Here is a 57,671-nt window from a genome sequence, read left to right on the forward strand (position 1 = left end):
AAATTTTTATAAGAGAAATTCCTCTTATGACTGATAGAGTTTCTTTTATTATCAATGGAGTTGAGAGAGTTGTTGTAAATCAATTACATAGAAGTCCTGGGGTAATTTTTAAAGAAGAAGAAAGCTCTACAGTTGCAAATAAGTTGGTTTATACAGCTCAAATAATTCCAGATCGTGGTTCTTGGCTTTATTTTGAATATGATGCAAAAGATGTACTTTATGTAAGGATTAATAAAAGAAGAAAAATTCCAGTAACTATGCTTTTTAGAGCTTTGGGTTATAAAAAGCAAGATATTATTAAATTATTTTATCCTATACAAACTATCCATGTTAAAAAAGATAAATTTTTAACAGAATTTAATCCAAATGATTTTATGGATAGAATAGAATATGATATTAAAGACGAAAAAGGTAAAATTGTTCATCAAGCTGGAAAAAGATTGACTAGAAAAAAAGCAGAACAACTTTTAAAAGATGGCTTAAAATGGATAGAATATCCTATCGAAGTTCTTTTAAATCGTTATTTAGCAAATCCTATTATCAATAAAGAAACAGGAGAGATTTTATTTGACTCTTTAACTTTGATCGATGAAGCAAAATTGGCAAAAATAAAAGAACAAAAAAGCTTTGACATTGCTAATGACTTAGCCAATGGAGTAGATGCTGCAATTATCAATTCTTTTGCACAAGATAATGAAACTTTAAAATTATTAAAACAAAGTGAAAATATCGATGATGAAAATGATTTAGCAGCAATTAGAATTTATAAAGTAATGCGTCCAGGAGAGCCTGTAGTTAAAGATGCAGCTAAAGCCTTTGTTAATGATTTATTTTTCAATCCTGAAAGATATGATCTTACAAAAGTTGGTCGTATGAAAATGAATCATAAATTAGGACTTGATGTTCCAGAATATTTAACTATTTTAACCAATGAAGATATTATAAAAACAGCAAAATATTTAATTAAAGTTAAAAATGGAAAAGGTCATATTGATGATAGAGACCATTTAGGTAATCGTAGAATTCGCTCTATTGGAGAACTCTTAGCTAATGAATTACATTTAGGTTTAGCTAAAATGCAAAAGGCAATAAGAGATAAATTTACTTCTTTAAATACAGACATAGATAAAATAATGCCTTATGATTTAATCAATCCTAAAATGATCACTACAACTATTATAGAATTTTTTACAGGCGGACAGCTCTCTCAATTTATGGATCAAACAAATCCTTTAAGTGAGATTACTCATAAACGTCGTTTATCGGCTTTAGGTGAAGGTGGTTTGGTTAAAGAAAGAGCAGGATTTGAGGTACGTGATGTCCATGCTACTCATTATGGTAGAATTTGTCCTGTTGAAACTCCAGAAGGTCAAAATATAGGTCTTATTAATACACTTTCAACCTATGCTAAAGTGAATCAATTGGGTTTTGTAGAAGCTCCTTATAAAAAAGTTGTTAATGGAAAAGTAACTGATGAAATTGTATATTTAACCGCTACTCAAGAAGAAGGAATGTTTATAGCACCTGCTTCAACAAAAATTGATTCAAATGGTAATATAATAGAAGATTTTGTAGAAGCAAGACAGGATGGTGAAACTATACTTGCAAGACGTGAAGAGGTGCAACTTATCGATCTTTGTTCAGGTATGATTGTTGGTGTAGCTGCTTCTTTGATACCTTTTTTAGAGCATGATGATGCTAATAGAGCTTTAATGGGTTCTAACATGCAACGTCAAGCTGTGCCACTTTTAACTTCTAGTGCCCCAATCGTTGGAACTGGTATGGAAAAAATTATTGCTAGAGATGCTTGGGAAGCTGTAAAAGCTAAACGAGGAGGAGTGGTAGAAAAAGTTGATAATAGAAGTATTTTTATTTTAGGTGAAGATGATAAAGGTCCATTTATAGATCATTATACCCTAGAAAAAAATTTAAGAACAAATCAAAATACAAATTATATTCAACACCCTATTGTTAAAAAAGGTGATATTATAAAAGAAGGTCAAATTATAGCTGATGGTCCAAGTATGGATCAAGGAGAACTTGCTATAGGAAAAAATGCACTAATAGCTTTTATGCCTTGGAATGGTTATAACTATGAGGATGCTATAGTAGTAAGTGAAAGAATTATACGTGAAGATACTTTTACAAGTGTGCATATCTATGAAAAAGAAATTGAAGCAAGAGAATTAAAAGATGGTGTTGAAGAGATTACTAAAGATATACCTAATGTTAAAGAAGAAGATATTGCTCATTTGGATGAAAGTGGTATAGCCAAAATAGGAACACATATAAAACCAGGCATGATTTTAGTAGGTAAAGTTTCTCCAAAAGGTGAAGTAAAACCTACTCCGGAAGAAAGATTATTAAGAGCAATTTTTGGAGAAAAAGCAGGTCATGTTGTAAATAAGTCTTTATATGCAACTGCTTCTTTAGAAGGTGTTGTAGTTGATGTTAAGATTTTTACTAAAAAAGGTTATGATAAAGATGATAGAGCTATAAAATCTTATGATAAAGAAAAAATGACTTTAGAAAAAGAGCATCACGATAGACTTCTGATGATGGATAGAGAAGAGATGCTAAGAGTGTGTGCTTTATTATCTAATTCTCCTTTAAATAGTGAGCAAAAAATTAACAATAAAACTTATAAGAAGGGTCAAAAAGTAGATATTAAAGAACTTGAAAAAATCAATCGCTTCACTCTTGCTTCTTTGATTAAATCTTATTCTAAAGAAGTACAAAAAGAATACGATGATTTGAAAAATCACTTCCAAAATGAAAAGAAAAAACTTAAGAGTGAACATGATGAGAAATTAGAAATTTTAGAAAAAGATGATATTTTGCCAAGTGGAGTTGTAAAACTTGTTAAAGTTTATATTGCTACAAAAAGAAAACTCAAGGTTGGTGATAAGATGGCAGGACGCCATGGAAATAAGGGTATAGTTTCTACCATAGTTCCAGAGGTAGATATGCCATATTTACCAAATGGTAAAAGTGTAGATATAGCTCTTAATCCACTCGGTGTTCCAAGTCGTATGAATATAGGTCAAATTTTAGAAAGCCATTTAGGGTTAGTTGGATTAAGATTAGGAGATCAAATTCAAGAAATTTTTGATAGAAAACAAAAAGATTTTATTAAAGAATTAAGAGCAAAAATGCTTGAGATTTGTTCTATTCCAAGACTTGAAAATGAAAGAAATTTTATTAAAAAATTAAGTGATGAAGAAATTTTAAATTATGCTAGAGATTGGAGTAAAGGGGTTAAATTTGCTACTCCAGTTTTTGAGGGAGTTAATATAGAAGAATTTGAAAAACTCTTTGAAATTGCTAAAGTTGATATGGATGGTAAAACAGAGCTTTATGATGGAAGAACTGGAGAAAAAATAGCAGAACGTGTTCATATAGGATGTATGTATATGTTAAAACTCCATCACCTAGTTGATGAAAAAGTTCATGCAAGAAGTACAGGTCCTTATAGTTTAGTAACCCAGCAACCTGTCGGAGGAAAAGCATTATTTGGAGGTCAAAGATTTGGTGAAATGGAAGTTTGGGCACTTGAAGCTTATGGAGCTGCGCATACTTTAAGAGAAATGCTCACAATAAAATCAGATGATGTTGAAGGAAGATTTAGCGCTTATAAAGCTTTAACTAAAGGAGAAAATGTTCCAGCAACAGGAATTCCTGAAACATTTTTTGTTTTAACTAATGAACTTAAATCTCTTGCTTTAGATGTTGAAATTTTTGATAAGGAAGAAGATAATGAGTAAGCTTAAAATTATAGAAATCAAGGAAGAAGCAAGACCAAGAGATTTTGAAGCTTTTCAATTAAGACTTGCTAGTCCTGAAAAAATTAAATCTTGGTCATACGGAGAGGTTAAAAAGCCTGAAACAATTAATTATAGAACCTTGAAACCAGAAAGAGATGGGCTTTTTTGTGCTAAAATCTTCGGTCCTATACGTGATTATGAATGCCTTTGCGGTAAGTATAAGAAAATGCGTTTTAAAGGTGTTAAATGTGAAAAATGTGGAGTAGAGGTGGCAAATTCTAAAGTGCGTCGTTCAAGAATGGGGCATATTGAACTTGTAACTCCAGTAGCTCATATTTGGTATGTAAATTCTTTACCAAGTCGTATAGGAACTTTACTTGGTGTTAAGATGAAAGACCTTGAGCGTGTGCTTTATTATGAGGCTTATATTGTTGAAAATCCTGGCGATGCATATTATGATAATGAAAATACTAAAAAAGTAGAATTTTGCGATGTTTTAAATGAAGAGCAATATCAAAATTTAATGCAACGTTATGAAAATAGTGGATTTAAAGCAAGAATGGGTGGCGAAGTTGTTAGAGATTTACTTGCAAACTTAGATCTTGTTTCACTTTTAAATCAATTAAAAGAAGAAATGAATGCTACAAATTCAGAAGCAAAGAAAAAGACTATCATTAAACGCTTAAAAGTAGTAGAAAATTTCTTAAATTCAAATCTAAATGCTAATACAGATAGCGAGGATGCAGTACCAAATCGTCCTGAATGGATGATGATTACAAATCTACCTGTTTTACCACCAGATTTACGTCCTTTGGTTGCTCTAGATGGTGGAAAATTTGCTGTTTCTGATGTTAATGATTTGTATCGTAGGGTTATTAACAGAAATACACGCTTAAAAAAACTTATGGAGCTTGATGCACCAGAGATCATTATAAGAAATGAAAAAAGAATGCTTCAAGAAGCCGTAGATGCACTTTTTGATAATGGACGTCGTGCTAATGCTGTAAAAGGTGCAAATAAACGTCCTTTAAAATCTTTAAGTGAAATCATTAAAGGAAAACAAGGAAGATTTAGACAAAATTTACTTGGAAAAAGGGTTGATTTTTCTGGTCGTAGTGTTATTGTTGTAGGTCCAAAATTAAGAATGGATCAATGTGGTTTGCCTAAAAAAATGGCTCTAGAACTTTTTAAACCACATCTTTTAGCTAAATTAGAAGAAAAAGGCTATGCTACAACAGTAAAACAAGCTAAGAAAATGATAGAAAATAAAACAAATGAAGTTTGGGAGTGTTTAGAAGAAGTTGTTGAAGGGCATCCTGTTATGCTTAATCGTGCTCCAACTCTACATAAACTTTCTATACAAGCTTTTCATCCTGTATTAGTTGAAGGTAAAGCAATACAACTACATCCTTTAGTTTGTGCTGCATTTAATGCGGATTTTGACGGGGATCAAATGGCTGTTCATGTTCCTTTATCTCAAGAAGCTATTGCAGAATGTAAAGTTCTTATGCTCTCATCAATGAATATTCTTTTGCCAGCAAGTGGTAAATCTGTTACTGTTCCTTCTCAAGATATGGTTTTAGGAATTTATTATCTTTCTTTAGAAAAAGCAGGGGCAAAAGGTGCTCATAAAATTTGCACAGGAATTGATGAAGTGATGATGGCTTTAGAATCAAAAAGTCTCGATATTCACGCAAGTATCCAAACTCTTATAGATGGACGCAAAATTACAACAACGGCAGGGCGTTTAATTATTAAATCAATTTTACCTGATTTTGTTCCAGAATATAGTTGGAATAAAGTTTTAAAGAAAAAAGATATTGCTGCTTTAGTAGATTATGTTTATAAACAAGGTGGTTTAGAAATTACTGCAAGTTTCTTGGATAAATTAAAAAATCTTGGTTTTGAATATGCTACAAAAGCTGGAGTTTCTATATCTATTGCAGATATTATTGTTCCTAAAAATAAAGAAAAAGCAATCAATGAAGCTAAAAAACAAGTAAGAGAAATTCAAAATTCTTATAATCTTGGACTTATTACCTCGGGTGAAAGATATAATAAAATTATAGATATTTGGAAAAGTACTAATAATATTCTTTCAAAAGAGATGATGGATTTAGTAGAAAAAGATAAAGATGGTTTCAATTCTATTTATATGATGGCAGATTCTGGAGCTAGAGGTAGTGCAGCTCAAATTTCTCAGCTTGCTGCTATGAGAGGACTTATGACTAAACCGGATGGTTCTATTATAGAAACACCAATTATTTCTAACTTCCGTGAAGGATTAAATGTTCTTGAATATTTTATATCTACACACGGAGCTAGAAAAGGTCTTGCTGATACTGCACTTAAGACAGCAAATGCTGGTTATTTAACAAGGAAACTTATTGATGTAGCACAAAATGTAAAAATTACTATTGAAGATTGTGGAACTCATGAAGGTATAGAAATCAATGAAATTACTGCAGATAGTTCAATTATAGAGACTCTAGAAGAAAGAATTTTAGGTAGAGTTTTAGCTGAAGATGTTATTGATCCTATTACAAATTCAGTTCTTTTTGCTGAAGGAACCTTGATTGATGAGGAAAAAGCTAAAACTTTAGGAGAAAGTGGTATTAAAAGTGTAAATATTAGAACTCCTATCACTTGCAAAGCCAAAAAAGGAATTTGTGCTAAATGTTATGGTGTAAATTTAGGAGAAGGAAAGCTTGTTAGACCTGGTGAAGCTGTAGGAATTATTTCGGCTCAATCTATTGGAGAGCCAGGAACTCAACTTACACTTAGAACTTTCCATAGTGGAGGAACTGCAAGTACCGATTTGCAAGATAGACAAGTAAGTGCACAAAAAGAAGGTTTTATTAGATTTTATAATCTTAAAACCTATAAAAATAAAGAAGGTAAAAGTATTGTAGCCAATCGTAGAAATTCTGCAATTTTACTTGTTGAACCTAAGATTAAAGCTCCATTTAAAGGAATTATCAATATAGAAAATATTCATGAAGATGTTATTGTTTCAATTAAAAATAAAAAACAAGAGGCTAAATTTATTTTAAGAAAATATGATTTAGCAAAACCAAATGAATTAGCTGGAGTAAGTGGTAATATTGATGGTAAATTTTATTTACCTTATCAAAGTGGTAGTGAAGTTGAAGAAGACGAAAGTATAGTAGAAGTCATCAAAGAAGGATGGAATGTCCCAAATCGTATTCCTTTTGCAAGTGAAATTTTAGTAAAAGATGGTGATCCTATTGTCCAAAATATTAAAGCAAGAGAAAAGGGAACTTTAAAATTTTATATTTTGAAAGGAGATGGACTCGATAGAGTTAAAAATATTAAAAAAGGTGATATAGTTAAAGAAAAAGGCTTCTTTGTTGTAATAGCAGATGAAAATGATAGAGAAGCAAAAAGATATTATATTCCAAGAGAGTCAAAAATAGAATTTGATGATAGTACTTTTATAGAGGATCCAAATACTATAATTGTAAGTTCGACAAAAAAAGATAAAAATATTATTGCAGAATGGGATGCTTATAATCATACTACTATAGCAGAAATTGATGGAGTTGTTGCATTTGAAGATATTGAAGCAGGTTATAGTGCGGATGAACAAATTGATGAAGCTACAGGAAAAAGATCTTTAGTGATTAATGAGTATTTACCAAGCGGAGTAAGACCAACTTTAATTATAGTAGGTAAAGGGGATAAATCTGTTCGTTACCAACTTGAACCAAAAACAGTTATTTTGGTTAGCGATGGTGATAAAGTAGCTCAAGCCGATATTTTAGCAAAAACTCCAAAAGCAGCTGCAAAATCAAAAGATATTACAGGTGGTCTCCCAAGGGTTTCTGAACTTTTTGAAGCTAGAAAACCAAAAAATAGTGCTGTGATAGCAGAAATTGATGGAGTGGTGAGATTTGATAAACCGCTGCGTTCTAAGGAAAGAATTATTATACAAGCTGAAGATGGAACTAGTGTAGAATATTTGATTGATAAATCAAAACATATTCAAGTAAGAGATGGAGAATTTATTCACGCAGGTGAGAAGCTTACTGATGGAGTTATTTCTAGTCACGATGTTCTTAAAATTTTAGGTGAAAAAGCCTTGCATTATTATTTAATTTCTGAAATTCAACAAGTTTATCGCGGACAAGGTGTTGTAATTTCAGATAAGCATATAGAAGTTATTGTATCTCAAATGCTAAGACAAGTTAAAATTGTTGATAGTGGTAATACTAAATTTATTGAAGGAGATTTAGTTTCAAGACGTAAATTTAGACAAGAAAATGAAAGAATTATCAAAATGGGTGGAGAACCAGCCATAGCTGAACCAGTTCTTTTAGGAGTTACGCGAGCAGCTATTGGAAGTGATAGTGTTATCTCCGCTGCTTCATTCCAAGAAACGACCAAGGTTTTAACAGAAGCAAGTATTGCTGGTAAATTCGATTATTTAGAAGATTTAAAAGAAAATGTAATTTTAGGTCGTATGATTCCTGTTGGAACTGGTTTGTATCATGAGCAAGATTTTAAATTAAGAGAAAATATCGAATAGTTTAACTATTCGATATTTCTAAATATCTACTTTTATTTTATTTATCTTCTTTATTTTAAAGAAAAAATTAATTTTATTTTCGATAGACTGCTAAGTTTGGATATTAAAAAATGAAAGGAACTTAATATGGCTACATCTGAAAGTAGACGAAGCTTTATGGGTTTTGCATTTGGAAGTGTGGCTGCTGTGGGCGGCGTTTTTTCATTAGTTGCAATGAAAAAAACTTGGGACCCACTTCCAAGTGTAAAAGCTGCTGGTTTTACCACAGTTGATTTATCTGGAATGCAAGCAGGAGAACTTAGAACAATAGAATGGCGTAAAAAACCTATCTTTATTCTAAAAAAAGATGAAAGTATGCCAAAAGATGAAAAACGTGATGTTGTGGTCGATAATGCAGCATATACCGTTGTTATAGGATTGTGTACCCATCTAGGATGTATACCAGCTTATGCGCCAAGTGAGCAGTTATTTAAATGTGCTTGTCATGGTGGAGAATTTGATGTAAGCGGTAAAAATGTATTTGGACCACCACCTAAGCCTTTAGAAATTCCTCCTTTTAAAATAGATGGAACTAAACTTGTTTTAGGTGAAGAAGGTTCAGAATATAAAAAAATGATGGCGGAGGCTTAAAATGGCACATATTAGAAAAGCTAATGGCATAATGGACTGGCTTGATCAAAGACTTGCAATTTATAAATTATTAGATGTTTTAATGGTTAAATATTGGATACCAAAACAAATTAACTTTTTATGGGCTATGGGTGTTATATTAACTACTCTTTTTGCGGTGCTTTTCATAACAGGTTTATTGCTTGTTATGTATTATAAGCCAGATACAGCTTTAGCTTTTGATAGCGTAAATAAAACTATCATGCAAGAAGTGGATTATGGATGGCTTTGGCGTCATATGCACGGTGTTGCAGCTTCTGTAGTATTTTTAATCATTTATATTCATATGCTAACAGGAATTTATTACGGATCTTATAAAAAAGGTCGTGAAATGATTTGGGTTAGCGGAATGCTTTTATTTATAGTATTTTCAGCCGAAGCATTTAGTGGATATATGTTACCTTGGGGACAAATGAGCTATTGGGCTGCGCAAGTTATTACAAATCTTTTTGGCGGTATTCCTTTTATAGGCCCTGAACTTGTGATCTGGATAAGAGGAGACTATGCAGTTTCAGATCCAACTTTAACAAGATTTTTTATGTTGCATGTTTGTTTATTGCCTATAGTTATTATTGCTCTTATTGTTGTGCATTTTTATACTTTAAGAATTCCTCATGTAAATAATGAAATTTCAGAAGAATTAGATTTTGATTTAGAAGCAGAAAAATATATGGCAGGAGACACAAGAGGATCTAAAGTTATTCCTTTTTGGCCAGGATTTTTATCTAAAGATTTTATGTATATTTGCTTATTTATGATTTTCTTTTTTTACTTAGTTTGTTTTAAATTTGATTTTGCTATGGATCCTATTAATTTTGATCCTGCTGATGCACTAAAAACACCAGCGCATATTTATCCTGAATGGTATTTCTTGTGGTCTTATGAAGTTTTAAGAGGATTTTTCTTTGATATTGCTGGAATTAAAGCTTTTGATATAGGTTTAGCTGCTTTTGGTATAGCGCAAATTATTTTCTTTTTATTACCTTGGCTTGATAGAAGTGACGTAGTAAAACCTGCTCACGATAGACTGTTATTTTTTATATGGTTTTGGATTTTATTAATTGATTTAATTGTTTTAACTATTTATGGTAAGCTTCCTCCAACAGGTGTTAATGCTTGGGTTGGTTTTTATGCTTCTGTGATTTTTTTATTAATGCTTATTGTAGTTTTACCTATAATCACTATTTTAGAAAGAAAAGGAGCTAAATAATGAGAGAGCTAAAAATATTTTTAGTTGTAGTAATATTTACCGGACTTGTTTATTGGGGTGTTGAACCTTATGCTCATTCTGTTATGAAACCTCATGTAGCTCCTGCAAATTTCAATTTTGAAGTTGAAGATATTGATTATGCAAAAAGTGTTATTGCATCAAAAGAATCTATATTAAATGAAGCACAAAAGTCAAATGATGAAAAAAGAATTCAAAGTGCAAAAAAAGATCTTGAACTTGCAAAAGAAGATTTAGTAAAAAATGAAAAACTTTGGAATGAAGTAAATAAAATTGATTTTTCTAAGGCAGATGCTAAAAAAGGAAAAGAATTTTTTGAGGGAAATTGTTTTGCTTGTCACGGACTTAAAGCTGATAATATGCCAGCAAATATTACAGATTCTTCTTTAGGGGTTATTCCTCCTGATTTAAGTTCTGCAGCAAATTTATATGATGAGAAATTTTTAGCTGCTTTGATTATGCAACCAGCACTTGCTTTAAAAGTGGAACATAAATTTAAAGACGGTTTTATTATGAGTGCTTATAATGTAGAAACATCAGGAGAAAGTCAAGAGGTAGTTAATGTAAATATAGCCAATGTTATTGCTTATCTTAAAGAAATAGGAAATAAATTTAAAACACAAGAAGATGCCAATATCAAAAAAGAAGTTGAGGCAAAATATGCAAATTTAACAGATGAAAAACAAAAAATAGCTTTAATCAATAAAGATATAGCTTTTGCACAAGATAGATTAACTTTTGTAGAAGCTTGTGGGCGTTGTCATGATGTTAAATATGATAATTTTTTCACTGCATCAAATCATAATGATTTAAAAAATTATCTTGGTTCTATTCCACCTGATTTATCTATGATGATACGTTCAAGAGGAGAACAATATCTTCATAATTTTATAAATAATACTCAAAAACTTCTTCCAGGAACTGCAATGCCAAGAGTAGGATTAAATGAAAAATCAGAAGCTGAAGTTATTTCTTATTTGGAAAAAGTAGGAGATAGTAAAAAAGAACAAAGAGAAAGCTTAGGAATTTATATAATGATTTTCTTTGTAATTTTAAGTATTTTAGCTATAGGGTGGAAACGAACTATTTGGTCTAAACTTCATTAAAAATTTTTATCACTTTTTTTAAAAAAGTGATAAAAATAATTTTATCTTCCTCATACTTTAATTTTATTAATTTTTAAATTCTATACTCTTATTAATTTTTTATTATTGGAGTATATTTATGCTAGAGAAAAAAATAATCAAACTGATCCTTTCGAGGTGGAATTACGGAGACTTTAAAGTTGTTTTTTGGGATAAAGAAGAATTAATTTTAGGTAATAATCAACCTAAATTTTCTTTGATTTTAAAAGAAAAAATTCCTTTTTTTATTTTATTTAAAGATATAAGTTTAGTTTTTGCTCAATATTATACGCAAGGAAAGTTGGATATTGAGGGTGATTATGATGAGATTGCTAAAGTTTTGTATTATTTTTCTAATAAAAAATATTTAAAAAATAAAAATATCTCTAGCAAAATAACTCAAAAAAAAGAAAGTGAAAATATTAAAAGTCACTATGATTTAGGAAATGATTTTTATAAACTTTGGCTTGATGAAACAATGAGTTATTCGTGTGCTTATTTTAAAAATACCAAAGAAACTCTTTATGAAGCACAGCTTAATAAAATTGAACATACCTTAAAAAAGCTTAATTTAAAACCTAAAGAAAAGCTTTTAGATATAGGTTGTGGATGGGGATGGCTTTCTATTATTGCAGCACAAAAATATGATGTTGAAGTTGTAGGTATTACAATTTCTAAAGAGCAATATCAAAAAGCTAAAGAAAGAGTTAAAGAATTAGGACTTGAAAATCAAATAGAGATTAGACTTCAAAACTATCAAGATTTAGAATATAATAATTATTTTGATAAAGTTGTTTCTGTTGGTATGTTTGAACATGTTGGTAAAAAAAATTTAGATCTTTATTTTACAAAAGTAAAACAAGTATTAAAACCAGGAGGTTTGTTTTTACTCCATTCTATTTTGTCAATGTTTGAGGGTAAAACTAATGCTTGGATAGATAAGTATATTTTTCCAGGAGGATATTTACCATCTTTAAGAGAGGTTATAAGTATAATGAGCGAATGGGATTTTCATCTTTTATTAGCAGAAAGCTTGAGATTACATTATGCTAAGACTTTGGATATTTGGGCTTATAATTTTAATTTAGTTATTAATCAAGTACGTAAAAAATATGATGAAGAATTTATTAGAATGTGGAATTTATATTTACGTTCTTGTTCTGCGGCTTTTAAAGTTGGAAGTGTAGATTTGTTTCAATTTTTAATCACTAAAGAAATCAATAATGAAATTCCATTAACTAAAGAATATATTTATAAGTAAAAACTAAAATAAAATTTGATAGAATTATCATTTTTGATTTCACACGTATCAATTCTTATTAGCTTTGTAAATAAAAAGGATACGGCGGAATAAAAGCTAAATTTTAAGGAGAAATTATGGTTAGTATGAGAGATTTGTTGGAATGCGGTGTGCATTTTGGACATCAAACAAGAAGATGGAATCCAAAAATGAAAAAATTTATTTTTGGTGAAAGAAAAGGTATCTATGTTATTGATTTGCAAAAAACTTTAAGATATTTTAGATATACCTACAATATAGTTCGCGATGCAGCTGCTGAGGGAAAAACTATATTATTTGTTGGAACCAAAAAACAAGCAGGTGGAGCTATTAAAGAATATGCTGAAAAATGCGGAATGCCTTATGTTAATCATCGTTGGCTTGGCGGCATGATGACAAATTTTGGTACTATTCGTCAATCAATAAGAAAATTAGAAGTTATAGAAAAAATGGAAGAAGATGGAAGTATTAAACTTTTAACAAAAAAAGAAGCCTTAATGCTTACAAGAAAAAAAGAAAAATTACTTGCATATTTAGGCGGTATTCGTTATATGAAAACTCAACCTGATATGATTTTTGTTATTGATACTGTAAAAGAAAAAATTGCTGTTACAGAGGCTAATAGACTTGGAATTCCTGTTGTAGCTCCTCTTGATACAAATTGTGATCCAGATTTAGTTACTTATCCTATCCCAGGAAACGATGATGCCATTCGTTCTGTTCAACTATTTTGTCAAGAAATGGCTGAAGCAATCAATGAAGGTAAAGCTTTAAGAGAGCAAGATGGATTAGAGCAAACAGAACAAAAAGATGAAATTTCTGAAAGTGAAAAAAAAGAAATTATTGATGAAGTAATGAGTGAAGAAGATTTTAAGGAGCAAGAATAATGGCTGAAATTTCTGCACAAATGGTAAAAGAACTGCGTGAGAGCACTGGCGCAGGAATGATGGATTGTAAAAACGCTTTAAAAGAAAGTAATGGAGATTTTGATAAAGCTGTTCAGATTTTACGAGAAAAAGGACTTGGTAAAGCTGCTAAGAAAGCAGATCGTTTGGCAGCTGAAGGTTTAATCAGTGTTAAAGTGAGTGATGATTTTAAAACTGCGACTTTAAGTGAGATTAATTCGGAAACAGATTTTGTTGCAAAAAATGATCAATTTATTATTCTAACAAAAGAAACAACTGAACATATACAAATTAATGATTTAAAAAATAACGAAGAACTTAAAAATAGTAAGATTAACGGAGTTTCTTTTGAAGATTACTTAAGAACTCAAATTGCTACTATTGGAGAAAATTTAGTTGTAAGAAGATTTGAAACCATTAAAGCAAATGACCAAAAAGGTATAGTTAATGGTTATATTCATACCAATGGTCGCGTTGGTGTTATCATTGCAGCAAATTGTGAAAATGAAGCAGTAGCTCAAAAATCAAAAGATTTCTTAAAACAACTTTGTATGCATATAGCTGCTATGAAACCTAGCTATTTAAGCTATGAAGAGCTTGATATGGAATTTATTGAAAATGAATATAAAGCTTTGGTAGCTGAACTTGAAAAAGAAAATGAAGAAAGACGTCGTTTAAAAGATCCAAATAAGCCAGAGCATAAAATTCCTAAATTTGCAAGTAGAAAACAACTCAATGAAACTATTTTAAAACAAGTTGAAGAGGATATTAAAGCAGAACTTAAAGCACAAAATAAACCTGAAAAAATCTGGGCAAATATCATTCCTGGAAAAATTAATAGTTTTATAGCTGAGAATTCTCAACTTGATAGTAAATTAACCCTTATGGGACAATTTTATGTAATGGATGATAAAAAAACAATTGAACAAGTAATCGCACAAAAAGAACAAGAATTTGGTGGAAAAATTCAAATTGTAAAATTTGTTCGCTTTGAAGTTGGTGAAGGCTTAGAGAAAAAGACTGAAGATTTTGCTGCAGAAGTTGCCGCACAAATGAGTTAATATGGAACTTTTAAGAGCGGAGAAAATCACCCATAGTTTTGATTATCCGCTCTTTAAAGATTTAGATTTAAATATTTATCCAAAAGATTGTATTGCCATACAAGGAAGTAGTGGATGTGGAAAATCTACTCTTTTGCATATTTTATCTTCTTTATTAAAACCAAATTATGGAAGTGTTTTTTATAAAAATCAAAATTTATATGACATTAGTGAAAAAGAAAAGATAAAAATAAGGCGTTATGAATTTGGCATTATTTTTCAAACTCATTATCTTTTTAAAGGCTTTTCAACTTTAGAAAATATAGAATTAGCAAGTATTTTATCTGGCTATGAGCTTGATAGAGTTTTACTAGAAAAATTAGGAATTGCAAAACTTTTAAATCAAAAAGTTACTAAATTAAGCGGAGGACAACAACAAAGAGTAAGTATTGCAAGAGTGCTTTGTAAAAAACCAAAAATCATATTTGCAGATGAGGCAACAGGGAATTTAGATTTTGATAATGCTAAAAATGTAATTGAAATTTTAATTGATTATGTAAAGGAAAATAATGCTGCATTATTTTTTGTAACACATGATAATCAATTGGCTAAATTTTGTGATAAAACTTATACTTTAAACTCTTATGGAATTTGTTAATTATTTAGGCGATAAAAATGTAGTTACTTTTATGCTTTTGTTTGCAAGATTAAGTGGTCTTGTAGTTTTTTTTCCTTTTTTTTCTCATAATGTTATCCCTACAGTCATAAAAACTACTATTGTTTTATTTTTAACTATGTTTTTATTTCCTTTTGCAAAATTAGAAGCTTTACATTTAGATTCTTTTTTTATTTTGCAAATTTTAAGTGAAGTGATCTTTGGAATGATAGCTGGACTTATGTTGCAAATTATTTTTGCCATTATAATGATGGCAGGAGAGCAAATAGCCTTTACCATGGGTTTTACTATGGCAAGTGTTATTGATCCTTCTTCTGGAACTAATATGCCTATAACTTCTCAAATTTTACATTTGATTGCTTTATTATTTTTTCTTGCTTTCGATGGCCATCATTTAATGCTTTTATTTTTAAAGTATTCTTTAGGATCTATTACTTTAGGAGGATTTTATCCGAGTGAAAATTTACTAACATATCTTAATCAAGGTATTTTAAATATTTTTATCATAGGATTTACCATGTCTTTTCCTATTTTGGCGATCTCTTTACTTTCTGATGTTATTTTTGGACTTTTAATGAAAACTATGCCTCAATTTAATCTTTTAGTAATTGGTTATCCTATTAAGATAGCTTTAGGTTTTATAGTATTAATTGCAATTTTACTTGTGATGATGCAATATTTTAAGCAATTAATTATACAAGTTTTTTCAAATATGCAAACTCTATTTTTTGTATAAGGTAATAATAAATGAAATTATCATAAAATAAAAATTATTTTTCAAGGATAAAGTGATGAAAATTTTACTTTTAAATGAAAACCCTGTTGTATCAAAACTTGTAAGACTTAGTGCAAAAAAGATGTCTTATGATTTTGAAGAATCCAATACTTATGCAGATGATTTGGGAATATATGATATTATAATTATAGATGGTGATATACAAGAAGATATTGAAATGTTAAAACAAAAATGTTCTAAACTCATAGTTTTAACATCGCGTAGTCAAAAATTTGATATTAAAAATATAAAAATTTTACAAAAACCTTTTTTACCAACGGATCTTTTAAATCTTTTAAATAATGATAGTTTAGATACTGCTCAGGTTTTTCTTGAAGATAAAAATGAAGAACAAACACAGCAAAATAATGACAGTATAGAAGAAAATGAATTAAGTATTGATGATTTGACCTTGGATGAAGATGAGATAAATCAAAGAATTCAAGATGAAAAAGCAATTGATATAACAAATGAAGAAGAAATAACAACTAAAGATTTAAGTGATGTTTTAGAGTTAGTTCATAATGATGAAACAAATAATGACATTGAAAACAAAGATGAAAAGCAAAATGAAAATTTAAATGATGAAGATTTAAATTTAAGTATTCAAGAAGAAACTACAATAAATGAAGAAAATAATTCAAATAATCATACAGATTTAAAAAATCAAGATGAAATTCAAGATGAAAAAGTAGCGGATACAATAAGCGAAGAAGAGTCAATAGCTAAAGATCAAAGCGATAATTTAGAATTAATCCACGATGATGAAACAAATGATGACACTGAAAACAAAGATGAAAAGCAAAATGAAAATTTAAATGATGAAGATTTAAATTTAAGTATTCAAGAAGAAACTACAATAAATGAAGAAAATAATTCAAATAATCATACAGATTTAAAAAATCAAGATGAAATTCAAGATGAAAAAGCAATTGATATAACAAATGAAGAAGAAATAACAACTAAAGATTTAAGTGATGTTTTAGAGTTAGTTCATAATGATGAAACAAATAATGACATTAAAGAAAATGAGAAGCAACAAAATATATCTCAAACAAAAACAGACCAACAAGAATTATTATCACATCAAGATGATGAATATCCTATAGTAGAAGAAGAAATTAAAGAAATTGATTTTGATGATTTGCCTAAAGATGCTGAATTTTTAGGACAAAATAAAGACGAAGAAAAAAACACAGAAGATTTTTTACCTATAGTAGAAGAAGAATTAAAAGAAAAAGAGAATTTAGATGAAAATATTATTAATCCTGATTTAAGTGCCCAAGATCAAATCAAAGAAGAACTCGCCGCGCTCGATGAACTAGATGACAATATAAAAGAAAATGATAGTACTAAAATATTAGATAATTTCAAACAAGAATCAATTTTGGGAGATGAAATTTTACCAGCGTTTGATAATGAAGAGCTTGTTGTTCCAAAGATACAATATGATGATTTTGAAGAATTAAAAGAAAGTGAAATTCAACAAGCTTTAGGAGAAAAGGTTACACAAGATTCTCAAATTTCTGACAAAACAGATAATCAAGATAGCAATAGAGAAAAAATGGTCAATGAATTAAGTCAAAGTATAGCTCAAACAATCTCTTCAAGTATTAAAGATGATACCTTAAAAGCAGCATTAAAAGGTATGAATATGAATATAAACATTAAAATAAGTTTTGAGGATACAAAAGGTTGAAAGGTTTTATTTTAGTTATATCAGGTCCAAGTGGAGCAGGTAAATCCACTCTTTTGAATAAACTTTTTAAAGAATTTAATGATGAGCTTTATTTTTCCATTTCTTCTACAACAAGAAAACCAAGAGAAGGAGAAATTCACTCAAAGCATTATTATTTTATTTCTAAAGATGAGTTTGAACAAGGTATAAAAGAAGGATATTTTTTAGAATGGGCAAAAGTTCATGAAAACTACTATGGAACTTCTTTAAAAAATACAATTGATGCATTAGAAAATGGCAAAATTGTGATTTTTGATATAGATGTTCAAGGTTTTAGTATCGTTAAGAAAAAATTAGCTAATAAGCTTGTTTCTGTTTTTATAACAACAAAAAATAAAGAAGAGTTAAAACAAAGACTTATTAAGCGAAATACTGATACAATAAACGTATTGCAAAAAAGATTAGAAAATGCAAGCGAAGAAATGAAATGGATTGAAAATTATGATTATTTAATTGTTAATGATGATTTAGAAGATAGTTATGAAAAGCTAAGGACTATTTTAAAAGCTCAAAAAATTAAAGTTCAAAATCAAAATTTAAATCAATTTCAAATTAATTGGAACAAAGGAGATTAATTATGCATATGCCAAGCGGAACCCAATGGTTGATTATTTTACTAATTGTTGTATTGCTTTTTGGAGCAAAAAAAATTCCAGAACTTGCAAAAGGTTTAGGAAAAGGTATTAAAACTTTTAAAGATGAGATGAATTCAGATGATGATACAGTAGTAAAAAATACTCAAAAGATTGAAGAAAAATCAAATGATACTTTGCAATCAGAAAAACAAAATAAAGATGAATTAAAAGCTTAAGGTTTATTTTGAAAAATATTGTTTTTGAAGAAATTTCTAAAATTTTAGAGTATGATTTTATACTTGAAAATCCCAAAGATAAGAATTTAGCTCATTTTGCTACTCCTTTAGCTTTTTCTTTGGCTAAAACTCTCAAAAAAAATCCTATGCTTATTGCTACGGAATTAGCACTTAAATTTGAAAATCATCCTTGTTTTGAAAAAGTTGAAGCACTTAATGGATATTTAAATTTTAAAATTTCTAAAGAATTTTTAAATATTTTAGCAACTAAGGCTTTAAAAGATCCTCAAAATTTTACCAAGGGAGAAATTAAAAATCAAAGTTTCTTGCTTGAATTTGTGAGTGCAAATCCAACAGGACCTTTACATATAGGTCATGCTAGAGGAGCTATTTTTGGAGACACTTTAACAAGATTAGCTAGGCATTTAGGCTATAAAATGGATACAGAGTATTATGTTAATGATGCTGGAAATCAAATTTATCTTTTAGGTTTATCGCTTCTTTTAAGTGTAAAAGAGCAATGTCTTAAAGAAAAAATTATATATCCTAATGAGTATTATAAAGGTGAATATATAGCTGAATTGGCTAAAGAAGCTTTTGCTCATTTTGAAAAAAATTTTTTTAAAGAAGAAAATATACCCGTATTAGCTTCGTGGGCTAAAGATAAAATGTTAGATTTAATCAAAAAAGATCTTCAAAAAGCTAAAGTAAACATAGATCATTATTCTAACGAAAGTTCTTATTATAATGCTTTAGATGAAACACTTCAAGTTTTAAAAAAGAATGGAGGAATCTATGAAAAAGAAGGTAAAATTTGGCTTGCATCTACTTTAAAAGGAGATGAAAAAGATCGTGTCATCATAAAAGAAGATGGCAAAGGTGCTTATCTTGCAGCAGATATTGTTTATCACAAAGATAAAATGAGTCGTCCTTATGATAAATGTATCAATATATGGGGCGCAGATCATCATGGCTATATTCCAAGAATGAAAGCAGCTATGGAATTTTTAGGTTTTGATTCTAATAAATTAGAAATCATTCTTACTCAAATGGTATCCTTGCTTAAGGATAAAGAACCTTATAAAATGAGCAAAAGAGCTGGAAATTTTATTTTAATGAGTGAAGTTTTAGATGAGATAGGCACAGATGCTTTAAGATTTATATTTCTTAGCAAAAAATGTGATACACATTTAGAATTTGATATTAATGATCTTAAAAAAGAAGATAGTTCAAATCCGGTTTTTTATATCAATTACGCTCACGCAAGAATTCACCAAGTGTTTATTAAAGCTAAAAAAAATCCACAAGATGTTTTAAATGCTGATTTTTCTTCTTTGAATCAAGAAGGTATTAATTTGGTTTTTGAAAGCTTAAATTTAGAATCTATTTTAAATGATGCTTTTGAGTCAAGGTCTTTGCAAAAACTTCCTGATTATTTGAAGAATTTAGCATCAAATTTTCATAAATTTTATAATGAAAATCGCGTTGTTGGTGCTAAAAATGAAGATTCTTTATTAAAACTTTTTGCTTTAGTTGCTTTAAGTATTAAAACAGGTCTTTTTTTAATGGGAATCGAAGCCAAAGATAAAATGGAATAATCTGCAAAAAATTGCAGATTAGTTTTTTAAAAGTCGAAAATTTCCCCAAGCCAACTTTCTCTTTTTTTCTTTTTATAATAGTTGTTGTGGTGATCATGTTGAGAATGTGAGTTGTAAGATTGGTTATAAGAAGTTATAGTGCTTCTTTCTATTATTTTATCAAGTTCTCCTCGATCAAGCCATACTCCACGGCATTTTGGACAATAATCAATTTCAACTCCATTTCTATCACTCATCATTAAATCGACATTACAAACTGGACATAGCATTAACACTCCTTAAAAAATAAAAAATTATAATCATAAAATTTAAATCATTTGTTTCAAATTGATAAAATACTATTTTTAAGATATAATAAAGAAAACTAAATAAAAATTAAATATTTAATTGAAGGTTTTAGAATAAGTGCTTCCAAGATGGGATAAAAAATATTGTATTGGTCATAAAATAATTGATTCTCAGCATAAAAAGCTTTTTGAACTCGCACAAAATGTTGAATCCGCCTTTTATCGTTATGTTAAAAGAGAAGAACTTAAACAATTACTTATTGAGCTTTTTTATTATATTAAAGAACATTGCGAAGATGAAGAACAATATATGAGAGAAATCAACTATCCTCATTATGAACAACATTGCAAAATTCATCAACAAACCATAAGCAATATGATAAGTATGATTAAAGATATTAAATCTACAAATGATCTTAAGGAAAAATTTTATAAAGCCATTAAACATAAATTTATAGAACATATAATTTATGAAGATATGGAAATTGCAAAATGGAAAAGTAGATTAGATTTTATAGAAAATAGAATTTTAGATGATGATTTAACTTTTGAAGAGTGTTTGGCTTATTATACTTGCGAATGTGAAGATTTTATTCATAAAGTTCCTTTGAGTATCCATTATAAAATTCAATCAGGTGCAACACAATTTAAATGCAAAAAGTGTAAAGCGATTTTAAAATTTTCCGATCAAGATAAAGAATAAAAGTTTTTATTAAAAGTGTAAATTTTAGGATAAATTATGTGCGAATTATTATTAGATGATGACGAGTATAAGCTAATTCCAAGATGGGATAAAAAATATTGTATTGGTCATAAAATAATTGATTCTCAGCATAAAAAGCTTTTTGAACTCGCACAAAATGTTGAATCCGCCTTTTATCGTTATGTTAAAAGAGAAGAACTTAAACAATTACTTATTGAGCTTTTTTATTATATTAAAGAACATTGCGAAGATGAAGAACAATATATGAGAGAAATCAACTATCCTCATTATGAACAACATTGCAAAATTCATCAACAAACCATAAGCAATATGATAAGTATGATTAAAGATATTAAATCTACAAATGATCTTAAGGAAAAATTTTATAAAGCCATTAAACATAAATTTATAGAACATATAATTTATGAAGATATGGAAATTGCAAAATGGAAAAGTAGATTAGATTTTATAGAAAATAGAATTTTAGATGATGATTTAACTTTTGAAGAGTGTGCTATCGATGATAATATTCAAAATTTAACCTTTGAAGAATGCCAAGTTTATTGCACTTGTAAATGTAAAAATTTTATTCACCAAGTCCCTTTAAGTATTTATCATAAAGTTCAAACTGGAACCACGCAATTTAAATGTAAATTTTGCAAAGCGATTTTAAAATTCCATCATCAAGATGAATGATTATTTTCTTCTATGAATTTTTGCGTGTCTTGTCATCATAAAGCTTTGTTCAAAAAATATCAGTAAAGTTACACTTACTCCTATAGCTAAAGCTAAGGTAACAGATAAAGTTGTAAAAGCATAGTCAAAAAAACTTATTAAATACGTAGTTTTTAGTTCCATATTTTCGCTTCTTATAAAAGAAATCAGATTTAATATTGCCTTATAAGCATAAATTCCAGGTATCATAGGTATAAGGGCTGGAAAAACTATAATTTCAGCAGGTGTTTTAAACATTTTAGCCAATGCTATACTTAAACATCCTATAAAAAATGAGGCTAAAAAAGTTGCTATAGCTAAAGTTTGAAAATGCAAATACTCAATCAAAACAAAACGAAATCCGTGTGCGATAGCAGCAAGCAATGCTGAGAGCATTAAGGTTTTTAAAGGAGGGTTGCAAGCATACGCAAAACCAAGTCCAGCTATAGCAGCAAAAAACATATCCCCAATTATCGAAGTAAGACTAATCATTTTAAAATTCCAAGATTTGAAATGCTTAAAGTCATATAAATTCCTATACTAATACAACAAACCAAAATCACCACGCTTATAATACGACTAAGTCCCATTAGAATGTGATCTTTAAGTATATCGATGATAGAATTTATAAAAAATACACCAGGAGTAAGATATAAAATGCTAGATCCTAAAGCAATATTAGATTCTTTAACAAGATCTAAATTTATACCTAAAAATACGATCCAAGAAGTGATAAAAGAACAAAAAATATATTGAATTTTTATATTTATTTTCAATCGTGTAAAAATATATCTAAAAAAAAGTCCTATCAAAGTTCCAACAAGCACAAATAAACAGCCACCAAAATCTCCACCAAAAAGCCTGCAAAAAGCAGAATTAGCAATGGATATAAACAAAATTCTACTAAGAGAAGAATGCTTTTTTTGTGAAATTATTTCTTTAAAAGTTTCTTGTGCATAATCTAAAGGATATCTTTTATCATAAATAGCCCAACTAAGCGCACTAAGATCGGAGATAAGTTTAAAATTTATATTTTCACTTTTAGTTGGAACCACGTAAGTTCTTTGTGAAGATTTATCACTTCTATCTACAATATTAAGTGTAAAATGGTGAAAAAAGAAATTAATATGTATTTCATATCCATAAACACGTGTTATTCTCTCAACGCATTTTGCAACTCTTGATGTATATGTTCCAGAGCTTAACATTATGCCAACATACTCAATTAAAAAATTTGTTAAGGTTTGGATATTTGGTTTTTGCATCTTTATTGCTTTAAAAAATTATTTTTTTTGAAATCTAAATTATAACAAAAATTTTAAAATTAAAGATTAATATTAATTTTTAATATTTTAATTCTATATTAAGAATTATAATTTAAAAAGCGTTATCATAAAAAAATTAACAAATAATTTTTTTTATAATTTTTTTGCTATAATTATACTTAACATTACAAAAATGTAACAATTTTAAGGAGATTAAATGAAAACGAAGTTTTCGGTTATTTTAAGTGCTTGTCTTCTTTCATCTTCTTTGCTTTATGCAAAAGCTGATGATGAGATCACAAAACTTCAAAAACAACTTGCACAAATTCAAAAAGAAATTGAGCAGTTAAAAAAAGAAAAAGAAGCTCAGGCTAAAAAAAATGAAGAAGTAAGAGCTGAGCTTGATGATTTAAGCGATAGAGCTGATGCAAATGAATTTCAAGCAGCTTTAAGTAAAGTAAAATTTGGTCTTGAATTTTCAACTGCTGTATCAAATACAAATTTCAATCATATCCCTTATACAGAAGGTATAACAAGTGGATATAAAGATTATAGCGTTAATAACAAATGGATGATGGAGCTTCATTTAAATATGAATGCTGATATCAACGATAGAACTAAATTCTATGGACGCTTATCTATGGCTAAAAACTGGTCTCAAATGGGCTGGAGTGGTTTACCATATGATCTAGATGCAGGAAGAAACACTAGAACAAGTGGAGCTATACTTTATGTAGATAGAGCTTATCTAGATTACTATATCACTCCGAATTTAATCGCTACTATAGGACGCCAACCAGGGACAGATGGTCCAGGAAGTAACCTAAGAAACAATGCCTTAAGACAATCAACCTATCCAGCTTTAGCTATCAATGCTCTAGGTGATGCTGCGGTTTTAACTTATAAGCCAGAAAGCTTACAAGATTATAAAGTAGCTATGCGTGCTGCTTATGGTAAAACTTATCAATGGGATGAAGAAGGTAAAGTAAGAGACTGGATGAGTGATCAAAAAGATGCTGATGCTAATCTTTACTATGCTGCAGTAGAAGGGCAACTTCCTATAGAGGGTATGGGGGATAACTTATTACTTCTTAATGTAGCTTACATTAGTGATTTTTCACTTCCTATTGATGGTGGAACAACAATTAATGCTTTAATTGGTGGTGCTGGTGTTAAAAATCTTGGTGATGCCACTATAGCAAATATTCATTTTGAAAACTACAAAGCTTTTGGAACAAATTTTAACTGGTTTACTTCTTTAGGGTACTACAATGGAAGCAATGCTAATACATCTTGGTTACCTAATGTGCCTCAATTAGCAAATGGTTTAAAATTCAATGAAGAAGATGGTTATGCTGTGCATGTAGGTGGACGCTATGACTTCACTCAAGCTTTAAAAGTGGGTTATGAGTTTTTCTGGGGAAGCAGATACTGGTATACTATGAGTCGTCCAAGTATCAACGATCCATTAAATATCAGAATGACAAGAGGAACAGCTCACGATGTTTATGTGATTTATCAACTTGATAGATATCAATTCTTAAGACTTAGCTACACAAATATCCAAAATAAATGGGGAAATCGTGGAATTCCATTAATGGGAGCTAAAAAAGAGAAGTCAAGAGCTGACAATATTATGCTAATGTATAATGTAAAATTCTAAGGAGCTAAATGATGAAAAAAGTAATTTTTGCCTTATTTCTAACTCTTCCAATCTTTGCTTTCGCTAATGATTGCGATGCTTTGATGAAAAAATATGAAGCTCCAGAGCCTGAGTCAAAAACTATGAAACAAGTTGAAAGATGGATTGATAAAAAAGTAAAAGATCCAAAGGATGCTGCTGTTCTTTCAGAGTGTATGATCGCACGTGCTGCTGATAATCCAAATCAAGTTTCAGTTGCAGGTAAATAAAATAACAAAAATAAAAAGCGGTTTTATACCGCTTTTAATCATTTAATTTTTTAAGCTACAATTTCTAAAATTTTTCTTCCAAATTAAGGTCAGTATGCAAGAAATCATTCAGTTTATAGTTGATAGTGCTAGTTCTTTGGGGTATTTGGGCATTATTATTTTAATGACTTTGGAGAGTTGTTTTATACCTTTTCCAAGCGAAGTGGTAATGATACCAGCCGGTTATTTAGCTCATAAAGGCGAGTTTGATATCATTTTTTGTATCTTTAGCGGAGTTTTAGGCTCTGTTTTGGGTGCTTTGATAAATTACTATATTTGTTTTTTATGGGGTAAAAAATTCGTTTTAAAATTTGGAAAATATTTTGGTATCAATGAAAAAAAATTTGCTAAATTCGAAGAATTTTTTTTAAAATATGGAGAAATATCAACTTTTATTTGTAGGCTTTTACCTGGTATCCGTCAATATATCTCTATGCCGGCAGGACTTTCTAAAATGAAGCTTTTAAATTTTATTTTTTTCACAGCCTTAGGAAGTGCCATTTGGGTTAGCATACTTGCATTTTTGGGATATTTTATAGGAGAAAATGAAGAACTTATAAAAACTTATTTAAATCAAATTTTAATTTTTATTATAATATTTTGTCTTATCGTTGTTTTTATCTATGTAAAAGTTAAGATTAAAAAAAATAAATTTTAAAAATTATTTTTTTTAAAATTTAAATTTAAAAAGAAATATTAAACTTTATTTGCAAGTTTTTATACGATATTTATATCTCTATGCCGGCAGGACTTTCTAAAAAGAAGCTTTTAAATTTTTTTCACAGCCTTAGGAAGTTAGCATACTTGCATTTTTGGGATATTTTATAGGAGAAAATGAAGAACTTATAAAAACTTATTTAAATCAAATTTTATTTTTATCTTATTATTTTATTGATGTAAAAAATGTAAAAATTTTCTAAATCAAAAGATTATTATCCAGTTTTTTATACTTATAAATTTATTTTTATATTAAAATTCTTGCAATAAAATTTCTAAAGCTAAGTTTATAAAAATGTTATTAAAAGTTAGGCAAAGCTTTATTTTAAGAAAATCTAAGCAAATTTTAGATATTATCAAAGTTTATTTTATTTTAAAGAAAGGAATTATTGTGCCTACCATAAATCAATTGGTTAGAAAAGAGCGTAAAAAAGTTTTAGAAAAATCTAAATCTCCAGCGCTTAAAAATTGTCCGCAAAGAAGGGGAGTTTGTACTAGGGTTTATACAACAACACCTAAAAAACCAAACTCAGCGTTAAGAAAAGTTGCCAAAGTAAGGCTTACAAGTGGCTTTGAAGTCATTAGTTATATAGGTGGTGAGGGTCATAACCTTCAAGAGCACAGCATAGTATTAGTGCGTGGTGGAAGGGTTAAAGACTTACCAGGTGTTAAGTATCATATCGTGCGTGGTGCATTAGATACTGCTGGTGTTGCAAAAAGAACAGTTTCTCGTTCTAAATATGGTGCTAAGCGTCCTAAAGCAGGTGCTGCTAAGTAAATTCAAAGACAGACAAATCCGTTTGATTTGATTTTGTTTGAGTAAAATTTAAAATTTGAAGGAAAAAAATGAGAAGAAGAAAAGCTCCGGTAAGAGAAGTCTTGCCTGATCCGATTTATGGTAACAAAGTAATTACAAAATTTATTAATTCTTTAATGTATGATGGTAAAAAAAGTGTTGCAACAACTATTTTGTATGGTGCTTTAGAAGCTATCGATAAAAAAGGTGGCGAAAAAAAAGGTATCGATGTTTTTAATGAAGCAATTGAAAATATTAAGCCTATTTTAGAAGTTAAATCACGTCGTGTTGGTGGAGCTACTTATCAAGTTCCAGTAGAAGTGCGTCCTGCAAGACAACAAGCTTTAGCAATTCGTTGGATTATTTCTTTTGCAAGAAAAAGAAGCGAAAGAACTATGATAGAAAAACTTGCAGCTGAGTTAATGGATGCTGCAAATAGTAAAGGTGCTTCATTTAAGAAAAAAGAAGATACTTATAAAATGGCTGAAGCAAATAAAGCATTTGCTCACTATCGCTGGTAAGAAAGGGAAAAAATGTCAAGAAGTACTCCTTTAAAAAGAGTTAGAAATATAGGAATTGCTGCACACATTGATGCAGGAAAAACGACAACAAGTGAGAGAATACTTTTCTTTACAGGTATGAGCCATAAAATAGGTGAAGTACACGATGGTGCTGCTACCATGGACTGGATGGAACAAGAAAAGGAAAGAGGTATTACTATTACTTCTGCTGCAACAACTTGTTTTTGGAAAGATTATCAAATCAATCTAATTGATACTCCAGGCCACGTTGATTTTACCATAGAAGTTGAAAGATCTATGCGTGTTTTAGATGGTGCTGTTGCAGTATTTTGTTCTGTTGGTGGTGTGCAACCTCAAAGCGAAACAGTTTGGAGACAAGCTAATAAATATGGTGTTCCAAGAATAGTTTTTGTTAATAAAATGGATAGAATTGGTGCAAATTTCTTCAGAGTAGAAGAGCAAATTCGTGAACGCTTAAAAGCTAATCCAGTTCCACTTCAAATTCCAATAGGTGCTGAAGATAATTTTAAAGGTGTGATTGATCTTATCACAATGAAAGCTTTAGTTTGGGAAGATGAAAACAAACCAACTGATTATGTAGAAAGAGAAATTCCAGCTGAACTTAAAGAACAAGCAGAAGAATATCGTGTAAAAATGATAGAGGCTGTTTCTGAAACTTCTGATGAGCTTATGGAAAAATACTTAGGCGGAGAAGAATTAAGCATAGAAGAAATTAGAGCGGGTATTAAAGCAGGATGTTTAAATCTTTCTATGATTCCTATGCTTTGTGGAACGGCTTTTAAAAATAAAGGGATCCAACCTTTACTTGATGCAGTTATTGCATATTTGCCAGCTCCAGATGAAGTTGCAAATATCAAAGGAGAATATGAAGATGGCACAGAAGTTTCTGTAAAATCAACCGATGATGGAGAATTTGCGGGACTTGCATTTAAAATTATGACAGACCCTTTTGTAGGACAACTTACTTTCGTGCGTGTTTATCGTGGAAGTTTAGAGAGTGGATCTTATGCTTATAATTCAACTAAAGATAAAAAAGAAAGAATAGGGCGTCTTTTAAAAATGCACTCTAATAAAAGAGAAGAAATCAAAGTTCTTTATGCTGGAGAAATCGGTGCTGTTGTAGGACTTAAAGATACATTAACAGGCGATACTTTGGCAAGTGAGAAAGATAAAGTAATCCTTGAGAGAATGGATTTTCCAGATCCTGTTATTTCTGTTGCGGTAGAGCCAAAAACTAAAGCAGATCAAGAAAAAATGTCTATAGCTTTAAATAAATTAGCACAAGAAGATCCAAGCTTTAGAGTTTCAACTGATGAAGAAAGCGGTCAAACTATCATTTCTGGTATGGGTGAGCTACACCTTGAAATTATTGTAGATAGAATGCTACGTGAATTTAAGGTAGAAGCTGAAGTAGGTCAGCCTCAAGTTGCTTATCGTGAAACTATTAGAAAAGTAGTAGAACAAGAATACAAATACGCAAAACAATCAGGTGGTCGTGGTCAATATGGACATGTTTTCTTGCGTCTTGAGCCACTTGATCCAGGTAGTGGATATGAATTTGTAAATGATATTAAAGGCGGGGTTATTCCTAAAGAATATATTCCAGCTGTAGATAAAGGTATCCAAGAAGCTTTACAAAATGGTGTTTTAGCTGGCTATCCTGTTGAAGATGTTAAAGTAACTGTTTATGATGGAAGTTATCACGAAGTAGATTCTTCTGAAATGGCATTTAAACTTGCTGCTTCTATGGGATTTAAAGAAGGTGCAAGAAAAGCAGGAGCTGTGATCCTTGAGCCTATGATGAAAGTTGAAGTTGAAACTCCTGAAGAGTATATGGGAGATGTAATTGGAGATCTTAATAAGCGCCGTGGTCAAGTGAATTCTATGGACGAAAGAGGTGGAAATAAAATCATTACAGCATTTTGTCCTTTAGCTGAAATGTTTGGTTATTCTACTGATCTTAGAAGTCAAACTCAAGGACGTGCGACTTATTCTATGGAATTTGATCATTATAATGAAGTTCCTAAGAATGTTTCTGAAGAAATTATCAAAAAAAGAAATGGATAATTATCTTTAAAATTAGAATTTACCTTTTGGTAAATTCTAAATGTCCTCGTAGCTCAGCTGGATAGAGCACAAAATTCCTAATTTTGAGGCCGTGAGTTCGAATCTCGCCGTGGACACCATTTATAATAATTTTTTAATCTAAATCTATCAAATAAATATCATTTTCAAGCTTTTTAATGTATCCAATTTACTATAATTGTATTTTTTAAAATTATTAGATTATGCACTTAAAACAAAAAAGTTAAATTTAGGCTTTTGCATAAATACAATAAATTATAATGACCTAATGTAATGATTAAACAAAGTAAAAAGGCATATTTTTTAATAAAAAAATATTTTTTAGATATATTTTATAGATTATTTTTAAAAATCAAAAAAAATTATTTTAATATTAATTAAATTTAAGTTACAAAACTTTCTACTAATCTTTGTACTAATAAATTCCATCCATCTACTAAAACAAAGATAAGCAACTTAAAAGGTAAGGATATCATAACAGGTGGAAGCATCATCATACCCATTGCCATTAATACAGAGCTTACAACCATATCTATAACTAAAAAAGGAAGATAGATTAAAAAGCCTATTTCAAAAGCTGTTTTTAATTCTGAAATCATAAAAGCTGGCACAAGAACACTTAAAGGAACATCATCTATGGTTTTAGGGTTGGGTAAATTACGAATTCTATAAAATAAAGCAAGATCTTTTTCTCTTGTATTTTTTAGCATAAATTCTTTAAAAGGTTTAACTCCTTTAGTAAAAGCTTCTTCATAGCCTATTTTCTCTTCTAGATAAGGTTTAACTGCTTCGTTATATGATTTTGTAGCCACAGGTTCCATAATGAAAAAAGTTAAAATAAGAGCAAGAGTTATTAAAATAGTATTAGGTGGCATACTTTGCGTTCCCATAGCTTGCCTTAAAAAAGAAAAAACAACAATCAAACGTAAAAAAGAAGTCATAACAAAGATAATACTTGGAGCTAAAGCAAGTATAGTTAAAACAATGATAATATTTAAAGTTGTTACAAGCTGATTTGGGGTATCAGGAGCGCTTAAGCTTAAATTTACGGTAGGAATTGTTGCTTCTGGAGCAGCAAAAAGACTTAAAGAAAATAAAAATAATACAAGAATTTGCTTCAAATTTTTTAACCTTTGGAATTTCTTTTTTTGGTTTATTTATAATTTTAATTTTATCTTTAGATGATTTAAAACAAGTTTAACTTTGGTCTTTGATAAACTTTGCTTAACTTTAAGCTGGTAAAATACTTTATAAAATTTCAAATAAGGTTTTAAATGCAAAGTTCTATTTTAATTTTAGCTGCTGGACTTGGAACAAGAATGAAATCCAACAAGCCAAAAGTTTTGCAAAAGATATGTGGAAAAAGTATGATTTTACATATACTTGAGAAAGCTTTTAAGATAAGCGATGATGTAAGTGTAGTTTTATCTCACGAAAAAGAATTAATTGAAAAAGAAATTTTAGAGCATTTTTCAAAAACGCAAATTTTAGAACAAGATTTAAACCATTTTCCTGGAACGGCAGGAGCTTTAAAAAATTATACTCCAAAAGCAAAACAAACACTAATTTTATGTGGAGATATGCCTTTAATTAAAGAGCAAAGTTTAAAAAAGCTTCTTGATACAAGTTATAGTTTTAATGTTGCAATTTTTAATGCTAAAGATCCTAAAAATTATGGAAGAGTAATCTTAAAAGAGAATTCTTTAGAAAAAATTGTTGAATTTAAAGATGCAAATGAGGAAGAAAAAAATATTTCTCTTTGTAATGCAGGAGTTTATGCTATAGATTCAGAACTTTTAATGCAAGTTTTGCCTTTAATTGATAATAAAAATGAAGCTAAGGAATATTATTTAACCGATGCGATTAAGCTTGCTAGAGAAAAGGGTATTTTAATATCTCCTATTTTTGTTGATGAATTTGAATTTATGGGTGTTAATGATAAATTTGAGTTGAGTAAGGCTGAAGAATTAATGCAAGATGAGCTTAAGAAGTATTGGATGAAGCAAGGAGTAATTTTTCATTTGCCTCATACGATTTATATTGATTGTGAAGTTCGTTTTGAGGGCGAATGCGAAATTTATGAAAATGTTCGTATTGAAGGAAAAAGTCTTATTGTAAATTCTATTATTAAGAGTTCTTGTGTGATTGAAGATAGTGAAGTATTTAATAGCGATATAGGACCTTTGGCTCATCTTAGGTCTAAAAATATAATTAAAAATTCACATATTGGAAATTTTGTAGAATGCAAAAATGCAAAATTAAATAAAATTAAAGCAGGGCATTTAAGCTATCTTGGGGATTGTGAGATCGATGAAGGTACTAATATAGGTTGTGGTGTTATTACTTGTAATTATGATGGTATTAAAAAACATAAAAGCATTATAGGCAAAAATGTTTTTATTGGTTCAAATTCAGAACTTATAGCCCCTGTTAAGATAGAAGATGATGTGATTATAGCGGCTGGAAGTTGTGTTGATAGGAAAGTGGAAAAAGGATCTTTATTTATTAATAGAGCTACTAGTAAAATAGTTAAAGATTATTTTTATAAAAAATTTCAATGAAAACTTTACTTTTAGCAATTAGTGGAAGCATAGCTTTTTATAAAGCTTACGAGTTGATATCTTTATTTAAAAAGGAAGGCTTTAAAGTTAAAGTTTTATTAAGCAATGGGGTTTTAAAGTTTGCTTCTAAAATGAGTTTTAAAGCTCTTTGTGATGAGGTTTTGTGTGAAGAGAATGAAACTTGGAAAAATTCAAATAATCATATAGCTTTCAGTAAAGATTGTGATCTTATACTTTTTGCACCTGCAAGTGTTAATTCTATCAATAAACTTGCTTTAGGAATTTGTGATAATTTATTTATACAAACTTTAATTGCAGCTAAACTTCCTTTGATTATCGCCCCAGCAGCAAATACAAATATGTATTTACATTTTAGTGTGCAAAATTCTTTAAAGCTTTTAAAAGAGCAAGGTGTTTTGATAATAGATCCTATTTGCAAAAGACTTGCTTGTAATGATGAGGGTATAGGTGCATTAGCAGAAGTTTTAGATATTTTTAATATTACTAAAAGAGAGCTTTTAAAAGAAAAATTCTTTATAAATAAAAGCGTTGTTGTAACTGGTGGAGGCACAAGAGAAAAAATTGATGAGGTAAGATGTATTAGCAATTTTTCAAGCGGACTTATGGCTAAAGCCATAGCAGATGCTTTTTATTTTTTAGGTGCTAAGGTTATTTTTTTAAGTAGTATAGACTTTAAAACTCCTTATAAACTTTTTAAATTTGAAAGTTCGAAAGATTTAAAAGAACTTTTAATAAAAAATAAAAATGAAGATTTTTTGATAATGAGTGCTGCTGTTAGTGATTTTGTCCCCATAGTGCATAAAGGAAAGATTAAAAAAAATGATTATTTAAAAGGTTTAGAACTTAAACTTTTACCTAATGAAGATTTGCTTAAAAATTTAGATTTTAAAGGTAAAAAAATAGGATTTAAATTAGAACTTGATGAAAAAGATGCTATAAAAAATGCTAAAAATTCATTAAAAGATAAAAAGCTTGATATGATATGTTTAAATATTTTAAAAGAAAAAAATTCTTTTGGATCTAATTTAAATGAATTATTGTGTATTAGTGCAAAAGATGAGGTATTATTTTCTATGCAAGATAAAAAAAGTTTAGCCTATAAACTTGCTTATAAATGTAAAGAGTTATGAGTATTATTAATCCAATATTACCTATACAAATTGAAGTTCTTGCTAAATCAGGTTATGGGCATTATACCTTGCTTATTAACAATAAAAAAGTTCAGACTAAGAGTATGATTGAACTTGAAGTTGGAGTGCAATATTTAGTAGAGCTTTATAATGATAATGGTGGAATAATTGAATTTAAAAACCTTTATAAAAAACCTAATATAGCTTTTTTTGAGGAAGGTTTATCTTTAATAACAAGTCTTTTAGAAGAAGAAATAGATTTTAAAAAATTTATTTTGCAAAATTTTATAGAATGTAAAGATAGAGAAAAATATCATATTTTAAAAGAAATGCTTTTTGCAAGTTTTGAAAATATATATCATATTCCTTTTGTTTTTGAAAATAAAGCCGCTCTTTTGCAAATGAAAAAAGATAAATTTTTAGAAATTTATCTTTTTTTTAGTGTTTTTGGACCTTTAAGAATTCTTATTAAAGAAGATGAAATTTTAATTAAAACACCTTTTTTAAAAGTGCAAAAATTTTTAAGTGAGCATTTAAAATTACAGGTTTTACAGGATGTAAATATAAAACCTTTGTTTATATTTAAAAAATTATTTGATTTTAAAGGATGAAAATGAATAAATTAAAACACCTTGCCATTGTAATGGATGGTAATAGACGTTGGGCTAAAGCTAAAGGAGTTTTAGCAAAATTAGGCTATTCTCAAGGTGTTAAAACAATGCAAAAAATTATGGAAGTTTGCGTTGAGGAAGGAATTTCAAATTTAAGTCTTTTTGCCTTTAGTACTGAAAATTGGGGACGCCCAAAAGATGAGGTTGAATTTATTTTTAAACTTTTAGATCGCTGTTTAGATGAGGCTTTAGAAAAATTTGAAAAAAATAATGTTTGTTTAAAAGCAATTGGTGATTTATCAAGACTTGATAAAAATTTAAGAGAAAAAATAGCTTTGGTTGAAGAAAGAACAAAGCATTGTAATTTACTCTATATCAATTTAGCTATTTCTTATGGATCTAAAAATGAAATTATTAGAGCTGCAAAACGGGTATTAGAAAAAGGTTTAGAGCTTAATGAGGAAAATTTAAGTAAGAATTTAGATTTGCCTTTAGATGTAGATTTGCTTCTTAGAGTGGGCAATGCTAAAAGACTTTCTAACTTTTTATTATGGCAATGTGCTTATGCTGAAATATATTTTAGTGAAACTTTATTTCCAAGTCTTACTAAAAGAGAGTTTAAAAAGATTATAAAAGATTATAAAAATCGCGAAAGAACTTTTGGTTTATGATAGTTTTTTTGCTGATTTTAGGAGCAAGTTTAGGTTCTTTTTGTAAAGCTTTAGCTGATCGCATTATTTATAAGCAAAAGATTTTTTCTCCTAGATCTTTTTGTTTTAATTGTAAAAAGAAATTAGGAATTTTAGAATTAGTTCCTATTTTTTCTTATCTTTTTTTAAAAGCAAAATGTAAATATTGTAAAAATAAAATTCCTTTTGAGATATTTTTAAGTGAAATAATCGGTATTTTTTTAATTTGTATTGCTTATTTTTACAATGTAAATTTATATGATTTTATTGTTTTTTCTTTTTTTATTTTCAATTTATTTTTACTTTCTTTAATCGATATAAAATTAAAGGCTGTTCCAGAAATTTTACTTTGGAGTGCTTTTTTTCTTGCTGGTTTTTATACTTTTAAAATAGAAGAAATTTTTTATATCTTTGTTTTTGAAAGTTTAAAAGAAGGATTTTTATTTTATGCTATAAGTTTTTCTGGAATTTTATTTTTATTTAAAAGTTTTATTCTTTTTTTAACTAATTTAAAAAGAGAAAACAAAATACTTGATAATCTAGGAGATGCAGATATTATTATAATTGCTTGTATAGGAGGAATTTTAGGTTTTAAGGATGGATTTATCACTTTATTTATTGCTTGTGTTTTAACTTTACCTTTTTTTATGATTAAAGTAAGAAAAGAGAAAGAACTTGCTATGATACCTTTTTTGAGTATATCTTTTATTTTAGTTTGGATTTTTAAGGTAAATTATGAAACTTTGTTATAAATATATTTTAAATCAATTTTTAAGTACAAATTTATCAATTTTTTTTACTTTATTTAGTATTGTTTCTATGGTATTTTTTATACAACTTGCTAAATTTACTTCAAGTATAGAGATTAGTTTTTTAGATCTTTTAAGACTTTATGGCTTTATGCTGCCAAGAATTTTGATTTTTACTTTACCTATAGCTTTTTTTATAGCTTTAACTTTGGCTTTTTATAGACTTTCTAAAGAAAATGAAAGTATAGTATTTTTTACATTAGGTTTTTCGCCTTTAAATTTAGCTAAATTTTTTCTACAGATTGCAAGTTGTGTAAGTGCTTTAATGCTTGTTGTGGCTTTGATTGTACTTCCTATTGTCTTTGAGCTTCAAGATAATTTTATTAACTACAAAAAAACTCAAGTTAAATTTAACTATAAAACAGGAGAATTTGGTCAGAAATTTTTAGATTGGATGATTTTTATTGAAAAAGAAGAAGCAAATGGATATAAAAATATTATTTTATATCATCCTAAAAAACTAAAAACCGATAAAGAGCAATTTATCATTGCTAAAGAAGCCAAAGTATTATCAAAAGAAAATGGTCTTTCTTTTGAATTAAGCTCTGGTAAAATGTATAATTTTGAAGATAATCAAACTATGTTTATAGGAGATTTTGAAAAGCTTGTAATTAATACTCAAGTAGATAATTTAAATCCTAAAATAAAAAGTTTTTATGAATATTGGAGTGATATTTCCACAAATGAAGAAAAAGCAAAGGAATTTGTTATATATACTACGATCGCTCTTTTTCCTTTGGCAAGTACTCTTTTTGCTTTAAGTTTTGGTATAGTAACTTATCGCTATGAGAAAGGTTTTATTTATTTTGGTATGTTTGGGGTAATTGGTGTATATTTTGGACTTTTAAATATTTTTCATCAGCCGCCAATTTTATCTTGTATTTTAATCTTTTTAAGTGTATTTTTTATTTCATTTATATGTTTTAAGAAAATGATTTTAAGTCGTTATTAATGAAATTAAAGATTATTTTTTCTTATGATGGTTCGGCTTTTTTAGGATCTGCAAAACAACCTCATAAAAAAAGTGTTCAAGATAGTATTGAAAATGCTCTTTCTCATCTTGGAATTTACAATCCTTTTTTAATGGCTTCAAGAACAGATAAGGGAGTGCATGCCAATAACGCTACAGGTTGCGTGGAGTGTGGCAATCATTTTAAAGATTTAAATTACCTTAAAAATCAACTCAATAAATACACTCATCCTTTTATACATATAAAACAAATTCAAAAAGTAGAAAAAGATTTTGAAGTTAGGTTTGATGTTAAGGCAAGAGAATATCGTTATATATTTAATCACGATCGATTTAACCCTTTTTTATCGCGTTATGTTTATTTTTACCCCTCCTTCGACATTGATAAAGCAAATGAACTTCTTGCTTTATTTAATGGAGAGCATAATTTTAAATTATTTCAAAAAGAAGGAAGCTCTATAAAAAATACAATAAGAAAAATGTATTTTACCAAGGCTTATACTTATAAGAGATTAAGTATTTTTACTTTTAGAGCTAATGGTTTTTTAAGAGCTCAAATTCGTTTAAGCGTGGCTAGCGTTTTAGCTGTCTTGGAAAATCGTTTAAGCAAGGAGCAGCTTAAAGAACAAATTGAGGCAAAAAAAGAGCATTGCAGAGTTCTAGCTCCTCCTAATGGTCTTTATTTGCATAGAATTTTTTATTAATTAACATAAATTAATTTTTTTATTTTATTTTTTATATAAAATATAAGAAAAAAGGAGAAAATATGAGCGAATATTATGTATATATTTTACTTATCCATTTAATTTGTGCTATATTTTTTGTAGGGTATTTATTTGTTGATATTTTTATTATAAGAAAAATAAAAAAGAATTATGCTAATTTTGATTCTAAACTTTTATCAAATACAGCGATTAAAATTATGCCTTTTATAGTTTTAATATTATTTTTAAGTGGAGGAATGTTAGCGAGTTTTCATTTTAAACCACTAAATGGTTATTTTGCTTTAAAAATTTTTTTAGCTTTAGTTATTTTTGTTTTAGTGTTATTTTCTTTATCTTGTCGTTTTATATTTAAAAAATCAAATCCTTTGGGTAAGATGATACATCTTATTGTTTTTATCTTAGCTATAATGATTGTAATTTTAGCAAAATTGATGAATTATTTTTTTATATCTTTTTGAGTAAAACCCCGCATTCTAAATGTTTGGTATGAACAAATTGATCAAAAAGTGCAAATTTTATAATTTGATGAGTTTTTAAAAGAAAATTTAGATTTTCTTTTAAGCTTAAAGGATTGCAAGAAATATAAATAATACTGTCATAATTTTTTATTAAATTTATAACTTCTTTATCAAGTCCAGATCTTGGTGGATCAACTAAAACGTGAGAAAAGTTAAAATCATCAAGATTGATATGTTTTAAACGATTAAATTCCCTCTCTTTTTTAAAGGCTTTACTAAGTTCTTCGCTTGAAAGTCTTATAAAATCAATATTAGAAATTTGATTTAATGTACAATTTTTTAATGCAAATTGTATATTTTTTTTAGAAAGTTCTGTAGCTAATACTTTGTTAAAACAAGAAGCTAAAGCTATTGTAAAATTTCCATAACCACAATAAAGTTCTAATAAATCTTTTGTTTTTTCTTGTTTGAGTATTGTTAATACCCATTCTATCATTTTTTCATTTATTAGGGTGTTTGGTTGTATAAAACAATCATTGTCGAATTCATAGATAAATTCTTTATCAAAAATATTTAAATTTTGGGTAAGAATTTCTTTTTGAAAAACTAGTTTTTTCTTTTTACTTCTTGCAATAAGATTTAATTGTAATTCTTTACTTAAACTAGAAAGTTCATTTTCTATTAAATTTATATCTTTATGATAAAGTAATGTGGTACTTAATTCTTTTTTACTTGCTAGAAATTCTACTCCAAAAAGTTTTTCTTTTAATAAATAATTTTTTTTTATATAATTGAGCAATAAAGGCATAATATCGCAGATTTTTTTATCGCAAAAATCTAGAGTATTAACAATATATTTTTTCTTAGTTTTTTCATCAAACATAGCATAAAATATATCATTATTTTCGTGATAAAAGGAAAGTTCAACTCTTGTTCTATAATGCTTAAAAGAAGATGGAAAAATTTGAAATTCTTCTTTATAGCTTTCTTTAAAAAGTTCTTTAATTTGTTTGATTTTTTCTTCTAGGGTATTGTCAATACATAATTTAGAAAAATCTTTCATTCAACTTTTTTTCCAATCATTCTTAGTAAAAATACAATAAGTATCAAATTTAAAGGTAAGACAATCCATACACTAAGCCCTAAAGAAATAGGCAAGTAACCAGTGATTAAAGAGATTGCACAAATAAATAAAGCATAAGGAATTTGAGTTCTAACGTGTTCCATATGATCACATTTAGCACTCATTGAAGAAAGTATAACATTATCTGAAATAGGTGAGCAATGATTTCCAAAAATAGCTCCTGTTAAAACACAACTTATATTAATAACCATATAATGATGTAAAGAATTTGGATCAAATTGATTTAGTTGTGCAATAGCATATGCTAAAGGAACAGCTAAAGGCATTAAAATACTCATTGTTCCATAGCTAGTTCCTATGGCAAAAGAAATTCCAGAAGCAAATAAAAATATAATCGAAGGAAGAACAAAAGATGGTAATTCTCCAACAAGAAGAGAAACTATATATTTTGAAGTTCCAAGATCTTTAACTATACTAGAAAGAGACCATGCAAGTAAAAGTAAAACTATGGTAAAAATCATAGTTTTCCAACCATAAATCCAAGTTTCTATTGCTTCTTTTAAATCAAAAATTTTTCTTTTAACTCCCATAAAAATAGCAACAATAGCAGAAAATAAAGCTGATTGAAATAAAACTATGGAAGAATCTGCATTTCCAAAGGTTGCTCTAAAAGCATAAAAAGACAAAGGATTTTCTTTAACTTGTTTTAATTCATCTGCTTCTAATACGCTAAGTCCATTAAAATAAAAACCAACAATACAAAGAAAAATTAGAACAAAAATAGGAACAATAGCACTTGAAGCCTTGATATTAATATGTTCTTTTGGTGCTAAAAATTGATCTTCTAATTCAGCTGTATTTAATGCTTGAGATTTTATTTTTGGTGCTACCTCTCCTGTAGTTCTAGCTCTTATTTCTGCGTGATACATTGGTCCAAATTCTCTTTTCATTAGCGCTGTCATTAAAACAAAGAAAAGCATAAAAATATTATAAAATCTATAAGGAATAGTTTCTAAAAAAATTCCAAAAGCACTAATATCTTCTATACCTATATGTTTATAAGCATTTTTAATTAAAGAAACTTCAAGACCTATCCAAGTAGAAATAATAGCTATCCCAGCAACTGGAGCAGCAGTTGAGTCTATAATAAAAGCAAATTTTTCTCTTGAAATTTTAAATTTATCTGCTAAAGGACGCATAATAGGACCAACAATTAATAAGTTTGCATAATCATCAAAAAATATTAAAAGACCTATAAACCAAGTATTTACTTGAGCACTTATAGCAGATTTAGCTTTTTTTGCAAAATTTAAAGCTATAGCTTTGGCTCCACCCATTTTGGTAACAAGGGCTACTAATCCTCCTATACATAAAATTTGTAAAATAATTCCAGCATTTAAAGGATCTGAAGTTGAGTGTAAAATATAAGAAATCATTTTTGTAAATGATTCTAAAAGAGCATTGTAAATATTTAAAAATTGTATTTTTTGGCTTAAAAAAATATTGGAAGATAAACTTAAAAGAAAAGTCCCGCTTAAAACTCCAGCAAACAAAGATAAAATAACATCCTTTGTAATAAAAGCTAAAGCAATTGCTATAATAGGTGGAACGAGGGTAAAAAAACCATATAAATTAGCATTAACATCAGCATTTCCAAACAATACAAGGGGCATTAAAAAAATTAATACAATTCTCATGAGAACCTCTCTATATGAAAACCATTCCAAGTTTGTGTAATTGGCATAAGTTCTATTTCATTAATATTAATGTGTTCTGGAAGATTAATAATAGAAACAATAACTTTTGCTATATCATTTGCACTGATAAATTTGGTATTTTCATAAATTTGTTCTGCCTTTTTTTTATCCCCTTTAAAACGAATTTCTGAGAATTCTGTTTTACAAAGTCCTGGAGCTATATTGGTAACTTTAATATTGCTTGATCTTAAATCATTTCTCAATGCAAAAGAAAATTGTCTTACAAAAGCTTTTGTGCCACAATATACATTACCACCAAAATAAGGATTTGTTGCTGCTACTGAACCTATGTTAAAAATATAAGCATTTTTTTGTTTTCTAAGTATAGGAATGATTGCTCTTGTAATATATAAAAAACCTTTAATATTTGTATCAACCATAGTATCTATATCTTCTAAACTTAAACTATCAAATTTATCTTGATTAAGAGCAAGTCCTGCGTTATTGATTAAAACATCAATATTTTTAAATTCTCTAGGTAGATTTTTAAGTTCTATATTTATTTGCTCTTTATTACGCACATCTAGCACAATGGTATAAAGTTTGTCTTTAAATTCTTCTTTTAAAAGAGCTAGTCTTTCTTTGCGTCTTGCTATAGCTATAACTTTAAAACCTTCTTGAATTAAAGCTTTTACGCAAGCTTCTCCGAAACCAGAACTAGCACCTGTAATTAAAGCTGTTTTCATTCTAAAGAGCCCCCATAAAATAAATTTTCATTAGGCTTAAGACCTAAAGATTGCAAGTATTTAGCATTTTCTTCTTTTTTAGCAGCTAGAGCAAAATCTAAAGCATTAAAACCTAGATCATCTTTCTCAAAAAGTTTTGCACCTTTTTGAACTAAAAGTTTTAAAATTTCTACATTTGCATATGCTGCAGCGTGCATTAAAACATTTTTAGAAGTATGATCAAGTGCACAAAAGGTTATAAAATAGGGTGTATTGCTTTCTATATTAGCGCTTAATGCCAGTTTTTCGTTATTGTTAATATATTTATGATTTACATCTGCTTTATTATTAAGTAAAAGTTCAATTATATCTTTTTTTTGGAATTCTATAGCATAAAAAAGAGGAGTTTTACCAAAAGCATTTCCTTGATTTACATTTGCCCCTTGTTCAATTAGAAATTTTGTATTTTGATAATTTTCTAAAGCATAGAAAATAGCACTTTCATATCCCTCATTAAGATCAGCGCCAAAATTTAAAAGAGTTTGAATAATTGTTATATCTCTTTGATTTAATAATGCAGATCTTAATGCTATAGTAAGCTCCGATTTAGTAGGGTTATTTGCATAAATAAAATCTTTTAAACAGATTTCATCACAATTTTTATTTTCAAGTATTTGCGATATCTTAGAAATCTCTTTTATAATTCTTGTTTCACCAACCGCCCAATTTAAAAATTCATTTAGAGCTTGTTTTGCTAAAAAATTTACCATTTCTTTGTTTAGATTAAATGTTTTTTGATAATAATCTTCTAAAGGTTTTAAACCATCATTATATTTTTGCCAAAAAGATTGATAAAGTCTAAAATTTCCTATACTTTGATAAGCCCAATATTTAAAGTAAATATTTAATGCTTGATATTTTTTATCAAGATCTATTTTCTTTTGAAGTTCTTTTTGATAGTTTAAAGGATCAAGTGAAATTTTTAACAATAAAAGATTAAATTCTGTAAGTTTAGGTAAATAAGATATGCCTGAACAAGAACTATTGCTTCCTCTTATTTCATTAGAAATTTTATAAAGATCTTTTGTAAAGATTACATTTTTTAGAGACTCTTTGCAATTATCAATTTTATCTACAATACTTTGATCAGATAAGTCAATTTTTTGATTTAAAATATCATTACAATTAAAAGCCAATATATATGAAAAAGATAAGATAATGAAAAATAAAAATTTCAATTTAGTCCTTCTTTGTGTTAAAATTTAGGTTTAAAATCGACATTTGATTTGTAATTTTTACTTAAAATAATTATGTGAAGCAGGATAATATATTTTTCTTTATTTAAGGATAAATAATGTTTAAAATTTGTTTTAAATCTCCTTTTTGTTACTTATCTCTACATAGTGATGGAAATTTTTTAACCAAAGTTAATTTTTATGAAAACTATTTTGAAGATAAAAGTTGCAAGATATTAGAACAAGCAAAAGAAGAATTAAATCTTTATTTTTTAGGAAAATTAAAAAATTTTAAAACACCTTTAAAATTTACGGGAAGCGAATTTGAGCAAAAGGTTTATAAAGCTTTGCTTCAAATTCCTTATGGAACTTTACTTACTTATAAAGATGTAGCTTTGAAAATATCTCATCCTAAAGCTTTTCGTGCTGTGGGTAATGCTAATTCTAAAAATGATATTCCTATGTTTATCCCTTGCCATAGAGTTGTAGCAAGCAATGGGATTGGTGGATATAATGGTGGTTTAGAAATTAAAAAATTTTTAATTGAGCTTGAAAAATCAGTTAAATAAATTTGATTCTTCTATTTGATCTTGTAAATAAAGATCTTTAATATACCTTCTATCTTTATCTAAAATAAGACAATATTTAAAATCTTTATTTTTTAAATCAAAAATATGAGAATAAGAAAAATCACAAAATAAAGAATTTTTTAAAGCACATTTAAAACCTTTAATATTTTTAAAATTTTCTCTAAAAAATTCAAAATCATTTTCATTAAAAACAAAAATAAGAGCTTTGTCACTTTTTCCAAATTCAGCAATTGTAAAATTATGATATATAAAATAAATCTGAAAAAAATCAAGTTTATTTAAATTAAAGCGAATATTATGTTTTTTTTCCTGTAAAAAAAGTATAAAATCAGCAAAAGTTTGTGCATAGATAAAAGGAAGCTTTAAATTTTTAAAATATATATTTTCGCAAATTAAATTGCTATAAAAAGGGCTTGAACTTTCTAATAATTGAAAATCAGCTTTATGAAGTTTTATAAAATTAGCACAAAGCTTTAAAATATAATTTTCATTACCACAACAAAAAATTTCATTTTTATCAGCTTTGATTAAAGAATTAAAATCTAAAAAGATATTTTCTTGTAAATTTTTTAAATGAAATATTTTTGAAAAATGAATTTCATTAGGATTGCATAATAAAAATTCACATTCTTTTTCTTCACATAAAAAACGTAAAAGTCTAAAAATAGATGTTTCTAAATTTGAACTTTGTAAATAGAAAATTTCTTTATCAAGAATAGGAATTTCTTTTTCATAGATAATAACAAAAGCGCCTTTTTTAATAGCTTCTTCTATCGCATTTTCATCATTTGAAAAAAAAGCATAAGCATATTTTACTTCATTTAAACTAAGGCTAAAGCCTTCAACACTTAAGACTTTGCCTTCATTAATAATTTTTGTATTTAGAAGTTCATTGAGATTTGAAATATTCATCCTATTAAAGAGCCATTTTTTACCAGTTGTTCAGGAGTGATTAATACAAGTTTATCTCCACTTTTAGCACTAAGTATCATACCATCACTTTCATATCCAAAAATCTTAGCTTTTTTAAGATTACTCAAAACACAAATTTGCTTTCCTATTAATTCTTTTGGATTGTAATGCTTGGCAATTCCCGAAACGACTTGTCTTATTTCTTTATTGTCAAGTTCAAGTTCAAATTTTAAAAGTTTATCACTTCCTTGTATTGCTTGACAGTCTTTAACCAAGGCTATTTTAATTTCAATTTTGGAAAAATCTTCTATTTTAATTTTTGCTTTGCTTTCTTCTTTTATTTCATTTTCTTTTTGACTTTTTTGTTCAATTTTAGGAAATAAAGCTTCACAAGGAGAAGCTTTAAAATCTAAAAGTTCATTATTTAAAATGAGCTTTTGATAAGTTTCATTTGATATTTCAAAATTTAAAGCATTGGCAACTTTTTTTGTGCTTTTTGGTAATGCTGGATTTAAAAGTATGCTAACTTGCGCTAAGATATTTGCACAAAGGGAAATTAAAGCATTTGCTTTTTCATTTGCATTATTTTTAACTAAATTCCAAGGTTCATATTTACTTATACTTAAATTTGCTACATTTAAAGCTTTAAAAAGCTCTTCTAAATAATGATTAGTTTGTAAAATTTCTAAAAAATTAATAGCTTCTTTTAAATGCTTTTTTGCTTGATTGTATTCTTCATTAAAATATTTTAAAACATCTTTGCATTCTATATAATTTTGAGAATATTTTGCACTCATTCCTATAATACGCCCAAGTAAATTTCCAAATTCATTACTGAGTTCTGCATTGATGTGATTGATTAAAGATTGTTCATTAAAATCTCCATCATTACCAAAAGATACTTCTTTAAGGAGAAAATATCTAAAAGCTTCCAATCCATAGGTATTAGCAATTTTTCTAGGATCTACTATATTGCCTTTAGACTTGCTCATTTTTTCACCATCTTGTATCCACCATCCGTGTGCTGCTATAAATTTAGGCAGAGGTAAATCTACACTCATTAAAAAGGCAGGCCAGTAAATAGCATGAAAGCGTAAAATGTCTTTTCCTACTAAATGTATATGTGCAGGCCAAAATTTTGAATTTTCATTTTGCAAGGAACTTACATAAGTAAAAAGCGCATCAAGCCAGACATAAATAATATGTTTATCATCTTTTAGTTCTTTTGGAAGTTTAATTCCCCAATTAAAACTTGTTCTAGTAATAGAAAGATCTCTTAAACCATTTTGAACAAAATTAATAAGTTCATTTTTTTTATTTTTAGGCAGTATAGGATCGGCTTCTTTATACCATTTTAGAATTTTATCTTGATATTTTGAAAGTTTAAAAAAATAACTTTCCTCTTTTAAAAGAGAAGTTTCTTTACCACAATCAGGACAACAAAGATGGTTAATTAGCTGTGTTTGAGTGAAGAAGCTTTCGCAAGAAATACAATAATGCCCTTCATATTCATCTTTGTAAATATCTCCTTTTTCATACATTTTTAAAAAAACATTGCGAACAAAATCAATATGTTTTTGATCTGTAGTTCTTGCGTATATATCATAAGTAATTTCAAATTCATCCCAGAGTTTTTTAAATTCTAAGCTTATTTTATCGGCATATTCTTTAGCGGAGTTATTACGATTTTTAGCTGCTTGTTCTATTTTTTGTCCGTGCTCATCTGTACCTGTTAAAAATTTTGTCTCATATCCTTGTAAGCGGTAAAATCTTGCCATTGTATCAGCTAAAATTGTAGTATAAGCATGACCTAGATGAGGTTTGTCATTTACATAATAAATTGGTGTAGTTATATAACGCATATTTTTCCTTTAATTAAATTTCTAAAAGTCAAAACCACCTTCATTTTTACCTTTTGACATACTATTATAAACTGCATCAACATAATTTTTACGTGTTTGACAAGTAAAAATTTCAGGGCAGTTATAACAAGAAGTAAAATTTTTTGTTTTTTGACAATTTTCTAGTTTTTCTTTATTTTGTTTTAAATTTTCTTCAAAACTATCAAGAGTAGCTATCTCTTCCATATTTAATTAACCTTGTTAAAATTTAAAAGTTTTTGAATTTCGTATTTTGATCCAAAAAAACAAGGTGTAGTAGAATGAATCGCGTTAAATTTAAGATCCAATAAAGAAGTGTTATCTCCATTACTTGTAAGACCTCCAGCTTTTTCAATAATAAAAGCCAAAGGAAAGACTTCAAAAAATACTCTTAATTTTCCATTTGGAGCATCCTCTGTAGCAGGATAGCTAAATAATCCACCTTTTTTCATTAAAATTTGATGTATATCACTTACCATAGCTCCAGAATATCTTAATCTATAACCCTCATTAAATAATTCTTGTATAAATTTTTTATGCTTATTGCTCCAAAATTTTTGACTTCCTCCTGTTGCGTTGATTTTTCCTTTTTCTTGCATATGAAGTTCTTGTATGAAAGTAAAATGATTGTTTTGATCTAAGCGATAAAGTTTTGGTAAATCTTCACAAATTACAAGCTCAAGTCTAGCTCCATATATACTATAAACAGCTGCTTTTAAATTTTTTGTATCAGCTTTTTGTTCATAAATGGCGAAAATAGAACCTATAGCAAAATTTACATCCATTAAAGAAGATCCATCTAAAGGATCATAGGCTATGATATATTTAGCTTTTTCATTGATTATTAATTCTTCTTGTTTTTCTTCGCTAATTAAAGCTTTAATATTAGGGCATTCTTTTAAGGTATTGGTAATAATTTGATCACTTAAAATATCGAATTTAAGTTGAGTATCTCCTGTGTTATTTTGAGTTTTTTCATAAGAAGTATCTGGAAATTTAAGTTCATTTGAAATTTTAATTACAGCTTTTTTTATAAAATCAAAAATTTCTTGCATATTTTTTCCTTATAGTTTTTTTGCGTGATTTAAAATATAAGTATAGATCCCCTCTATATCATCTAAATAAAGCCATTTAAGATTTTTATTTGTTATTTCTTTATAAGAAGCAATAGCATTTGAAAAGGCAAAATAACTTTCATCAATCTCTTTACAAAATACGCTAATTCTTGGAAGATCAAGTGTTTTTAAGCCTTCAACCAAACATATATCAAAATCTTTAACCATTTTAATGCTTTCTAAAATATTGCGCTCTTGGTGCGAGAAAAATGTTGTTCTAGTAGGACTTAAAACTATAACTTCAGCCCCGCTTTGAAAAAAGCGAAAACTATCTTTTCCGTTAAAATCAAATTGGGCTTTATCAGAAGGATCATGCTTTATGATTAATACTTTAAGATTATTTTGTATCATTTTTTGCGCAATCTTTGTTATCAATGTTGTTTTACCAGAATTTGAAGGTCCACTAAAAGCCATAATAGATTTCGTCATTTTTTCTCTTTGGATATTTTTTAAGAATTATACCTTATTTAAAGCAAAAAATAGAGACAAAAAGTTATAATTACTAAAAATTTTAAGGCTTATTAATGAAAATTTTTATTTCAATATTTATTCTTTTTTTATTTAATGCTTGTTCTTTAAAAAATGATAAAATTACCGAAGTTAATCTAAAAACGCAAACTTTAATGTTTTCTCAAAAAAAGAAAATTGATGATGAGAATTTAAGTTTTGTAGTTACCTTAAGCTATTTAAATCCTATTTTAGACGAGAAAACAAAAGAAGATGAATTTGCATTACAAATTACCCCTAATTTACTAAATACAAACCATTTAAAAGCTTATATTAATGATAAAGAAGCTATTATAGTTAGAATAAAAAAAGATAGTGAATATTTAAAATATTTATTTCAAAATGAATTTACTGACTATTTTAAATTTTCATTGCCTTCAAATCAAAATGAAACAAATCTTAAAGTCAAGATTTGTTTAAATCATTGTTTTGAATTAGATTTTCAAAAATATCCGAAATCTTTATATTATCGTTCAGAAGATATCGATACACAATATAATTAGCCAAAACTTTTTTTCCATAAATTCTACTTTCTTGATAAGGAACAAGCTCCATTGATAAAAATGGTTCAAATTCTCCTTTTTTAAAAAGATCCTTTCTTGCTAACATCCTTTTAGTAAATCCTATACCTCCATTATAGGCATAAGCGATAAAAAGAGGTGAATTTAAATGAGTTTCAAGATAATCTAAATGATGATTAGCAAAATAATAAGCTGTTTTAGGATTAAACATTAAATCTTGATCAAAATTATCAATTTTTAATTCTTTATTACCAATATGATTGGCTAAAAATGGCATAAATTGCATAATTCCTAAAGCATAAGAAGTTGAAATAGCAGTTGGAATAAAGCGACTCTCTTGTCTTGCAATGGCTAAGATTAAAGCCTGTCTTTTGGTATCATAATCTTTTATAAATTCATAATAGGGTGTTATAAAATAATGATTTTTAAATTTATAAAGCCTTTCTAAAATATAGGCATAAATAGGTAAAGTTTCTTGTGTATTGAACTGATTAGCAAGGTTTTTAAGTTTATCTTGATCAGCATTTGCAATTTCTTTTGCAAGAGCTTGCCAAGCAAAAGGATCTTGCATATTAAAGGAGTTTTTTTCTTTTTTTGGCTTAGGACTTAAAATTTTAGGAAAGTTTGAATTTGTAAGTTCTCGTGCATATAAATTATAAATATTTAATGAAGGACTATTTGCTAGATTGATTAAATCTTGCTTATTTTTTTTAATCATATACATCCAAAATAAAGCATTGTCTTTATTTTCTTGTTTATTAAAACTTTTATAAGCTTGCTCAAAAAAATTAAAAGCTAAATCTTTTTTATGATAAATTAATGCATTTACACCGAGAAAAAAGGCAGAAATTTCTTGAACATTTTCTGGTTTGACATTTAGCAATGATAGACTAAATTGAGGATTATCTTTTTTAATAACAATATTTTGAATAAATTGTTTAAAATTTTGAGAATGAGAGAGTTTGTTGATAAAAGATTCACTTAAGGGATAGTCAATTTTCATAGAATAATTATAAAGTTTAAAAAAATTATCCACATCTTCTTTTTTATCTAAATAAGCAACAGGTTTTTCTTGATTAAAAGCAAGCAAAAGATTAATAATTTCTGGTTTTTCTTGTTGCATATTTGAGGCTAAAATTTTTCTTGTTTCATTATTTAAACTAGCTATAAATGCTACAGAATTTAATCTTACATTTTGACAGGTTAGATTGGCATCTAGGATATTATTTTTAGTGTAAGTAAAACATTGTTTATATAAAGGGTTGATATAAGTTGCAACAGGTACTATCTTTTCAAGTTCAGTTTTTATTTTTCCTATATAACGAAAAATATGAGAATTAAGACTTTGTGCTTCATTTTTACTTACATTATTTTCTTCTAAAAGTCTATAAATATAATAATCTTTAGCTAAAGAATTATCTTTTTGTTTTAGTTCTTCTAGATCATAAGAATTTCCAAATAAAAAATTAGACAATAAAAAAATTAAAAATATTTTTTTCATAAAAATTGTCTCACTAAATTTGAGATTAATATATTTAAAAATTGTAAAGCTAAAATAATTATTAAAGGTGCCAAATCTATATTTCCAATACGTGTTGGAAATTTTCTAATTATATTATAAGCGGGAGCACTTAATTTATATAAAATTTGAACAATAGGATTATAAGGATCTGGATTTACCCAGCTTATAAGTGCTGTGATAATTATTATCCATATATAAATATTGATAATAATTTGTAAAATTTGGATTAAAGAAAGTATTAGGGAATCTATAATCATTTTATATCCTTGCTAAGTCGTTAATGAAAGGTTTTATATAAGTATATAAGTCACTAAGTTCTGGACCATGAATGCTGCCTGTAAGAATAATTCTTAAAGGCATAAAAAAATTTTTTCCTTTTAAATTAGTTTTTTTCATTAATTCTTTTTTAAAATCTTCATAATCTTGAGGTAGATTATAATCTTTTAAATTTTCCTTAATGATTAAACATTCTTTTTTAAAATCTTCATAATCTTTGATAGAAAAAATAGTTTTCATTTTATTTTTAAGCTCTACCAAAGTGCTTGATTCTTGAGTGTAAAATTTAGCTAATTCTGCTACATCTTTATTTAAATTTAGAAGCTCGTTAAGTTTAGCATTTGACATTTTTTTAATATGTTCTCTATTGATTTGTAAAAGTTTTTTTAAATCAAATCTTGCAGGAGATTTTGAAATTTTTTTAATATCAAACCAAGCCAATGCTTCTTCTAAGGTAAAAATTTCATATGGAGTTTTATTACCAAGTAAAATTAAATAATTAATAATTGCATCTGGTAAAATACCATATTCTAAAAGCCATTTTACACTAGAATGCGCTTCTCTTTTACTCATTTTTACACCATTTTCATTAAGAATAATAGGTAAGTGTGCATAAATAATTTCTTTTTCATAGTTTAAACTTTTGCGTATATGTTCTTGTTTGGGTGTGTTTGAGACATGATCTTCGCCTCGTATAATACAAGTTATATTTTCGAGCATATCATCAACTGCACAAGCAAAATTATAAGTTGGGGTTTTGTCTGTTCTTAAAATAACAAAAGAATCAATATCATCAGGTTTAAAATTAAGTTCTCCTTTAATTAAATCTTTGAAATTTATATCATTTTTTGGTTTTTTAAGTCTTACAACAAAAGGTTTATTGCAGTTTAAAACATCAATATCTTTTAATTTTTCGCAGGTACCATCATAACGATAAGCTTGATTATTTTTTTTGGCCAATTCTTTTTTTTTGCTAAGTTCTTCTTCAGTGCAAAAACAAGCAAAGGCTTTTTTTTCGCTTACTAATTTTAAAGCCATTTTTTGATGAAAATTTAAATTCTCGCTTTGTATATACAGATGTTGCCAAGAAATACCAAAAAGTTTTAAAAGTTCTTTAATTTCTTCATCTTTTCCTTCTATATTTCGCATTTTATCTGTATCTTCTATGCGCAAAACAAATCCATTTTTATCTTGTTTTGAGCAAATATAATTAAAAATTGCAGCACGTAGATTTCCTATATGCATATCTCCTGTGGGAGAAGGTGCAAATCTATACATCATAATAGCCTTTATTGTTTTTTAGTTGAATTTCCATTATATCAAAAAAAAATATATAAAAATTTAATATAATTTTATGTATAATTTGATTTATGTTAGCTTTTATTTTTTTTTCTGCAATTTTATTTATTTTTGCTTTAGCAAATGTATATATTTATAAAAGATTAATAGTTAAAATTTCCTTTTTTAAATATTTGCATAAATTCTTAAAATATTTTTTAATATTACTTTATATTTTGCAAATGTTCTTTTTTTTGTTTCGTAAAGAAGATTTTTTAAGTGATGAAATATATGAGATTTTAGCTTTATCATTTGCCCCTACTTATTGTTTCTTTTTTATTACTTTATTTTTAGATTTTATAAAATTTATCTGCATTTTTTTTGGGAAAAATTATTCTATATCATATAAATTTTTACGCATTATTTTTGAAATTTTTATATTAATTTTTGGAGGATTTTTAATATATATAAGCATAAATAATGCTCTTAAAATTCCTAATGTTAAAAAGGAACAAATTTATATTGATAATCTAAAACAAGATTTAAAAATAGCTATGCTTACTGATATTCATTTAGGAAAAAATCTTCATAAGAATTTTTTAGAAAAACTTATCATAAAGACTAATGCCTTAGAACCTGATTTGGTTGTAATAGTAGGAGATTTGGTTGATACTGATGTTATGTATTTAAAAAATTATATAAATATATTAAATGAATTTAAATCGAAATTTGGAACTTTCTATGTTTTAGGAAATCACGAGTATTATCATAATGTCAATAAGGTTTTGCAACTTTTAAATGAAAATACAAATATGCAAATTTTATTAAATAAAAATATAGATTTAGGGATCATTAACATTGCTGGAATAGGTGATTTGATGGGCTTAAAACAAGGTGTTTATGGTCCAGATTTAGATAAGGTTAAAAAAGATTTAAGCAAAGATAAGCCAAGTATTTTATTAACCCATCAGCCAAAAACAGCATTACTTTATGATGTGAGAGATTTTGATCTTATTTTAAGTGGGCACACTCATGCTGGACAAATTTTTCCTTTTGGAATTGCTGTAAAATTAAATCAAGGGTTTTTGTATGGTTTGTATTATTTAAATGAAAAAACAAAACTTTATGTAAGTAGTGGAGCTGGATTTTGGGGTCCTAGCTTAAGAGTTTTTGCTCCAAGTGAAATAGTATTATTAGAATTAAAAGGAAAGAAATGAGTTTTTCTAATCAAAGTTCAAGAATTTTTGGACTTATAACTAGGATTAAATTTTTCAAACCATTGCAAATATTAATAAATAAAGCTTATATAAAATATTTTAAAATTGATATGAGCGAATTTAAGCAAGCACGTGATTATGAAAGTTTAAATGCACTTTTTACAAGAAGTCTAGAAATTTCAAGAAAATTAGAAGATGATTTTATAGCGCCTTGTGATGGAAAAATCATACAAATTACAAATTCTTTTTGTCAAAAAAAGGATGAATTTTTGTCTTTTAGTATTAAAGGGAAAGTTTATAGCATTAACGCTCTTATAAGAGATAATTTTGAATTAAAAGAGCTTGAAAATGGACTTGATTGTGTTAATATTTACCTTTCTCCAAAAGATTATCATCGCTATCACGCTCCTTGTAATTTAGAAATTTTAAGTGCTATTTATACTCGAGGAAAACTTTATAGTGTAAATGAAAAATATTTAAAAAGAATTCCAAATCTTTATAGTGAAAATGAAAGAGTATGTTTAAAATGTAAAAGTGAAAATAATTTTATCTTTTGGCTTATTTTCGTTGGAGCGCAAAACGTTGGAAAAATGCGTTTTAATTTTGATTTTAATATACAAACAAATACAAACAAGTATGATAATTTTACTACAACATATCATAATTTAAAAATAACAAAAGGGGAAGAGTTAGGAAATTTTGAGTTAGGCTCTACTATTGTTATAATAGCTCAAAAAGGATTTTTAAATTTCAAAATTCAAGAAAATCAAAATATTAAATTTGGTCAAAATATAGCTAATTTTATAAATTGAGTATATAATTTAGATTTTTAATATTTATTATTTTATTTTATAGTTAAGATGCAATATTTTAGATTAATTTCTTATTTTGATGGAATTTATTGTTTATTATTTGTAAATTAATTTAATTATGTTTTTTTTCTGCAGGTGTTTCATTGACCATTTGATAAATAAAAGCAAACACTTCAGCTACTGCTTTATACATATTAGGAGGGATTTCATCACCTAAATCAAGTTTGCTTAAAATTTCTATTAAATCTTCATCTTCTTTTATGGGCACTCCGTGTTCTTTAGCGAGAGAAATAATTTTAGATGCACTTTCACCTTTTCCACTTGCTAGAACTTTTGGAGCATTTTGCTGATCTTTTTTATAACCCAATGCCACAGCTTTTTTGATAGACTTTTTAATTTTACCCATAATGCAACTTTTATTTTTTTAATTAAAATTATATAAAATAAATATCAATTTAAATTAAAAAAAATTACAAATGTGCAAATTTTCTCTTATATCTTTCTAACATACTTTCATTACCGATAATCCCACCTTGGTGTATATATAAGATAGGTTTTTTAAAAGTAGTTTGATAATACATAAGTGTTTTTATGCCTAACATATCATAAAGTAAATCAAATTCAATATTGCATTCTTGTTTTAGCATTAAATAAAGCTTATAAAATTCTAAATAAGGTTTAGCAAAATGATATTTTTTAGGAAGTTTTAGTATATATAAATTAGAAAAATCATAATAAGGATCAAGGGTTAAAATTTGTTTTTTCAAATATATTTCATCTCCAACGCAAGCACAGGTAAAAACCTTTGATTTGCTATGTTTTGCTAAAAAAGCTGCAGATGTTCCGGTTCCAGAAGGTAAAAATATATCAAAATCTAAATTTAAACTTCTGCTTTGTTGATCAATTTCTTTTGCAAGATGTATAAAACCAGCTTCTACTTCTTTATTTGCAACTCCTTCTTCGATAAAAATATCTTTTTCTTGTTTTAAGGAGAGAGCTTTTTCTCTACGATGGGAAAAATCTATATTTTGTATAATTGTAGCCTTATTTTTTAAGGCTAAAGCATAATTTCCGTGAGGATTTTGCTCCAAAAAAGAAGAGAGTTTTTCACAAACAAAAAAAAGTTGATAGTTATTTTGTCTGCAAAATATACTAAGGGCAAGCAAAGCATTGCTTTGGGAGCTTCCAAAACTAATAAAACGTTGATTTTTAGGATATTTTTTTAAAAGATAATGATAAAGTTTTCTTGCTTTATTGCCGTTAATTTCCCCTAATAAATCATCGCGTTTTATATAAAAATTAAAATTACAAAAAGAAATTTTTTCTATAGGACTATTTATATTCAAAGAACTTTTCAACTTCTTTAAGAGCATTATCATTTTTAATGCTAAATTTAATTTCTATCCTACGGCTCAGTTCTTTATCTTCTATGCCATTTTTAATTATAGGATCAGAAAACGATCTTCCACTTGCCATCAAAAGTTTTTGCAATCTTGGGTCTTTATTAAAAGTATAGATAAAACTCATTACTTCATAGGCTCTTTTTTGAGATAAATCTAAATTATAAATATAAGATCCATCGCTATCTGAATGTCCTTCTATAATGATATTTTCTATATTATTTAAAATAGAGGGATCATTTAATATTGCATTAAAATATTCATTAAGTATTTTTTTAAGATTTGATTTTACTTCATTTTTTAATATATAAGAGTCTCTATCAAATAAAATTTCTGCTGGCAATATAATTGCTCCAGTTTTTTCATTTATAGTGATATTAGAATCGAGTTTTGATTGAAGTTGTTTGCTTAAATTTTCTTTTATAAAATTTAAATTTTGAACTTTTATTTTAGCTTCTTCAAAGTCTTGTTTTAAATTTTGAAATTCTTCATCTTTTTTTTCAAGTTGGCCTAATAATATTAGAATTTGTTTATCTTTACTATCTAAGGTAGAATTTAACTCTTTGCTTAATTGTTGATAATTTGTTATATTTGCCTCAAGTTCTGCTTTTTGTTGATTGATGAGATTTATTGCATCGGAAGTTTTACTTAACTCTTTGCTTAATTTAAAAACGATATCTTCTTTATTTTTTAATTCTTCTTCGCTTCTTTTAAGATGTTGCTCTTGTTTGTTTAAATTCTTTTTAATTTCTTGTAAGTCGCTTTGGGTTAAAACGTATTTTACTACAATAGCACCAATTAAAAGAATAAAAACAAAAAGCAAACCAGCCATTAAATCAGCATAGGCTATCCAAAAATTATTTTCTTCTTTGTTTTGATTATCCATATTTTTTCTTTATTTGTTTTCTTCTTTGTTTTCTTCTTTGTTTTCTTCTTTGTTTTCTTCTTTGTTTTCTTCTTTGTTTTCTTCTTTGTTTTCTTCTTTGTTTTCTTGCGTCGCATTGCCATTTAAAAGTAAATTGTTATTTTCAAGTTTTGTAATTACTTCATTTGTTTCTTTATCAAGCTCTTCGATTTCTTTTTTTAAGGTATTCATTATTTCAATTTGTTCATCGATATTTTTTTCTTCTTCATAAATTTCTTTAAATTTTTGCATACCTTCAAAAAGACTTGTTTGAAAACCATTAAAGATTTTTTCTTGATTTTCGAGCATAGATTTTTCATAAAGTTCAAATCCCTTTTGAAAATTTTGAATTTTTTCATCAAAACTACTTAAAGTTTTATCAAAATGAGTGATTTTTTCAGAGCTGATATCTAATAAACGATTATAGTGTTCTGACATTCTTGTGCTAATTTCTTTTAAATTTTGATTTAAAATTCCAACTGCATTAAGCATTTCAGAATAAAGTCTACCAAGATCCCTTTGATCTCTTTGCGCTCTACTTAATTCACTCATTGTTTGTTTAATGTGTTCACTACTAAGTCTTATGGCTTTTTCTTCTACATTTAACATATCTTGAAAAATACTAAATTTTCTATCAATTGCATGATCTAATTCTTTGAAAAAATCATTATTGCTTACTTGTTTAAAAATAGCTCCGATTTTATCAAAATGTTCTAAACTTTCACGTAGATATCTTTGATCAATTTCTTCTTTTGTCCAAAAGAAATCATTTGTAGAATTTTTTTGACGATTTAATAATTTTTGAATTTTACTTGTTCCGTATTTTTCAAAAAATATCCACCATAATGCTAAAAAAATTCCATAAATAGAAACATAGAAAGCCGTCCCAACTCCATTTAAGAGTAGGGCTATTTCGTGTTCTAATGAAGCTGTATCATTGGAATTAAAATTTGGCATAGATAAAGCAATACTTATAAAAGTTCCTAAAATCCCCATCATAGGAAAAATTGCAGAACCTATAGAGGCAAAATTTTCATTTCTTGCGCCTTTAATATAATTATAAGCAAAATCATTAAAATTTGCATTTGATTTTGTATCTTTTCCTATGGTTAAAAAATGTTTCATAATATAGCGTTTTAAAGCTTGTTTAAATTCATTTTTTTGTTGTTCAAAAATACTATAAGCATATTCAGCATTATGCCTTGCAAAAATTAAAGCAGTTGTAAAAATAATTCCTGTCATAATAACAGTATGAATTTCAACTTTAAAATTAATTTTTTCAAAATATCCAAGCAAAATCAAAACATATAAGATAGCAGGAATTAAAACAATTTTTAGATAAACTAGATATCCTTTTTTTTCTTTAATCTCTGGCAAAATAAGTTCTGAAATTTCTTCTGATTTTATCTCCATATTGGACCTTTTTAGATTGATTTAATTGTAAAAATTAAAAAATACTCACAATTAAACCAACGATAAGGTTGGTTTAATTTCTATTAATACAATTTAAATTTTCAAATGCAATTTCTAAACGTTTGATCATGCTTTCCTCTCCAGATCTTAACCAAACACGAGGATCATAGTATTTTTTATTTGGTTTATCATCTCCTTCGGGATTTCCAATTTGTCCTTGCAAATAAGCTTTATTTTTATTTTCATATATACGAACACCATCCCAAAATGCCCATTGTGTATCTGTATCAATATTCATTTTTATTACACCATAGCTAATAGCATCTTGTATGTCTTTTAATTCACTTCCACTTCCTCCGTGAAAAACGAAATTGATAGGTTTAGAATGTGAAAGTTTAAATTTATTTTTTACATATTCTTGGGAATTTTTTAATATTTCAGGTTGTAATGTAACATTTCCTGGTTTATAAACTCCATGAACGTTACCAAAACTTGCAGCTATAGTAAAATTATCGCTAATTTTACTCAGTGTTTCATAAGCAAGTGCCACATCTTCTGGTTGAGTGTAGAGCTTAGCATTGTCAATATTTGTATTATCGACACCATCTTCTTCTCCCCCTGTACAACCTAATTCGATTTCTAAAGAAATACCCAAAGTGCTCAATTGCTTAAGATAAGAGCTACAAATATCTAAATTTTCTTCTAAACTTTCTTCGCTTAAGTCTAGCATGTGTGAACTAAATAGTGCTTGAGAATGCTGTTGTTTAAAGTCTATATTTGCTTTAATGAGTTCATCTATCCAAGGTAAAAGTTTTTTAGCAGCGTGATCAGTATGTAATATTACAGGAACATTATAGGCTTTTGCGAGCAAATGAACATGTTTTGCGCCACTAATTGCTCCTAGGACTTCTGCGTTGGGGCAATTTTTTCCCGCGTAAAATTTTGCCCCTCCATTTGAAAATTGAATAATAACTGGAGAATTTACTTTTTTTGCTGTTTCTAAAACAGCGTTAATAGAATTAGTTCCTACGACATTGACAGCTGGAATAGCAAATTTTTCAGCTTTAGCATAATCATAAATTTTATTAAGCTCATCTCCAGTCATAACTCCAGGTTTTACTATATCTAAAATTCCCATTATTTATATTCCACTTTTGCTTTATTAACAAGTTCTTGAGTTTTTTGTGCCATTATTTTTTTAAATTCTTCAAATTTGAGTCCGTTTTCAATTCCTTGTTTTACCTCGTTAAATGCTATTTGTTTTTTTGGTTGTGAATTTTCTTTTAGGATGATATGGTAACCAAAATTAGTTTTTATAGGGGTTTTTGTTATTTCTCCATTTTTAAGAGAAAAAGCAGCATCTGTAAAAGGTTTTACCATTGTTGATTGATCAA

Annotated in this window: 56 protein-coding genes and 1 tRNA gene (2 of these 57 cut by a window edge); 35 read left to right on the top strand and 22 right to left on the bottom strand. The window is 27.6% G+C overall.

From position 1 onward, the window contains the following. The 14 genes from rpoB to argS form a co-directional block, all read left to right on the top strand. A protein-coding gene (rpoB, locus tag JG676_RS01280; RefSeq protein WP_200217078.1) for a DNA-directed RNA polymerase subunit beta crosses the window boundary here: on the top strand, positions 1 to 3,764 show its 3' portion. It extends 364 nt beyond the left edge of the window; 3,764 of the gene's 4,128 nt are visible here — the last part of the coding sequence; its start codon lies off the left edge, out of view; the stop codon is at positions 3,762 to 3,764. Beyond that, positions 3,757 to 8,313 carry a DNA-directed RNA polymerase subunit beta' gene (gene rpoC, locus JG676_RS01285; RefSeq protein ID WP_200217079.1) on the top strand — a complete coding sequence of 1,519 codons (4,557 nt, stop codon included), beginning with the start codon at positions 3,757 to 3,759 and terminating at the stop codon, positions 8,311 to 8,313. Before rpoB ends, rpoC begins: the two co-directional genes overlap by 8 nt. A 126-nt stretch (positions 8,314 to 8,439) precedes the next feature. Then, complete coding sequence (gene petA, locus JG676_RS01290) at positions 8,440 to 8,943, top strand: ubiquinol-cytochrome c reductase iron-sulfur subunit (protein ID WP_200169386.1); 504 nt, start codon at positions 8,440 to 8,442, stop codon at positions 8,941 to 8,943. Between the two features lies 1 nt (position 8,944). Beyond that, the gene (locus JG676_RS01295) at positions 8,945 to 10,192 is read left to right on the top strand and encodes a cytochrome bc complex cytochrome b subunit (RefSeq protein WP_200217080.1); all 1,248 of its coding nucleotides are present in this window, start codon (positions 8,945 to 8,947) and stop codon (positions 10,190 to 10,192) included. Then, positions 10,192 to 11,316 (top strand): c-type cytochrome, encoded by a 1,125-nt coding sequence (locus JG676_RS01300; protein ID WP_200217081.1) that lies wholly within the window; start codon positions 10,192 to 10,194, stop codon positions 11,314 to 11,316. The genes JG676_RS01295 and JG676_RS01300 overlap by 1 nt, the downstream gene beginning before the upstream one ends. 118 nt (positions 11,317 to 11,434) lie before the next feature. Continuing rightward, positions 11,435 to 12,595 (top strand): cyclopropane-fatty-acyl-phospholipid synthase family protein, encoded by a 1,161-nt coding sequence (locus JG676_RS01305; protein WP_200217082.1) that lies wholly within the window; start codon positions 11,435 to 11,437, stop codon positions 12,593 to 12,595. Between the two features lie 116 nt (positions 12,596 to 12,711). Beyond that, entirely contained in the window at positions 12,712 to 13,500 is a 789-nt protein-coding gene (gene rpsB, locus JG676_RS01310; RefSeq protein WP_200169390.1) for a 30S ribosomal protein S2, read from the top strand. Beyond that, positions 13,500 to 14,579 carry a translation elongation factor Ts gene (tsf, locus tag JG676_RS01315; protein WP_200217083.1) on the top strand — a complete coding sequence of 360 codons (1,080 nt, stop codon included), beginning with the start codon at positions 13,500 to 13,502 and terminating at the stop codon, positions 14,577 to 14,579. Before rpsB ends, tsf begins: the two co-directional genes overlap by 1 nt. A 1-nt stretch (position 14,580) precedes the next feature. Further along, positions 14,581 to 15,216, top strand: coding sequence for an ABC transporter ATP-binding protein (locus tag JG676_RS01320; RefSeq protein ID WP_200217084.1), 636 nt, complete (start codon positions 14,581 to 14,583; stop codon positions 15,214 to 15,216). Then, complete coding sequence (fliR, locus tag JG676_RS01325) at positions 15,203 to 15,970, top strand: flagellar biosynthetic protein FliR (protein ID WP_200169393.1); 768 nt, start codon at positions 15,203 to 15,205, stop codon at positions 15,968 to 15,970. The genes JG676_RS01320 and fliR overlap by 14 nt, the downstream gene beginning before the upstream one ends. Positions 15,971 to 16,025: 55 nt before the next feature. After that, positions 16,026 to 17,708 (top strand): hypothetical protein, encoded by a 1,683-nt coding sequence (locus tag JG676_RS01330; RefSeq protein WP_200217085.1) that lies wholly within the window; start codon positions 16,026 to 16,028, stop codon positions 17,706 to 17,708. Continuing rightward, positions 17,705 to 18,322 carry a guanylate kinase gene (gene gmk, locus JG676_RS01335; protein ID WP_200169395.1) on the top strand — a complete coding sequence of 206 codons (618 nt, stop codon included), beginning with the start codon at positions 17,705 to 17,707 and terminating at the stop codon, positions 18,320 to 18,322. Before JG676_RS01330 ends, gmk begins: the two co-directional genes overlap by 4 nt. Before the next feature lie 2 nt (positions 18,323 to 18,324). After that, positions 18,325 to 18,558, top strand: coding sequence for a twin-arginine translocase TatA/TatE family subunit (locus JG676_RS01340; protein WP_200169396.1), 234 nt, complete (start codon positions 18,325 to 18,327; stop codon positions 18,556 to 18,558). 8 nt (positions 18,559 to 18,566) lie between these two features. Next, positions 18,567 to 20,156: an arginine--tRNA ligase gene (gene argS, locus JG676_RS01345; RefSeq protein ID WP_200217086.1), complete on the top strand. Its 1,590-nt coding sequence runs from the start codon at positions 18,567 to 18,569 to the stop codon at positions 20,154 to 20,156. A gap of 26 nt (positions 20,157 to 20,182) precedes the next feature. Here the strand turns inward: argS and JG676_RS01350 are convergent, their stop codons facing one another. Then, the gene (locus JG676_RS01350) at positions 20,183 to 20,425 is read right to left on the bottom strand and encodes a zf-TFIIB domain-containing protein (RefSeq protein ID WP_200217087.1); all 243 of its coding nucleotides are present in this window, start codon (positions 20,423 to 20,425) and stop codon (positions 20,183 to 20,185) included. Positions 20,426 to 20,561: 136 nt separating this feature from the next. Between JG676_RS01350 and JG676_RS01355 the strand changes: the two genes are divergently transcribed. Further along, positions 20,562 to 21,146 (top strand): bacteriohemerythrin, encoded by a 585-nt coding sequence (locus JG676_RS01355; protein ID WP_200169398.1) that lies wholly within the window; start codon positions 20,562 to 20,564, stop codon positions 21,144 to 21,146. 36 nt (positions 21,147 to 21,182) lie between these two features. Next, positions 21,183 to 21,842, top strand: coding sequence for a bacteriohemerythrin (locus tag JG676_RS01360; protein ID WP_200169399.1), 660 nt, complete (start codon positions 21,183 to 21,185; stop codon positions 21,840 to 21,842). Here the strand turns inward: JG676_RS01360 and JG676_RS01365 are convergent, their stop codons facing one another. Both JG676_RS01365 and JG676_RS01370 read right to left on the bottom strand, forming a co-directional pair. After that, positions 21,843 to 22,352, bottom strand: coding sequence for a threonine/serine exporter family protein (locus tag JG676_RS01365; RefSeq protein ID WP_200169400.1), 510 nt, complete (start codon positions 22,350 to 22,352; stop codon positions 21,843 to 21,845). It abuts the gene before it with no gap. Beyond that, positions 22,349 to 23,125 (bottom strand): threonine/serine exporter ThrE family protein, encoded by a 777-nt coding sequence (locus JG676_RS01370; RefSeq protein ID WP_200217088.1) that lies wholly within the window; start codon positions 23,123 to 23,125, stop codon positions 22,349 to 22,351. Before JG676_RS01370 ends, JG676_RS01365 begins: the two co-directional genes overlap by 4 nt. Positions 23,126 to 23,342: 217 nt before the next feature. Here JG676_RS01370 and JG676_RS01375 point away from each other — a divergent pair, with 217 nt between their 5' ends. From JG676_RS01375 to JG676_RS01410, 7 genes are all read left to right on the top strand, one after another. Continuing rightward, positions 23,343 to 24,788 carry a DUF3373 family protein gene (locus JG676_RS01375; protein WP_200217089.1) on the top strand — a complete coding sequence of 482 codons (1,446 nt, stop codon included), beginning with the start codon at positions 23,343 to 23,345 and terminating at the stop codon, positions 24,786 to 24,788. Between the two features lie 11 nt (positions 24,789 to 24,799). Further along, complete coding sequence (locus JG676_RS01380; protein ID WP_200169444.1) at positions 24,800 to 25,036, top strand: hypothetical protein; 237 nt, start codon at positions 24,800 to 24,802, stop codon at positions 25,034 to 25,036. A 94-nt stretch (positions 25,037 to 25,130) separates the two neighbouring features. After that, positions 25,131 to 25,733, top strand: coding sequence for a DedA family protein (locus tag JG676_RS01385; RefSeq protein ID WP_200217090.1), 603 nt, complete (start codon positions 25,131 to 25,133; stop codon positions 25,731 to 25,733). A 450-nt stretch (positions 25,734 to 26,183) separates the two neighbouring features. Beyond that, positions 26,184 to 26,570 (top strand): 30S ribosomal protein S12, encoded by a 387-nt coding sequence (gene rpsL, locus JG676_RS01395; RefSeq protein ID WP_002782934.1) that lies wholly within the window; start codon positions 26,184 to 26,186, stop codon positions 26,568 to 26,570. A 68-nt stretch (positions 26,571 to 26,638) separates the two neighbouring features. Further along, a complete protein-coding gene (rpsG, locus tag JG676_RS01400; protein WP_131163569.1) occupies positions 26,639 to 27,109 on the top strand; it encodes a 30S ribosomal protein S7 in 471 nt (156 codons plus the stop codon). Between the two features lie 12 nt (positions 27,110 to 27,121). Next, positions 27,122 to 29,197 (top strand): elongation factor G, encoded by a 2,076-nt coding sequence (gene fusA / locus JG676_RS01405; RefSeq protein WP_200217091.1) that lies wholly within the window; start codon positions 27,122 to 27,124, stop codon positions 29,195 to 29,197. A 42-nt stretch (positions 29,198 to 29,239) separates the two neighbouring features. Beyond that, positions 29,240 to 29,316: transfer RNA gene (locus JG676_RS01410), tRNA-Arg, on the top strand. A 282-nt stretch (positions 29,317 to 29,598) separates the two neighbouring features. On the opposite strand, the gene fliP is transcribed toward JG676_RS01410, so the two are convergent. After that, a complete protein-coding gene (gene fliP / locus JG676_RS01415) occupies positions 29,599 to 30,336 on the bottom strand; it encodes a flagellar type III secretion system pore protein FliP (protein ID WP_200169406.1) in 738 nt (245 codons plus the stop codon). 153 nt (positions 30,337 to 30,489) lie between these two features. On the opposite strand from fliP, the gene glmU reads away from it, so the two are divergent. The 8 genes from glmU (at position 30,490) to JG676_RS01455 (ending at position 37,189) form a co-directional block, all read left to right on the top strand. Beyond that, the gene (gene glmU / locus JG676_RS01420; RefSeq protein ID WP_200217092.1) at positions 30,490 to 31,776 is read left to right on the top strand and encodes a bifunctional UDP-N-acetylglucosamine diphosphorylase/glucosamine-1-phosphate N-acetyltransferase GlmU; all 1,287 of its coding nucleotides are present in this window, start codon (positions 30,490 to 30,492) and stop codon (positions 31,774 to 31,776) included. Next, on the top strand, positions 31,773 to 32,927 hold the full coding sequence (gene coaBC / locus JG676_RS01425) for a bifunctional phosphopantothenoylcysteine decarboxylase/phosphopantothenate--cysteine ligase CoaBC (protein WP_200217093.1): 1,155 nt from the start codon (positions 31,773 to 31,775) through the stop codon (positions 32,925 to 32,927). Before glmU ends, coaBC begins: the two co-directional genes overlap by 4 nt. Further along, positions 32,924 to 33,538: a hypothetical protein gene (locus JG676_RS01430; protein ID WP_200217094.1), complete on the top strand. Its 615-nt coding sequence runs from the start codon at positions 32,924 to 32,926 to the stop codon at positions 33,536 to 33,538. The genes coaBC and JG676_RS01430 overlap by 4 nt, the downstream gene beginning before the upstream one ends. A 2-nt stretch (positions 33,539 to 33,540) precedes the next feature. Further along, complete coding sequence (gene uppS, locus JG676_RS01435) at positions 33,541 to 34,209, top strand: polyprenyl diphosphate synthase (RefSeq protein ID WP_200217095.1); 669 nt, start codon at positions 33,541 to 33,543, stop codon at positions 34,207 to 34,209. Continuing rightward, positions 34,206 to 34,979, top strand: coding sequence for an A24 family peptidase (locus tag JG676_RS01440; protein WP_200217096.1), 774 nt, complete (start codon positions 34,206 to 34,208; stop codon positions 34,977 to 34,979). Before uppS ends, JG676_RS01440 begins: the two co-directional genes overlap by 4 nt. Continuing rightward, positions 34,963 to 35,988 (top strand): LptF/LptG family permease, encoded by a 1,026-nt coding sequence (locus tag JG676_RS01445; protein ID WP_200169412.1) that lies wholly within the window; start codon positions 34,963 to 34,965, stop codon positions 35,986 to 35,988. The genes JG676_RS01440 and JG676_RS01445 overlap by 17 nt, the downstream gene beginning before the upstream one ends. Then, positions 35,988 to 36,710 (top strand): tRNA pseudouridine(38-40) synthase TruA, encoded by a 723-nt coding sequence (gene truA / locus JG676_RS01450; RefSeq protein WP_200217097.1) that lies wholly within the window; start codon positions 35,988 to 35,990, stop codon positions 36,708 to 36,710. Before JG676_RS01445 ends, truA begins: the two co-directional genes overlap by 1 nt. 62 nt (positions 36,711 to 36,772) lie before the next feature. Beyond that, positions 36,773 to 37,189 (top strand): copper resistance protein CopD, encoded by a 417-nt coding sequence (locus tag JG676_RS01455; protein ID WP_200217098.1) that lies wholly within the window; start codon positions 36,773 to 36,775, stop codon positions 37,187 to 37,189. Here JG676_RS01455 and trmA read toward each other — a convergent pair. The 4 genes from trmA to JG676_RS01475 are packed head-to-tail and all read right to left on the bottom strand — an operon-like array spanning position 37,176 to position 41,933. Beyond that, positions 37,176 to 38,252 (bottom strand): tRNA (uridine(54)-C5)-methyltransferase TrmA, encoded by a 1,077-nt coding sequence (gene trmA / locus JG676_RS01460; protein WP_200217099.1) that lies wholly within the window; start codon positions 38,250 to 38,252, stop codon positions 37,176 to 37,178. The two genes, JG676_RS01455 and trmA, sit on opposite strands and share 14 nt — an antisense overlap. Continuing rightward, entirely contained in the window at positions 38,249 to 39,970 is a 1,722-nt protein-coding gene (locus tag JG676_RS01465) for a Na+/H+ antiporter NhaC family protein (RefSeq protein ID WP_200217100.1), read from the bottom strand. The genes trmA and JG676_RS01465 overlap by 4 nt, the downstream gene beginning before the upstream one ends. Continuing rightward, on the bottom strand, positions 39,967 to 40,716 hold the full coding sequence (locus JG676_RS01470) for an SDR family NAD(P)-dependent oxidoreductase (RefSeq protein ID WP_200217101.1): 750 nt from the start codon (positions 40,714 to 40,716) through the stop codon (positions 39,967 to 39,969). The genes JG676_RS01465 and JG676_RS01470 overlap by 4 nt, the downstream gene beginning before the upstream one ends. Continuing rightward, the gene (locus JG676_RS01475; protein WP_200217102.1) at positions 40,713 to 41,933 is read right to left on the bottom strand and encodes an ankyrin repeat domain-containing protein; all 1,221 of its coding nucleotides are present in this window, start codon (positions 41,931 to 41,933) and stop codon (positions 40,713 to 40,715) included. Before JG676_RS01475 ends, JG676_RS01470 begins: the two co-directional genes overlap by 4 nt. Before the next feature lie 116 nt (positions 41,934 to 42,049). Between JG676_RS01475 and JG676_RS01480 the strand changes: the two genes are divergently transcribed. Beyond that, positions 42,050 to 42,499 (top strand): methylated-DNA--[protein]-cysteine S-methyltransferase, encoded by a 450-nt coding sequence (locus tag JG676_RS01480; RefSeq protein ID WP_200217103.1) that lies wholly within the window; start codon positions 42,050 to 42,052, stop codon positions 42,497 to 42,499. On the opposite strand, the gene JG676_RS01485 is transcribed toward JG676_RS01480, so the two are convergent. Genes JG676_RS01485 through mobB form a run of 5 tightly spaced genes read right to left on the bottom strand, consistent with a single transcriptional unit; the run spans position 42,488 to position 46,856 of the window. Then, positions 42,488 to 43,432 (bottom strand): hypothetical protein, encoded by a 945-nt coding sequence (locus JG676_RS01485; RefSeq protein ID WP_200217104.1) that lies wholly within the window; start codon positions 43,430 to 43,432, stop codon positions 42,488 to 42,490. The genes JG676_RS01480 and JG676_RS01485 overlap by 12 nt on opposite strands. Then, positions 43,429 to 45,294, bottom strand: a complete 1,866-nt coding sequence (metG, locus tag JG676_RS01490) for a methionine--tRNA ligase (RefSeq protein ID WP_200217105.1) — start codon at positions 45,292 to 45,294, stop codon at positions 43,429 to 43,431. Before metG ends, JG676_RS01485 begins: the two co-directional genes overlap by 4 nt. 21 nt (positions 45,295 to 45,315) lie before the next feature. Next, a complete protein-coding gene (locus JG676_RS01495) occupies positions 45,316 to 45,519 on the bottom strand; it encodes a hypothetical protein (RefSeq protein WP_200169422.1) in 204 nt (67 codons plus the stop codon). 2 nt (positions 45,520 to 45,521) lie between these two features. Further along, positions 45,522 to 46,367: a class 1 fructose-bisphosphatase gene (locus JG676_RS01500; protein ID WP_200217106.1), complete on the bottom strand. Its 846-nt coding sequence runs from the start codon at positions 46,365 to 46,367 to the stop codon at positions 45,522 to 45,524. A 9-nt stretch (positions 46,368 to 46,376) separates the two neighbouring features. Then, entirely contained in the window at positions 46,377 to 46,856 is a 480-nt protein-coding gene (gene mobB / locus JG676_RS01505; protein WP_200169424.1) for a molybdopterin-guanine dinucleotide biosynthesis protein B, read from the bottom strand. Between the two features lie 95 nt (positions 46,857 to 46,951). Between mobB and JG676_RS01510 the strand changes: the two genes are divergently transcribed. Next, positions 46,952 to 47,437: a hypothetical protein gene (locus tag JG676_RS01510; protein ID WP_200217107.1), complete on the top strand. Its 486-nt coding sequence runs from the start codon at positions 46,952 to 46,954 to the stop codon at positions 47,435 to 47,437. On the opposite strand, the gene JG676_RS01515 is transcribed toward JG676_RS01510, so the two are convergent. The 3 genes from JG676_RS01515 to gltX are packed head-to-tail and all read right to left on the bottom strand — an operon-like array spanning position 47,340 to position 50,531. Next, positions 47,340 to 48,956, bottom strand: a complete 1,617-nt coding sequence (locus JG676_RS01515) for a lytic transglycosylase domain-containing protein (protein ID WP_200169426.1) — start codon at positions 48,954 to 48,956, stop codon at positions 47,340 to 47,342. The two genes, JG676_RS01510 and JG676_RS01515, sit on opposite strands and share 98 nt — an antisense overlap. Then, complete coding sequence (locus JG676_RS01520) at positions 48,953 to 49,234, bottom strand: YggT family protein (RefSeq protein ID WP_200169427.1); 282 nt, start codon at positions 49,232 to 49,234, stop codon at positions 48,953 to 48,955. Before JG676_RS01520 ends, JG676_RS01515 begins: the two co-directional genes overlap by 4 nt. 1 nt (position 49,235) lies before the next feature. Then, on the bottom strand, positions 49,236 to 50,531 hold the full coding sequence (gltX, locus tag JG676_RS01525) for a glutamate--tRNA ligase (protein ID WP_200217108.1): 1,296 nt from the start codon (positions 50,529 to 50,531) through the stop codon (positions 49,236 to 49,238). Between the two features lie 92 nt (positions 50,532 to 50,623). Here gltX and JG676_RS01530 point away from each other — a divergent pair, with 92 nt between their 5' ends. Both JG676_RS01530 and JG676_RS01535 read left to right on the top strand, forming a co-directional pair. Further along, positions 50,624 to 51,748 carry a metallophosphoesterase gene (locus JG676_RS01530; protein ID WP_200217109.1) on the top strand — a complete coding sequence of 375 codons (1,125 nt, stop codon included), beginning with the start codon at positions 50,624 to 50,626 and terminating at the stop codon, positions 51,746 to 51,748. Beyond that, entirely contained in the window at positions 51,745 to 52,560 is an 816-nt protein-coding gene (locus JG676_RS01535; RefSeq protein WP_200217110.1) for a phosphatidylserine decarboxylase, read from the top strand. The genes JG676_RS01530 and JG676_RS01535 overlap by 4 nt, the downstream gene beginning before the upstream one ends. 112 nt (positions 52,561 to 52,672) lie before the next feature. On the opposite strand, the gene JG676_RS01540 is transcribed toward JG676_RS01535, so the two are convergent. The 6 genes from JG676_RS01540 to JG676_RS01565 form a co-directional block, all read right to left on the bottom strand. Further along, entirely contained in the window at positions 52,673 to 52,966 is a 294-nt protein-coding gene (locus JG676_RS01540) for a FlhB-like flagellar biosynthesis protein (RefSeq protein ID WP_200169431.1), read from the bottom strand. Positions 52,967 to 53,030: 64 nt separating this feature from the next. After that, positions 53,031 to 53,906: a pyridoxal-phosphate dependent enzyme gene (locus tag JG676_RS01545; protein ID WP_246801778.1), complete on the bottom strand. Its 876-nt coding sequence runs from the start codon at positions 53,904 to 53,906 to the stop codon at positions 53,031 to 53,033. Further along, on the bottom strand, positions 53,893 to 54,846 hold the full coding sequence (locus JG676_RS01550; RefSeq protein WP_200217111.1) for an OmpA family protein: 954 nt from the start codon (positions 54,844 to 54,846) through the stop codon (positions 53,893 to 53,895). Before JG676_RS01550 ends, JG676_RS01545 begins: the two co-directional genes overlap by 14 nt. 9 nt (positions 54,847 to 54,855) lie before the next feature. Further along, a complete protein-coding gene (locus tag JG676_RS01555; RefSeq protein ID WP_200217112.1) occupies positions 54,856 to 56,277 on the bottom strand; it encodes a MotA/TolQ/ExbB proton channel family protein in 1,422 nt (473 codons plus the stop codon). A gap of 73 nt (positions 56,278 to 56,350) precedes the next feature. After that, a complete protein-coding gene (fbaA, locus tag JG676_RS01560; protein ID WP_200169434.1) occupies positions 56,351 to 57,415 on the bottom strand; it encodes a class II fructose-bisphosphate aldolase in 1,065 nt (354 codons plus the stop codon). Next, positions 57,415 to 57,671, bottom strand: the 3' end of a protein-coding gene (locus tag JG676_RS01565) for a peptidylprolyl isomerase (RefSeq protein WP_200217113.1). It continues 565 nt past the right edge of the window; the window shows 257 of its 822 coding nt (coding positions 566-822); its start codon lies off the right edge, out of view; its stop codon occupies positions 57,415 to 57,417. Before JG676_RS01565 ends, fbaA begins: the two co-directional genes overlap by 1 nt.

The sequence above is a fragment of the Campylobacter sp. 2018MI34 genome (genome assembly GCF_016598975.1).
Lineage (GTDB): Bacteria > Campylobacterota > Campylobacteria > Campylobacterales > Campylobacteraceae > Campylobacter_D.

Coding starts and splice junctions, on each gene's coding strand:
- rpoC (WP_200217079.1), top strand. CDS start 3,757: ATGAGTAAGCTTAAAATTATAGAAATCAAGGAAGAAGCAAGACCAAGA.
- petA (WP_200169386.1), top strand. CDS start 8,440: ATGGCTACATCTGAAAGTAGACGAAGCTTTATGGGTTTTGCATTTGGA.
- JG676_RS01295 (WP_200217080.1), top strand. CDS start 8,945: ATGGCACATATTAGAAAAGCTAATGGCATAATGGACTGGCTTGATCAA.
- JG676_RS01300 (WP_200217081.1), top strand. CDS start 10,192: ATGAGAGAGCTAAAAATATTTTTAGTTGTAGTAATATTTACCGGACTT.
- JG676_RS01305 (WP_200217082.1), top strand. CDS start 11,435: ATGCTAGAGAAAAAAATAATCAAACTGATCCTTTCGAGGTGGAATTAC.
- rpsB (WP_200169390.1), top strand. CDS start 12,712: ATGGTTAGTATGAGAGATTTGTTGGAATGCGGTGTGCATTTTGGACAT.
- tsf (WP_200217083.1), top strand. CDS start 13,500: ATGGCTGAAATTTCTGCACAAATGGTAAAAGAACTGCGTGAGAGCACT.
- JG676_RS01320 (WP_200217084.1), top strand. CDS start 14,581: ATGGAACTTTTAAGAGCGGAGAAAATCACCCATAGTTTTGATTATCCG.
- fliR (WP_200169393.1), top strand. CDS start 15,203: ATGGAATTTGTTAATTATTTAGGCGATAAAAATGTAGTTACTTTTATG.
- JG676_RS01330 (WP_200217085.1), top strand. CDS start 16,026: ATGAAAATTTTACTTTTAAATGAAAACCCTGTTGTATCAAAACTTGTA.
- JG676_RS01340 (WP_200169396.1), top strand. CDS start 18,325: ATGCATATGCCAAGCGGAACCCAATGGTTGATTATTTTACTAATTGTT.
- JG676_RS01350 (WP_200217087.1), bottom strand. CDS start 20,425: ATGCTATGTCCAGTTTGTAATGTCGATTTAATGATGAGTGATAGAAAT.
- JG676_RS01360 (WP_200169399.1), top strand. CDS start 21,183: ATGTGCGAATTATTATTAGATGATGACGAGTATAAGCTAATTCCAAGA.
- JG676_RS01365 (WP_200169400.1), bottom strand. CDS start 22,352: ATGATTAGTCTTACTTCGATAATTGGGGATATGTTTTTTGCTGCTATA.
- JG676_RS01370 (WP_200217088.1), bottom strand. CDS start 23,125: ATGCAAAAACCAAATATCCAAACCTTAACAAATTTTTTAATTGAGTAT.
- JG676_RS01375 (WP_200217089.1), top strand. CDS start 23,343: ATGAAAACGAAGTTTTCGGTTATTTTAAGTGCTTGTCTTCTTTCATCT.
- JG676_RS01380 (WP_200169444.1), top strand. CDS start 24,800: ATGAAAAAAGTAATTTTTGCCTTATTTCTAACTCTTCCAATCTTTGCT.
- JG676_RS01385 (WP_200217090.1), top strand. CDS start 25,131: ATGCAAGAAATCATTCAGTTTATAGTTGATAGTGCTAGTTCTTTGGGG.
- rpsG (WP_131163569.1), top strand. CDS start 26,639: ATGAGAAGAAGAAAAGCTCCGGTAAGAGAAGTCTTGCCTGATCCGATT.
- fusA (WP_200217091.1), top strand. CDS start 27,122: ATGTCAAGAAGTACTCCTTTAAAAAGAGTTAGAAATATAGGAATTGCT.
- glmU (WP_200217092.1), top strand. CDS start 30,490: ATGCAAAGTTCTATTTTAATTTTAGCTGCTGGACTTGGAACAAGAATG.
- coaBC (WP_200217093.1), top strand. CDS start 31,773: ATGAAAACTTTACTTTTAGCAATTAGTGGAAGCATAGCTTTTTATAAA.
- JG676_RS01430 (WP_200217094.1), top strand. CDS start 32,924: ATGAGTATTATTAATCCAATATTACCTATACAAATTGAAGTTCTTGCT.
- uppS (WP_200217095.1), top strand. CDS start 33,541: ATGAATAAATTAAAACACCTTGCCATTGTAATGGATGGTAATAGACGT.
- JG676_RS01440 (WP_200217096.1), top strand. CDS start 34,206: ATGATAGTTTTTTTGCTGATTTTAGGAGCAAGTTTAGGTTCTTTTTGT.
- JG676_RS01445 (WP_200169412.1), top strand. CDS start 34,963: ATGAAACTTTGTTATAAATATATTTTAAATCAATTTTTAAGTACAAAT.
- truA (WP_200217097.1), top strand. CDS start 35,988: ATGAAATTAAAGATTATTTTTTCTTATGATGGTTCGGCTTTTTTAGGA.
- JG676_RS01455 (WP_200217098.1), top strand. CDS start 36,773: ATGAGCGAATATTATGTATATATTTTACTTATCCATTTAATTTGTGCT.
- trmA (WP_200217099.1), bottom strand. CDS start 38,252: ATGAAAGATTTTTCTAAATTATGTATTGACAATACCCTAGAAGAAAAA.
- JG676_RS01465 (WP_200217100.1), bottom strand. CDS start 39,970: ATGAGAATTGTATTAATTTTTTTAATGCCCCTTGTATTGTTTGGAAAT.
- JG676_RS01470 (WP_200217101.1), bottom strand. CDS start 40,716: ATGAAAACAGCTTTAATTACAGGTGCTAGTTCTGGTTTCGGAGAAGCT.
- JG676_RS01480 (WP_200217103.1), top strand. CDS start 42,050: ATGTTTAAAATTTGTTTTAAATCTCCTTTTTGTTACTTATCTCTACAT.
- JG676_RS01485 (WP_200217104.1), bottom strand. CDS start 43,432: ATGAATATTTCAAATCTCAATGAACTTCTAAATACAAAAATTATTAAT.
- metG (WP_200217105.1), bottom strand. CDS start 45,294: ATGCGTTATATAACTACACCAATTTATTATGTAAATGACAAACCTCAT.
- JG676_RS01495 (WP_200169422.1), bottom strand. CDS start 45,519: ATGGAAGAGATAGCTACTCTTGATAGTTTTGAAGAAAATTTAAAACAA.
- JG676_RS01500 (WP_200217106.1), bottom strand. CDS start 46,367: ATGCAAGAAATTTTTGATTTTATAAAAAAAGCTGTAATTAAAATTTCA.
- mobB (WP_200169424.1), bottom strand. CDS start 46,856: ATGACGAAATCTATTATGGCTTTTAGTGGACCTTCAAATTCTGGTAAA.
- JG676_RS01510 (WP_200217107.1), top strand. CDS start 46,952: ATGAAAATTTTTATTTCAATATTTATTCTTTTTTTATTTAATGCTTGT.
- JG676_RS01515 (WP_200169426.1), bottom strand. CDS start 48,956: ATGAAAAAAATATTTTTAATTTTTTTATTGTCTAATTTTTTATTTGGA.
- JG676_RS01520 (WP_200169427.1), bottom strand. CDS start 49,234: ATGATTATAGATTCCCTAATACTTTCTTTAATCCAAATTTTACAAATT.
- gltX (WP_200217108.1), bottom strand. CDS start 50,531: ATGTATAGATTTGCACCTTCTCCCACAGGAGATATGCATATAGGAAAT.
- JG676_RS01530 (WP_200217109.1), top strand. CDS start 50,624: ATGTTAGCTTTTATTTTTTTTTCTGCAATTTTATTTATTTTTGCTTTA.
- JG676_RS01535 (WP_200217110.1), top strand. CDS start 51,745: ATGAGTTTTTCTAATCAAAGTTCAAGAATTTTTGGACTTATAACTAGG.
- JG676_RS01540 (WP_200169431.1), bottom strand. CDS start 52,966: ATGGGTAAAATTAAAAAGTCTATCAAAAAAGCTGTGGCATTGGGTTAT.
- JG676_RS01550 (WP_200217111.1), bottom strand. CDS start 54,846: ATGGATAATCAAAACAAAGAAGAAAATAATTTTTGGATAGCCTATGCT.
- JG676_RS01555 (WP_200217112.1), bottom strand. CDS start 56,277: ATGGAGATAAAATCAGAAGAAATTTCAGAACTTATTTTGCCAGAGATT.
- fbaA (WP_200169434.1), bottom strand. CDS start 57,415: ATGGGAATTTTAGATATAGTAAAACCTGGAGTTATGACTGGAGATGAG.